Here is a 55,764-nt window from a genome sequence, read left to right on the forward strand (position 1 = left end):
TGAGGCAGGAAGACCGGGAGGACCACCCGCTCCCGGACCGGGTGGTGGAGACGGTCATGGATCTGGGGGGCGGACGCCGGCAGTGGGGAACGGGCTACCTGATCGCTGACCGGGCTGTCCTGACCGCGCGCCATCTGGTTGTCGACGCCAACGGCCACCCCGGCCGCGTCGTCGTGCACGGTATGTTCTCGTCCGAACCGCTGCCGGCCACGGTGGTGTGGACTCCTGCCAGTACGACGGTCGATGTCGCGCTCCTCGAGCTTGCAGCGCCCTCGGCGCGGTTGAAGAACGTGCGCTGGGGACGCATCGACGGTGGCCGTCCCCGCGAGGTGTCGGGAGTGGGTTTCCCCAGCCGTCAGGGACGTAACCCGGACGGGGTACGGCATTCCGATCATCTGTGGGGATGGGTGACCCTCCAGCCGCGGCGGAATGTTCTCAGCGTCGATGTCGGCGGGGCCACCCGGCGGCCCCTTGACATGCGTGACGGCCAGGAGCAGGTCAAGCGGTGGCAGACCTCGCAGTGGAGCGGGGCCTCGGGAACCGCTCTGTTTTGCGGTCCCCATCTGGTGGGTGTGCTCTCCCGTGATGCCGACCCCGATACATACGACGGCACACGGCTCCATGCCGTGCCGGTCTCGGCTTGGTGGGACGACCCCGAGTTCGTCCGACAGCGCCGTCGGCTGGGACTTGACGCGCACTGTTATCCCGTGTCGGACCCGGCCGCCGACACGAGCGCTGCAGCATCGCCGCTCACCCGCACGTCGGCGGAGGAAGACCTGCGCCTCGCCATTGCGCAGCAGATCGGCGCGTTCACGTCGGGGTGGCACGGAGTGAGCGAGGAGGCGGACCAGGCCCTCGATGTGCACTGCAGCGCCGTGGACGGCGAGGAGTACGCACGCAACGCTCAGGCCATTCCCATAACCCACGACTCCATCGACGCGTACTATCTGGCGCTCTCCCCCCGTCGGCTGGTCATCACCGGCCCGAGCGGATCGGGCAAGACGATTCTGGCCTTGCGGCTGATGCGACGGCTACTCGACGTTCCCGGCCAGCCGGTGCCTGTCTATTTCAACCTTGCCGCCTGGCGAGTGCCCTCTGCTGACATCCGGCGCATGACGCCCGACGCCCGCCCGAGGGCGCTGGCGAAATGCTTCGAGGGCTGGCTCGTTGACCAACTCCTCGAGAACGATCTCGTCGTGACGCGACGTGATGCCCAAAGACTGGTCGAGGGTCGGAGGATCCTGCCTGTCCTGGACGGCATGGACCAGATCCTCCCCGACAGGGCCTCGGCCGAGCCCGCCTCCCGCAGCCAGAACTTTGTCCTCGATGACCTGGTCTGCGCCCTGAACAGTTACCGTGATATCCACGGCGGGTCACGCGGTGCTCTTGTCCTGGCCACCCGGGCCCGCAAGGATTTTGAGTCGGAGACCTGTGACATCCCTCTACCGGAGGGTTCCGTCGTGCAAGTGGAACGCCTGACATGGCGGCAGATCCAAGAGCACTTGGAGTCGGGTCGAGGACCACGCGATCAGAAGACCAACTCGCCGGTCGACTGGGGGCCGGTGCTCGGGGACATCGCCGCACACGGAGACCAGTCGGTCGCCGCCCGGCGTCTGGACACCCCGTGGAAACTGACACTGGCTGAATGGGCGGCAGCGTCCCACCATGTCACGCCGGCCTACCTGATTACGCCTGACACGTCCGACGCGGACGTCGAAGAGGAACTGCTGGCGTCATTCGTCCCCTCGGTGCACGGATATCACAGTGTCCACACCAGCGGGACCAGCGGAAAGAGCCCCCAGCAGGCCATGAACTGGCTCACCGTGCTCGCACAGCATCTGGAGCAGAGCCGAGGCACGGTCCACGGTGTCTCGCTGTCCGGTCGTGAGGTCGTCCTGGCCCGGATATGGCCCGTCGCGGGGACATGGCGGGTGCGGTTTGCGCACCTCGCCGTCCACACCGTGCCTCTCATGTTTTTCGGTCTGGCCTGCGTCATCGCCGCGGTCAGCGGCCCCGGTCACGCCGGTGACTTCTTCACCGGCCACTGGCCGGCCTTCACCAGCGCCACCGGTACGCGCCTGACGTGGGCCTTGTGCCTATCAGGCGGCCTGCTTGTGGCGGGCGCCTACTTCGCGCTGCGCTACTGGCCGTGGATGCCTCCGACTCATTGGCCTCTGCTCGCCTTCGCCCAGCGCCGCACCCAGGGGCTTCGTATCCGCCGTGGCCCGCGCCGGATCGTGTCCGGCGTCGAAATCGGAAGCGCCATCGGCCTGGGGGTCGGTATGGCCGTCATGCTCGCGTTCGGCTGGGTGCTCGGCATAGCTGTAGGAGCCGTCGTGGCCGCCCTGTTCGGCTGGTTCATGGAGGCCAAAGTCGGACTCGACCGCACCTTGAGCGGGAACTTCGCCCCGGAGTTCTTCTGGGCCCTGGACATGCTCGGGGCCGTGGCGTTCGCCGGCCTGGGAGCCCTCGTGTTCCCATGGTTGGACTACTCGTGGACCACCGGGCTGGCCTTTGGCGGGTGCTTCGGCTTCGTCCTCGGCTTCGGCTTCTTCCTTGTGCCCTGGCTGCGCTACATCACAGCGATGACGCTGGCCCGCAAAGAACTACCCTGGCGGCTCGCCGCCTTCCTGGATTGGGCGAGGAAGGCCGGTCTGATGACCATCAGCGGTGTCGGATTTCAGTTCCGCCACCAAGAACTCCAGGAATGGATCGTACGAAAGCGCCCTCCCTCCCCCTCCGCCTGATGCGAGGGCCGGCGGTCCGGACCCAGACCAACCTGCTGAGCTTCGACCTGGACGAACGGCGTCCAAGACGGTTGGGAGAAGGCGTCCAGACCAAGACTCGGGGTCAGCGGCCACAGCGCCAGCCCAGCCAGCACAGTATGCGCATGCACAGTGCGAACAGCGAAGGGGTACAGCCACCTACCCCGGCGTCTAAAGTCACCCCACTCACCGCCAAGCGGCTGTAGTGGAGCGGGCACGCGCTCTATAGGAAGTGTCATGGGGCTGTCTTGACATATGCCGGGCAATGCCAGCAGACGTCTGTCATCAGATGGCATCGGCGCCATCCTTATGTCAGCAGGCCAAGGCACCCACAAGCATGACCTGACACTGGCTCAGCGATGACACCTTCGAAGTGACACAGCAGCGGCACTTCACACTGCCCCTGGCCACTGGACTGGCAGCGGCACTACCGCGCCCTCGCCGACCTCGCCGCCGACGAACCCGGCGGGGTACTGCCCGACATCGCACCCGGCGTAGTCATGGACGGCGACGACATCGGACGATGGCTGCAACGACAGAAACAGCCGGGCAACTGGGCGCAGTTGTCAAGCGAGGAGCAGGAGCGGCTGTCCCGGCTGGGCGCAGAGCCCATCCAGCGGCCCGTCCCGACCCCGGCGGCCACGCCTGCTTCGAAGAGTCCGAGCAAGGCGCAGCAGGCCTTCCGGCGTGGCCTTGCTGCCCTCGCACAATGGGTTGAGCGGGAAGGCGTGGAGCGGCCGGTGCCGCGCAGCCACAGCGAGCAGATCGCGGTCGAGGGCAAGGGGGAACCCGTGGCCGTCCGGCTCGGTGTGTGGGTCTCCAACACCAAATCGAGGCGGGACAAACTCACTCCTGAGCAGTTGGATGCACTGCGCAAACTGGGTGTGAAGTGGGTGTACGGCCTCGGGGAACATCGGTACAGCGGTTGGCGCTGAGAAGGATCACGGTCAGGGTGTGGGCGTGCTGACCCGGTGCCCGGGCTGTTTCTCGAAGCTGCCACGAAGTGACAAGTAGCGCTCTGTGATCAGAGTGACGCTCGGTCAGAGGGTGCGGGGCGGGGCCGGGGGACGTCGTCGGCCCGGTGGGCGTCGACGTCGGTGTGGGCCTGGGCTACGGCTTCGGGGTACGCCTCGTGCTTGGCGTGTTCGGCCAGCGCCCGGTAGACACTGGCGACGGAGGGGTTGTGGCCTTTGCGTTTGCCGGTGGGGATGATCAGGTCGGGCTGGATCTGCTCGACGGACTCGCCGCCCGCGCGGCGCCGCAGGACGGTGTGGAGCATGTCGTCGGTGATGACGGGGGGCCGGCCGCCGTGCTTGCCCTTGCGGGCGGCGGTGTCGAGCCCTTCGAGGGTGGACTCGCGGATGTTCTCCCGCTCGGTCTCCGCCATCGCGGCGAAGAACGCGAACAGCAGCTTTCCCGGCCCGGTGGGGTCGTAGAGGCCGGGCCGGGGCCTGGCGAGCATCTCCAGGATGAGGCCGTGCGCGGTGAGGTGGTCGGCGAGCGCGGTGAGTTCGGCGGCGTCGCGGCCGAGCCGCTTCATCTCGTGGACGGTGAAGATGACCCGGCAGTGCGGGGCGTGGCCCTTGACCTCCCGCGCGGTGCGCAGCGCCTCCTCGAAACGGGGCCAGACCCGTACGCGGGTGCTGATCTTCTCGGCGAAGATCTTGTCCCGGGGGATGCCGTGTCCGGCGAGCGCGTCGAGCTGGGAGTCGAGTTCCTGGCCGAGGGTGGAGCAGCGGGCGTAGCCGATGCGGATGTCCGCTCCGGGGAGGTCCGGGTCGACGGGGGCCGGGGGCGGGGTTCCCGGCCGCCACGGCCGGCCCGGGCCCGCGGTCGGCGGGGGTCCGGCTGCCTGTTTCCGATCTCGCTCGGGCAAAGGACCGTTTGTGAGAATGGCCGTGCGCGACGGCCGCCGCGCGGAGCTACACGTGCCGGGCCGACGTCACTCCATTCCCGGGTCGAGTGTAGGGTGAGCCGCTCCGTTAGCAGTGAGTCCTGCTGGAACTCCGGATTCCATGTTGCGTTAGCAGTGGGTCGGTCGGCTGATCTTTAGCAATCACGTGGCCCGCCGGGACGGGCCGTTGGACTGAGGCCCGCGTGCGTGCGGATCAAGCCGGTCTTCTCGAGCGTCTCGCGCCAGCGGTCGATCGGGATGCGCCGTCCCGGCCACCAGCCGACGGCGCGCAGGGTTTCCTCGATCACGCCGGTTTCCCGTAGTGACCGTCGACGCCGGATCGACCCATGCCTGGTCCACCAGCACGTTCTCAGGCCATCCTGGCCGCCAGCATCCGGGGGGCTGACCGGGCCCGTGGCAACGCATGCGCCGGGCCGCGGGGCCTTCTTCGACCGGGAGTGCCACCTGTCAATGCAGTTGATTGAATGCCTGGTCGGCATCGGCTGTGGCCTCGGGGTGGACGTCGTGGGCGGCTCGACCATCGGCGATCTTCTGCCAGTTGGTCCGGGCGAGCACCCGTTGGACCGCGAGTACCTGGGCGGCCCGCAGGCGTGCCTGGATGCCTTCGCCGAGGGCGTCCGCCAGTGCTTCCTCGTCCTCGAGCTGGTACTGCGTGAGCCGTCCTGCCAGGCTCGGTGTGGTGAACACCAGCCGGTGGAACGCCACCACCTCGGGATGATCGTTGAGGCCGGTGACGGGGTCGTACCGATCGAGGCCGGCCCGGAAGTGCCGGTGCAGCGCCGTCACCGGCTTGATGTCGGACCTGCGGTCACGTACGACGCGTGCCGCCTCGCCCTGGTGGTCCGCAAACCGGTGCAGCACCAGGTCTTCCTTGGTGGGGAAGTACCGGAAGAGGGTTGGCTTGGAGATCTCGGCCGCCGCGGCGATGTCGTTGACCGAGACGCGGTCGAAGCCGCGCTCCAGGAACAGCGAGACGGCTGCGTCGCCGATGGCGTCGCGCGTCCGCTCCTTCTTGCGGGCCCGCAGTCCCGTCGGCTCGCTCATCTGACCACCGTAACATTCATGACCGAGTTGTGTTTTTAACCGAGTAACGTTTTCATGAGCGGCATGAATCAGACAGACATTCCTTCCGTGCTCGTAACCGGGGCGACGGGCCGGATCGGCCGCGTCGTCATCGACCAACTCCTCGACGCGGGTGTGCCGGTCCGCGCACTCACCCATCGCTCCGAGATGGCGGCGACGCTGCCGGCGAAGGTCGAGGTCTTCACCGGTGACCTCACCGTGCCCGAGACGCTCGACCCGGCATTGAATGGCGCCGGTGCGGTCTTCCTTGTCTGGACCGCCCCGCCTCAGACCGCCGCGGCAGTTGTCGAGCGGCTGGCAGCCCACGTGCGGCGGGTCGTGTTCCTCTCCTCCCCGCACCAGACGCCGCATCCCTTCTTCCAACAGCCGAATCCCATGGCGGTGCTGCACGCCGACATTGAGAGGCTCATCGCGGCCACCGGACTCGAGACGACGATCATCCGGCCGGGGATGCTCGCGTCGAACTCGCTGGCCTGGTGGGCGCCCGCGATCCGGGCCGGCGAGGTCGTCCGGTGGCCTCACGGCGCTGCCGAGACGGCACCGGTCGACGACCGCGACATCGCAGCCGTCGCGGCGCGGACGCTCTATCAGGACGGATACGTCGGAGGCGACTATGTCCTTACGGGCCCCGAATCGCTGACCCAAGCCGCGCAGGTGGACGTCATCGGTGACGCCCTGGGGCACCGGATCGCATTCGAGGAGATGACGCCGGACGAGTTCCGAAGGCTGTCGGAGGGCACGGCGCCCGGCTTGGTCGTCGACATGCTGCTCGCCGCGTGGAGCGCGGCGGTCGGACAGCCCGCGTACGTCACCACTGCGGTGGCCGACATCCTTGGGACGGCGCCGCGAACGTTTCGCCAGTGGGCCGCCGACCACGCCACCGCGTTCACGGAGGGTTCGTAGCCGGGTTCGGCGTCGAGGCGGACCGCGTCGTGATGCTGGTCGAGCCATCGGTCAGGTAACGGAGGATTGCACTGCGTCCAAGAGGCCGAGCAGGTGCTCTGCTTCGCGGATGAGAGCGGCGCCCGCGGGAGTGGCTGCGAGGGGGCGGACCCGTTCGATCAGCTGAACGCCTGCGGCCCTTTCCAGGGCCCACATCGCCGCGACCTGCGGATACGCCTCGGCCAGCGACACACCAAGCGAACGCGCCACAGCGCCCCTCCTCGATTCCCCGGCCGGGCCCTCCCCGAGCCCGGCACCCCACCCTGACAACGATCCGGGCCCCGCCCGGGGGACTCCAAGAGCGCGTCTACTCCTCGTCGTCCTCGTCCAGCCCGAGCCCGGCCGCGTCCGGGTCGCGCAGCGGGCGCAGGGCGCCGGCGGCCGGGACGCTGGCGGTGAAGCTGTAGCGGCCGAGCAGGTTCAGGTTGCGGTGCTTGAGCGGGGGGAGTCGGGCGATGTCCTCGCCCCGCAGTTCGTGGCCCTCGGCGCGGCGCTGAGCGACATCAGCCCCTCGGCGGCCTCGCCGCCTGCGGCGACGGTGGCGCCCTCGGCCCTGGCCTGCTCGATGGCGGCGGTGACCTTGGCGAGGTGCTGCGCGCTGACCACAAGCCCCATCGAGGTGCCGTCGGCCAGGCCGTCGCCCGGGCGGTGGCGGGCCGCTTCCTTGGCCAGGGCGGCGACGAAGTCGTCGTGCACGCCCGGGGTGCAGATCACCCGGGAGGAGGCGGTGCAGGCCTGCCTGGCCGGTGAGGCCGAAGCCGCCCGCCGCGGCGATCCGGGCGGCCCGTTCCACGTCGGCGTCGTCCAGCACGACCAGGGCGTTCTTGCCGCCCATCTCGACCTGCACCCGGCCGCGGCGCTCCTGCACCGCGCGTTCGATGCGCATGCCGACCGCCGTGGAGCCGGTGAAGGAGACGCCGCCACTCGGAGGTCACGGACCAGGGCCTGGCCGGCCACCGCGCCCGTGCCGTGCCGTGCCGTGCCGTGCACCACGTTGAGCACGCCGGCGGGCAGCCCGGCGCGGACCAGGGCCTCGGTGAGGTGGCGGGTGGAGAGCGGGGTGAGTTCTGCGGGCTTCAGCACCACTGTGTCGCCGCTGATCAGCGCCCGCGCCAGCTTCCAGACGGGGAAGACGATCGGGAAGTTCCATGGGGTGATCAGCCCCACGACGCCGACCGGCTCCCGGCGAGTGCGGACCATGGTGTCCGGGAGTGAGCTGGGCAGCACCTGCCCACCGAGCCGCCAACCTTCGGACCCGAAGAAGCGCAGCACGTCGATGGCCCGCCGGACCTCTCCGCGTGCCTCGGGCAGCGTCTTACCCTCCTCCCGGACCAGGTCGCGGGCGGCCTGCTCGTGGCGGCCGCGCAGGATTTCGGCCGCGTCCAGCAGGATCGCGCCGCGCTCCGGGGCGGGCATCGCTGCCCATCCCGGCTGGGCCGCGGCGGCGGCCGCCACGGCGGCGTCGACGGTCTCGGCGCTGGAGGCGGGGGTCACGGCGACCAGTTCGGCCGGGTCGGCGGGGTTGTGGCGTTCGAGGCCGTCGCCGAAGGTCTCCTCGCCGCCGATGAGGTTGGGGATGCGGCCTGTGCTCATGAGTGTGGTTCCTTGGGAAGTCGGGGGTTCACAGGCTGCGGACCAGGCCGACGTCGCAGCACAGCGTGGTCCCGGTGACGTACCAGGCGGGGGCGCTGCACAGGAAGGCGGCGGCGGCGAACTCGGCGGGGCTGCCGTACCGTCCGGCGGGGATCGCGGCGTGCGAGGCCGCCTCGACGTCGGCGATCGGGCGCTGCTCGCGTTCGGCCCGCGCGGCGTCCAGTGCCGCCACCCGGTCGGTGGCGATCCGGCCGGGCAGCAGCAGGTTGACGGTGACTGCGTCGGCGGCCACCTCGGCGGCGAGGGTCTTCACGTAGGCGGCGAGGGCGGCCCGTCCGGCATTGGAGAGGACCAGGTTGGGCAGTGGTTCGGTGATCCCGCTGGAGCCGATGGCCAGGATGCGGCCCCAGCCGCGCCGGCGCATCGCCGGCAGGGTCAGCGCCACCAGCCGCTGTGGGGCCGGCAGCAGTGTGTCCATGGCTGCGGCGAGGTCGCCGGTGTCCAGGTCGGCGGCGGAGCCGGGTCACGGTCCGGGCCCGTTGAGGACCAGGATGTCAGGGGCGCCGTAGGCCTTGCGGGCTGCCTGGAACAGGGCCTGCTGGCCGTCCGGGGCGGTGAGGTCGCTCTGGACGCCGACCGCGTCCGGCAGGCCGGCGGCGATCTGCCGGGCGAGGTCGCCGCGCCGCACGGCCACCACGACCAGGGCGCCCTCGGCGGCCAGCGCCGGGGCAACCGCCCGGCCCAGGCCGCCGGGCTTCAGGGATGTCGCGCCGGCCGGCGACGCTACCGCGGATGCCGAGGTCCATCAGCGCACCTCCTCGGGCAGCGCGGCGAGGTGCCGCTCCAGCTGCGGGACCAGGGCCTGGGGCAGCTGCGTGGCCGGCGGCCGGACGCCCGAGTCCGTGATCAGGCCGCGTTGCCGGATGGCCTCTTTGCGCAGTGCGAGCGCGATCCCGGCCTGCGCTTCGAAGTTGACCAGTGGCAGGTAGGGCAGGTAGGCCTGCCGGGCCGCGTCGTGTCCGCCGCTGTGCCAGGTGCGGACGCAGGCGATCAGGCCTTCGGGGCAGGAGAAGCCGGTCATGGTCCCGGCGGCGCCGGCCGCCAGCTCGTCGAGCAGGCCCAGGCCGCCGAAGACGGGGACGTCCAGTTCGGCGGTGAGTCGGGCGACGGCCGCCGCGGTGGGCGGCGCCTCGGCCTTGACCGCGACCGTGGAGGGGACGGCGCGGACGGCGTGAACGAGGTCGGCGGTGCGGATGGCTACCCGGCTGGTGGCCGGGTAGTCCTGGACGACGATCCCGGCGCCGGTGGCGTCGTGGACGGTGTCGAGGTGGGCCACGACCACCTGCGGATCGGGCGAGTTGACGTGCACCATCAGCCCGGCGAGGCGGTCCCCGACGACGTCGCGGACCAGACGGGCCTCCTCCAGTACGGGCGCGGTGGCCAGTGCGGTGACCCCGACGACGAGCGGCAGGTCGACGGCGTCGACGACCGCCTGGAGTACCGTGCGGCGCTCTTCGGCGGAGAGCCGGACGGCTTCGCCGAACACTCCGAGCACGGTCAGTCCTGTGGTGCCGATCCGCTCGTAGTGCTCGACCAGCCGGGCGAGGCTGGACTCGTCCACCTCGAGAGGGCGGAGCCGTGGAAAGGGGTGACGAGGACGCCCCATACTCCGGGGGCAAGGTGTTCGGGCATCGGTGGGCTCCCCTTTCATCGTCCGGGCCGCAGCGGCGGCCGCTTGTGCTGGAAGGCGAGCAGGCCCTCCTTGGCGTCCTCGCTGTCCAGCGCCGCCATCAGCGCCGGGGTGCGCAGCTTGCGGGCGTCCTGCGGGGACAACGGGGCCCCACGGTGGACCATCTGCTTGATGGCGCGCAGTGAGGTGGGGCGCAGGCGAGGATGTCGGCGACCCAGCCGTCGACGGCCTCGTCCAGGTGCTGGGCCGGGACCACCTCGTTGACCAGGCCCATCCGGTGCAGTTCGGCGGCGGAGGTGCGGCGGCCGGTGAGCAGCAACCCCACGGCCTGGGTGTGCGGGAGCCGGCGGACCAGCTGGAAGACCCCGCCGTCCAGCGGGATTCGGCCGACCCGGGGCTCGGTGAGGCCGAACTGGGTGTGGTCGGCGGCAACGACGATGTCGCAGCCGAGGACCAACTCCATGCCGCCGCCGAGAGTGTAGCCGCCCACTGGGGCGATCACTGGGACGTCGAGGGTGGTGCGAAGGCTCAGTCCGCCGAAGCCGTTGGGGTCGAGGCCGGCCCAGTATTCCAGGCCGGTCTTGTCCACCGCGTCGGCGGACATGTCGGCGCCCACGCAGAACGATCGCTCTCCGGCGCCGGTGACGACGACCACCCGCACCTCGGGGTCGGCCTCGATCTCGGTCCAGATCTCGTTGAGCCGGGTGTGGGTCTTGACGTCGACCGCGTTGAGCACGGCGGGGCGGTCGATGGTGACCCGGGCGATGTGCCCGTCTTGTGTGTAGCGGACCTCGTCGGTCATCGCAGCACCCCCTTCTCGCGGAGCAGTGCGATCTGCTCGGTGGTGTAGCCGAGTTCGTCGAGGACCTCGGTGCCGTGTTCGCCGAGCTGCGGTGGGACCCGGCGGACCTCGGCGAGGGCGGCGGAGAGGTGAAGCGGCGCGTTGAGGGCGCGTATCCCGCCGGCGACCGGGTGGTCCATCTCGGTGATCATGTTGTTGATCGCGGTCTGCTCGTCGTCGAGGGTCTGCTCCAGGCTGCGCACCGGGGCGCAGAGGATGTCCTCGTCCTCGAGTCGCTTGACCCAGTGGTCGGTGGTGTTGCGGCTACCGCCTTCGCGAAGATTCGCTGCAGCTCGGGCCGATGTGCGAACTGCAGGTCGAGGGTGGAACTCGGGGCGTTCGCCCAGGTCCTCGTCGAGTTCAGGGCACGGCTGATGTGGTGCAGCGGGTCGGTCTTGAAGCCGCCGGCCGCCGCGGCGGTGCGAACCGCCGGACCCGCCGCGGCGGACCACGGTGGGCGGCGGTTCGCGGACCGCGGATCACACCACGCCGCTCTCCCACCACCACGAGCCAGAGCCGTAGGAGGGGTACTGGACGCGGCTGTCGGTGTGCTGCCACGAGTGCGTGTACGCCTCCAGTCCGGAGAAGCCGCAGGTCTCGGCGATCCGGTAGGTCTGCAGGGTGGTGTGACCGGAGACCACGATGTCGGCGGCGACACCGTACACGTGCATGCTGTTGGATGCTCCGCCCACAGCCGCGTTGTGGGAGACGCTGCGGAAGCCGGAGTTGACGGTGATGGCGCTGTTGCCCGCCTTCTTGCGCACGGCTTCCAGCTTGTACATCAGCCTGCGCACGTTCTCCTTGACCTCGGTGGACCCGACTTTGCCGCCGCTGAAGCCCGAGCCGTCGGCGGAGTAGAACTCGCTCCAGTCGAAGTGCGCGGTCGAACCGTCGCTGCTCTCCAGGCTGTTGAGCACGCTCTGGGTCTGCGGGCCGACGACGCCGTCCGCGGTCAGGCCGTAGTCCGACTGGAAGCGCTGCACAGCGGCGGTCGTAGCCGAACCGAAGGCGCCGTCCCAGGCCACATACGTCTGCTGGGCGGTGGAGGCGGCCCAGCCGCCCACACGGATCTGGAGCTCCACCACGTCGGAGCCGGAAGCCCCCTGCTGGAGGGTACGGTTCCAACCGTAGGCCGAGGCCGGTCCGGCCGAGCCGAGGTCGGCCGCGGCCGCGAGACCGAGCGCGGCCGCCACGCCCGCGGCGCCCCGGAACAGCGTGCGGCGGCCGACGGGGCGGCCCGGGTGTCCTGCTGGATTCATGAGTTCTCCTTGTATCGACGTCCGGTCCGCTCGACGTCCTGTCCCGCCTGCTCCTCCGGGCCGTCCGGGGCGGTCCGCGTCAGGCGACCAGTGCCTGCCAGGTGTTGGAGCCGACGATGCCGTCGACGGTGAGGGAGTGCGCGGACTGGAAGGAGCGCACCGCGCTGTCGGTGGCCGCCCCGAAGGAGCCGTCGACGGTCAGCGATGCGCCGTGCGCGACGAGTTGACTCTGCACGGCCCTGACCGCCGGCCCGGACGAACCCTGCTGCACGGTGACGATGAGCGCCTGCCAGGTGGCGGGACCTACGATGCCGTCGACGGTGAGGGAGTGCGCGGACTGGAAGGAGCGCACCGCGCTGTCGGTGGCCGGCCCGAAGGAGCCGTCGACGGTCAGCGACGCGCCGTGCGCGACGAGCAGGTATTGCACCGTCTTGACGCGCTCACCGGTGTCACCCTGCTGCACGGTGGGCCAACTCGCCGTCGGCGGCGGGTTGTAGGTGCTGCCCTTGGCGAAGGTCTGGAGATCCGACAGCGTGCCGTTGAAGGTGTCCTGGTCGCCGGGGAAGGTACCGGAGTCGGCGTACTGCCACAGCGTCTGGGCCGACCAGCCTGCGGGGAGGGAGCCCGGGCCACTGGCGTAACGGGCGATCCACAGCGGGTTGGTGGCGCCGAAACCGCCGTAGTTGCCGGTGCACGTGGTCCACCAGTCGGTGGTGGTGTAGATCGTTGGGTAGCGGCCGGTGCGGGTGCGCACCTCGTTGCTGAAGTCCTGGATCCAGGAGACCATCGTGCTCTGGCTCAGCCCGTAGCAGGTGGCTCCGTAAGGGTTGTACTCGATGTCAAGCGCGGGCGGCAGCGTCTTGCCGTCGGCGCTCCAGCCGCCGCCGTGGCCGACGAACCAGTCGGCCTGCGCGGTCCCGCTGGAGTTGCCGGGCAGCGCGAAGTGGTAGGCGCCCCGGATCAGGCCGGCGTTCGCCGCGCCGTTGTACTGCTGGGAGAACGAGGGGCTGGTGTAGGTGGTGCCCTCGGTCGCCTTGACGTAGGCGAAGGCGGCGCCGGCGTTGCTGGCGGCGGCCCAGTCGACGGCGCCCTGATAGGAGCTGACGTCCAGACCGGCCGGTCCGGTGCTCGCGGCGGCCGCGAGTGTGACGGAGCGGGAGCCGGCGCCGAGGCGCTGGAGTCCGGATCCTGCGTGGTCGTCCTGCGGGTGCGTCATGCGAACGGGTGCCGCTCCGTCACCGGCGGGCGCCGCCGAGGCGGTGGCGGGCAGGACGGGTGCGACGGCCAGGGCCACGGCCGTCAGTACGGCCGCGAGGGCGGGCAGTGGGAACCGGCGTCTGTCGGCCGTCTCGGATTCGAACCGCGACAGGACTGCTGCGAGCATGCTTCTCCCCCGAGTTCAGATGGCGTCCGCAGGAGGTACGGCTGCGGCGGACGGATTCGAGTGCGGCACGCAGACCGACGCACGGCATGACGGCGCGTGAGACGCCCAGTCGTCGTGTCGGTGCGGCGTGCGGTGGTGTGAGAGATGGCGTACATGCATTTGAGGTGTCTCTGACAAGAAACTACGCGCGTGGAACCCGTGATGGAAGATGGCTGCCGGGGTCGGCACGATCCCCGGAGCTCGGCAGTCCGGGCCCCGTTCGGCCCGGCCGGTGACCCTCTGCGCCGGATTCGCGTGCCGGCGACGAGCAGTTGGTCGACGCCGCGCGGCAGCAGGGCGCGGTAGGGGGTGTAGTAGTCGCGGCCGCGGGCGACGCTGTCTGTGAAGTGGCGGCCGGAGGTGACGTCGTCCTTGGTGACCACGTACTCGCCCTGCAGCAGTCGGGTCTGGCGGACGCCCATCTGCTCGGCGACGTCGAGCAGGTAGGCGTCCTGGAAGCCGGGCAGGTCGGACTTGATGTGGTCGAGGACGGCGCCGATGCGGGCCCGGGCCTCGAACTCGGCCTCGGTGAGCGAGACCGGGTCGGTGCCGTCGAAGCCGGCCATGTGGGGGCAGTTGCACCAGACCACGCCGGGAACGGGCGTCTTGAGCCACCACAGCTCCCAGGCGCCGCCCAGCATCCGCTTGATCTTGCGGTTGATGGCCCGGGCCTCTCGCGGGTTGGCCTGCTCGAAGCGCTCGGCGGCCGTGGTGTCCACCCCGCCGAGCCGGAAGACCAGGGTGACCAGGTAGTTGTCCTGGGCGTAGGGGGCGCCGGCCCTGGAGGCCACGTCGATGTCGCCGGTCGTGTCGATCACCACGTCGCCCATCACCGCCTGCGGACCGGACTTGGTCTCGCAGACCCCGCCCCTGACCGCGCCGTCCTGGACCACCGGCCGGGAGAACCAGTTGTGCAGCCGCAGGTTGACGCCGCTCTCGCGGACCAGGTCGTTGGAGACGCGCTTCCAGCCGTCGGGGTCGAAGGCGACGGCATAGCAGACCGGTTTGGGTTGGGTGTGGGAATGGAAGTCGAAGGCGCCCAGCGGGCCCACGTGGCTACCGGTACCGGCCTGACTCCAGGACAGGTATCGGCGGCCGCGCTGCGGTGTCGGCGCTTGGGCCCGGCGCCGTAGTGCTGGCGGGTGGCAGCGTAGTTCATCGCCCACTGGTCGAAGTGAGTGCCCTGGCCGGGGGAGACCGAAAATGGGCTGCCCCCCGCCAGGACCCAACCTCTAGGCTTCCTAGCCGTTCGACCACGAACAACCACATTTCCGGCTTGTCAGCCATGCGCCTGGGGGAACTGTGTCCATCCGTACCCGCCTGCGTCGCGCCGTCGCGGGCCTTGGTGTCGCCACGGCGACGGCCGCCCTCGTCGCCATCCCGACTGGTGCCGCCCATGCCGCGGACTGCGGCACCTACCGCATACAGCTGGGCAACTCCGTACCCGTGCAGTACCACTTCTACGGCAACACCACGGACTGGTGGACGCAGTTCAAAGTGGGCGACCTGTACGTCGGCTACTACCCGAACTGCCGTATGACATACGCGGAGATCCACTGGACGACCCCGAACACGTACTTCTCCGGCACGGTCTACCTGAACGACGAGCGTAACAATTCTGTCGGGCGCGTCTCCTTCGGCGCCAACAACCAGAGCTTCTCGTCGTCCTCGCTGGTCTCGATCGACGTGCCGCCCTACAACCAGGGATCCCAGTACGCGTACCCGAAGAGCTTCATGGCCTCCGCCATCATCAACGGTCACATCCCGAACAGCCCCATCAACGACTGCTCGACCACTGTTACCGGGAACACCCACAGCTTCTCCAACGGCAACAACACCAACGCCTTCAACAATGCCTCCTGCGGCTTCTACGTCCCCTTCTCCTGACTCAGAATCGGGTCTGTACCCAGTACCCCCGGCTCGCTGACGTCGTCCAGCTGCCACAGCCGGGGTGTGGCCATCATGTACAGCCGCCGCAGAGGGGGATGCGGATGTTGTCGTGGACGACCGCTCAGGGCTTGCCGATCCGCCCCGACGTGCGGTGCGCCTCGTCCACGACGACGAGGTCCCAGCCGGAAAGACCGGCGGCGTGCGCGCATTCCAGGGTGCCGAGGCCGAGCGAGGCGTAGGTGGCGCTCACCTTGTCGAACGGCAGCACCCAGACGCCCAGTTCGTCCGCGCCCGCGATGTTCGGGAAGAAAGCCTCCTCCCGGCGCAGCAAGGACACCCCGATCATCGGGGCCGTACGGCCGCCTGCGCGCCACTCGGCCTCGGTCTGCGTGAGCAGATCGAGGAAGGGCCCCAGGACCAGCACCCGGCCGGCCTTCAGCTCCTCCGCGCTGCGTACGGCTACGAGGGTCTTACCGGAGCCGATTATGAGCGTGAGCAGTCCTATCTCAACCGATCTTGGGACGCGCACATCGAACGGAGTCCCTGTTCGGGTGATCTTCCGACCGTGCGCGCATGATGGCAGGACTTCCTGGCAGCTCGACCGGACAGCCCGTGTCCCGGACGGTCGCCGGCGGCAGAGCCCCGATCGAGGGCGCGATGCCTGCCTGGGCCAGGCGCTCGGTGAACGCGATGGACGTGTATTGACTGTCGGCGTCCGAGTGATGAATCAGCCAGTTGACCTGCTGCTTCTTGCGGTAGCCGCGCTGCCACAGGGCTTGTTCGACCACGTCGAGGACCAGCGCGGTGTGCATGTTCCGGACGGCCTTCCAGCCCAGGATCCGCCGGGAGAAGGCGTCCACGCAGAACGCGACGTAGACGGTGCCGGACCAGCAGGGCACATAGGTGAAGTCCGCGCCCCGCAAGCGGTCCGGCCCGACGGCCGCGAAGTCGCGATTGACCAGGTCACCGGCCCGACAGCCGTCCTTGCCGGGAACGGTGGTGCGAACCCTTCGACCACGGACCGCGCCGACCAGACCCGCCTGACGCATGCATGAGGCGTTCGACGGTGCACCGAGCTACTTCGATCCCCTCACGCCGCAGCTCGTGCCAGACCTTGCGGGCCCCGTAGACGCCGTAGTCGTCCGCATGAACGGAGTGCATCCGTGCGGTCGGTTCCCCATCCCGCAGGGAGCGGGGCGAGGGCGGTCGGCGTCTGGCCGCATAGGAGGTCGAGACCGCGATCGGGGTGCCGGCCCAGGCCGGCGTGCGGCAGATCGGTCCGACACCGAACCGGTCGCGGCAGGCGTCGATGAAGCGGATCAGCGCGGCGGTCGGGGCCCGAGTTCCGCTGCGAACAAAGCGGCTGCGGCCTTGAGGATGTCGTTGGCCCGTCGCAGCTCGGCGTTCTCCTTCTCCAACTGCCGGATCCGATCGGACTCCCGGGCGTCGGCAATGCCTGCGCCCTTCGACCTCGACGGGCAGATCGAGCAGCTGTGGCTGCTGCCCGAAGAGGACAACACATACGCAGTGAACTTCAGTGAAGATCCGACTGGACCTCGGTCAGTCGATGCCTTCAACGATGCGGAAGTCGCGCTCGACGCCGTCGGAGAGGGCGACCAGCGCCTCCTGGTAGGCCGCACTCTCGTGCGCCGCGACGGCCTGCTCGAAGCTGTCGAACTCGATCAGGACGGTGCGCTCGGCGACTCCGGCGTGATGCGCCACGACCCGACTGCCACGGGCGAGGATCCGACCGCCCCCGGCCTCGACGGCCGGACCGGCCAGCTTGTTGTAAGCAGCCAGCTTCTCGGCGTCCGAAATGGTGCGGTAGGCGCTGACCCAGTAGCCCTTGGGCATGGAACCTCCAGTGTGGGGATGAGTGCATCTGACTTACGGGTTGGTCTCGGACGAGCATCGGCGGGCGAGAGCGAGGCTTGTCAGCGTCGTGATCGCCATGGCGCCGATGCCGACCAGCGCCGCGGTGGTGTAGGCGCTGTCGTCGGGGAAGAGGTGGCCGGGGCCGCTGCCCGCGGCGAGGATCAGGCCGCCGATGGCGCTGCCCAGGGAATACCCGACGCTGCGGACGACGTAGTTGAAGCTCATGGCACTCGACGTCTCGCTCTTCGGGGTGACGGCCAGGATGACGCCGGGCATCGCGGCCGAGAAGCCGCCGACGCCGAAGCCGAGCACGCCCATCGCCGCGAACAGTTCGGCCAGGTCCGACCGAGCCGCCGCGAACAGGGCGAACCCGCCGCCGACCACGACGGCGCTGCCGGCCAGGAGCAGAGGGTCGGCGATCCGCGTCCGGACCCGCGGCGTCAGCTTGCCGGCGACGAACCCCAGCACCGAGAACGGGATGAGGACCAACCCGGCGACGAAGGTCGTCAGCCCGAAGCCGTAGCCGGCGCCGTGCGGCGTCTGCACGTACCGTGTGATGAGCGTGAGCAGGAGGTACATGCCGATCCCGCCGACGAACATGGCGAGGTTCGCCCCGGCGACCGCCGGGTGCCGCACCGCCCGCACATCGACCAGGGGCATCGTGCTGCGCAGCTCGATGACGACCCAGACACAGAGCAGCACCACCGCGACGACGGCGAGGCCCGCCGCCACGGCGAGGTACCGGCTCCACAGATTCCGTTCACCGGCGAGGAACAGCACCAGGAGCAGCGCAGCAGCCAGGACGACCGCGCCTGCCACGTCCACGTGGGCGGAGCGGCCTTCGGGGGCTTCCGGCATGGAGCGCCACGCGGTCAGGAGGGCGGCGGCAGTGACGACCAGGCCGAGGCCGTAGGCGGCCCGTACCCCGCCGAGCTCGGCGAGCAGTGCGGCCAGCGGGTAGCCGACGCCGGCCCCGATGATCGAGACCACCGAGATCAGGGCGACCACGGCCCCGCTGCGCTCCTCGGGGAGGTGGTCCCGGGCCACGCCCATCATCAGCGCCGTCAGCCCGAGCCCGACGCCCTGGGCCACCCTGCCGACCAGCAGCCACACGAACGACAGCGGCAGCACGGTGAGCGCACTGCCGGCGACGACGACCGCCAGCGTGGCGAGGATCGCCGCCCGCCGGTGCGAGCCGGCTCCGAGCCGGCCCAGGACCGGCGTGGCGACGGCGCCGCTGAGCAGCGCGACGGTCAGCGTCCACTGCGCGCTGCCGAGCGAGACGTGGAACGAGGTCGCCACGCTGGTGATGAGCGGCGTCCCGAGGCTGGCGACCGCCGCCACGACCAGAGCGATGAACATCAGGGCGGGGACCAGCAGCCGCGCCTCGGAACGCGCCACCGGGAACGCCGTCACCGCGACCCCGCCGACCGGCTGCCCGGTCACTGCTTCGGCCCTTCGCGGTCCTGGCTTTCGAGCTCTGCCAGATGCTTCAACGCCGGAAGGGCCCCCACCAGCGCCTCGACCTCGTCGCCGGTGAGCTCGCCGATCAACCGCTCGAACGCGTGGACACCCGCCTGGCGCCGCCTCCGGACATAGGAAGCACCGGCCTCGGTCAGGCACACCAGCGTGACCCGCTTGTCGGACGCGTCGCCCCGCCGCTCGACCAGGCCGGACTCCTCCATCACCCGGACCAGGGCGGTCATCGCGGGCTGGGTGACGCCCTCGACCGCGGCCAGATCGGTGATGCGCCGCGGGCCGGTCCGGTCCAGGGTGGCCAGGGTGGCGGCGGACGTCAGGCTCATGTCCCGGGGCAGGCGTCTCGCGGCCCTGGTGGCCAGGCCGTAGAGGGCTGCCCCGATAGCGGCGGACGCGCCAGGAGCGGTGTCTTGACGACTCATACCGGAAGCATAGCATTTTTATATTCAGAGCTTATGGAAATGGCCGACCCGCGCGGGCGGCCTCGACCGCCGGGAGCCGGTGACGTCCTCGGCGAGCCGGTCGCGGAAGTCGGACAGGCCGACCAGCAGGATCCGGACCGGCGCCGGCTCTACGGGCTGCACTCGGGGGCCAAGGACAGCATCGAGGAGTTCACGGACGGCCACCGCGGACGCGGGCGCCACTACCGCAGCCTCGCGAAGACACACGTCCAGCACGCCCTGACCGCACTCGCGACCAACATCGAGCGGCTGAGCCTTCAAGAACCCGCCGACGGCCCCTACCGGCCGCGCCCGCCCACGGCGTTCCAGCAGTACCTCGACACACGAGGACTACGGCCCCTGTGGTGGAGGCAGGGCAAATGACCCCGAACCTCAAGATTCCCGACACATTCCTTCAGCGGCCCGCATCCCCTTCATGGCCTACGGCCCCACTCTCGGAGACCGGGTCCGCCTGTCACCGGCAGCACGCGTGGTCGACATTGCCCAGACGAGCGGACACCGCGTCCTGCGCACACTGCTCAGGCCGAGCACGGACGCCGAACGACTTGGCCACAACATCAGCCTCATCAAAAACTCGATCAAGGAATCCGGACTGCTCAGCGAATGACACGGGAAACACCTCGCCACCATCGACGCCCCTCCCCGGGCCGACCTGAGCCTGTTGTTCGCCCTGCTGCAACGGGAAGTCGACGAGGCCGGCGCCTCCTGAAATGGGCCGACACCATGCCGTTCTCAGCCACCCGGAGCTGACCGCGCCGCAACTGGTCCCAGCACAAGCCAATCCCCGAGGCCACTTCAGGACGTCGGGCGACTACAGAACCTTCACCAACTGGGGCGGATCGAAGTCAACGTGCCGGGGCCGCTGAACGACGTCACAGCCAATGTGGTCATGCAACAGGCTGCCTGTCCGATTTATTAACTCCGTTAACTGCGAGGAGCGGCAGTAATTCTGACTGTCCGCTTGAGAAAGGTTCAGCGTGCACATGGTCAAGAACTGGCCAGCATCCTTCCGGAGTGGTCCACACCACACCTAGGCTGCCGCCGTTCTAATCGAACAGGGGAGGGACGGGCTCATGAGCCTGTGGGGGAGTGCGCGCAACGGCCGACTATCGGCCGCACGGCGAGGGAGGGGCTCACCAGGCATCAGGCCCGCTGTGGTCCTGGCCCTGCTCAGTACCGCACGCCCCTTCCCGTGCAGGCGCAGGCTCCACGCACGTCACCCAGCTGTACGGGACCAACACCTGGGGCACCATGCAGCAGATGGTCGCCGGGGACTTCAACGGCGACTTGACCGACCTGGTGACCATCTGGGGCGACGGCACTCTCCACCACAACGGCCACGGCGATCTCAATTCCTCCACCCAGCTCACCTCGGCTAGCTGGGGAAACATGAAGATCCTGGCCGCCGGCGACTACACCGGCGACGGCATCGCCGACATCCTCGCCGAGTGGGGGGATGGAACCTCCACCTCTACAACGGAACAGGAAGCTTCGACTCCAGCACCCAGATGATCGACGGGAACACCTGGTCCACCGTCACCCACCTAGTCCCCGGGGACTTCAGCGGCGAAGGCAAGACCGACCTGGCCGCCGTCTGGGGCGACGGCACCATCCACCTCTACCTCGGCGACGGCAAGGGCAACCTCACAAACGGGCCCGCCATGTGGCCCGACAACAGCTGGGAAACCATGAAACTCGTCAGCTGACGTACCGGCTGTGCGCACGGCTAGATCAGAGGCGAGAGGCTGGACCCCCAGCAAGGTACCCGGCCTCGGGAAACCGCGAACCCTGCCCGGCCTTGTCGCGAACACAGCCCCTTTCCGCAGCCCCGGTCGTCCATCTACACCGGCAGGACCCCACTTGCCGTCCTTCGCTGCCGGTTCTCCGAGCTCCGGCAAGCATCCCCAGCGAAGCACCTTCGAGAGGAACCACCCGTGCGTATACCACGCCGTCACCGCACCGCACTCGCCGTCGCCGCCCTCGGGGCCAGTGTCGGCCTCACCCCGCTGCAGAGCGCAAACGCGGACCCCGCCACCCCAGGCATCGCCGTCAGCATGAACGACGGAATCGACATGTGGGGCCCGTCCGGGGACATGGACGTCACCGTCACCGCGCCGCCGACCACCGACGCCTACATCCAACTTCAGGTTGAGGGCAGCCGCTCGGACCACCTGCACTTCACCGACGATGCCGGGAACACCCTCCCCTTCGTGCAGGACGAGCGGGACGAGTACGTCCTCGTCGGCGCCGACGACAGCGACCACAACGGCGTCAAGGGCGCCCCGCTGACCGCCGGGGTCATCCACCTCCACGTCAACGCCGGCTACCCCGCCTCCTCCAACATCCCGGTCCGGGCCTACCTGATCGACGGCGCCACCGACACCGCGATCGCCCACTCCGACCTCGGCACCTCGGCACCCATCGTCGTCGGCCAGCCCTACCTCACCACCACCTGGCAAGCCCCCAACGGCCCGACCGAACAAACCTCCTCGGTCGACGTCGCCACCGGCGACACCCGCCCCGTCGACGAAGACCTGAACATCGGAATGCCGATGAAGACGCCACCCGAATCCACCCGCACCCACCTCGTGTTCACCGCGCAGCAGCTCGCCGCCGCCGGCTACACCCCCTCGCAGCTCGCCGCCGCCGTCACCGTCGGCTACTCCGCCGACAACCAGCACTTCACCCCCCTCGCTTGGACCCTCGGCGCCGACGGCTCGGCCGCCCTGGAGCTGCCCACCCTCGGGGGCTGGACGACCGGCGGGACGCAGGACCAGTACCTCCACTTCACCGCCGCCTGGGGACTGCCCGCCGCAACACTCACCGGATCCCTCGAAGTGCACGACACCCAGGGCACGCAGTACGCAGGCAGACGGGAAGACCTCAAGTTCACCTCTGACGTGGTACCCGCCTTCGCCCGCGCCGCGTTCTACGGCCGCGACAGCGCCGGGGTGCTGTGGCAGTACCAGGCCTCCCCCACCCCTCAGTACACCCACTACACCGCCCGCGCCAAGGTCGGCGGCGGCTGGCAGGCCTACAACACCCTCACCAAACTGTCCGCCCTCAAGGCCGACGGCACCGGCGACCTCGTCGCCCGCGACGCCTCCGGCGTCCTGTGGTACTACCACGGCAGCGGCCAGATCACCGCTCCCTTTACCCCGCGCACCCGCGTCGGCGCAGGCTGGCAGACGTACGACACACTGGTCGGCGCCGGCGACCTGACCGGCGACGGCCGCCCCGACCTCCTGGCCCGCGACCACAACGGCGTGCTGTGGCTGTACAAGGGCACCGGCGAGCCCACCACCCCCTTCGCCACCCGCACCAAAATCGGCACGGGCTGGGGCATCTACAACGCCATCGTCAGCGGAACGGACCTGACAGGCGACGGCCGCCCCGATCTCCTGGCCCGCGACCACGACGGCGTGCTGTGGCTGTACAAGGGCACCGGCAACCCCACCACCCCCTTCGCCACCCGCACCAAGATCGGCAGCGGCTGGAACACCTACACATCCCTCGTCAGCACCTACGACATGAACGGTGACGGCAAGTCCGACCTGCTCGCCGTCGACCACGACGGCGTGCTGTGGCTCTACAACGGCACCGGCAACCCCACCGCGCCCTTCACCACCCGCACCAAGATCGGCACAGGCTGGGGCATCTACAACACTCTGATCTGAGCCATAGCGCACAATCGCACAGAACCACGCGTCCTCCAACGACGCGCTCGAATGCCCGGAAGCACCACAGCCCGGTAGCAACCCGACTCAGCGGACGCTACCGGGCTCCCTCAGAGGTCGTCCTTGGCTATACCTGGCTCAGGGCCTGGACGGCTTCGAGGGTTCGCTCGCCATTCCCAGTGAGGGGCCCTCAACGTCTTCATTTGTGATCGCGCAGGAAGGTAGGGATCTCGTCGCGGGTCGGGTAGTTCGGCAGGGGTGCTGGCTTGTCCTGAAGGAACGCGGTGATGACGGCGGCGGCTCGCTCGTTGTTGTCGTCCAGGCCGTTCCACATGTGGTGTCCGACTCCGGGCATGTTCTGCGTGCGCTGGATGGCGGGGTCATTGGCAAGGACGGTGGTCTCCCATTGACGGATCTGGGAGGAGCACTCGGCGATCATCAGCATCGCGGGGGTCCGAGGCTGCCTCAGTTGTGAGGCGATGGAGGGTGAGTCCTTGACCGTCTGCTGGATGCGGAGGCTGGCGGCGGGGCTGAAGGAGAAGTTCTGTGCGGTGTCCTCGGCGGGGATGCGGTGCGCGTCGCGCGCGCAGTATGCGGATGCGGTGTCGCTACCGAGGTCTGCGGCGGTGAAGGCGTTGTCGCCTTCGGCCTGTCCGATCAGTCCAGTGTCGGGACTGAGGAGTCCGAGTCGCATGAGGCCGAATGCCACGGCGTGCCGGGGGACGTATGTCGATCGCGGTACGGTCGGGGCCGGCGCGAGGCCGCGTGCGGATTGTCGGCCCTTGTGCCCGGCGATGTGTGCGGTGGGGCCGTCCATGGGGCCGGGCTCGGCGATGATCGCCCGGTGCAGGCGTGCGGCGACGCTTGGGTCGGTCAGGGCTCGGGTGAGCACGGCCCCGCCTGAGGAGAAGCCGAGGATGTCGACCTTGCCCTTATTCAGGCGGTCGACGAAGGCGGCAAGGTCGCTGACCGACCTGGAGATCGTGTACTGGCCCATGGGGAGCAGGTCGCTGCGTCCGCCGCCGGGCTGTTCGTAGGCGTAGACGTCGTAGCCCTGGCGGGCCAGGAGTTGCAGGAACCGGTGGTCGAGTACCGAGATGCCACGGACCGGTCCGCCGTTGAGGTACACGAGCGGGGTGGGATGCCGGGGGCTGGGGTGCGCGGGCGGGTAGTGGTACACCGCGACCCGGCTGCCCGTGGTCAGGCTCCAGTGCTGCGTGGTCACGAAGGGTAGCGCGGGCGGGTACCGCCGGGTCGTCGGCGCGGTCGGGATGCAGACCGATGCCGTCAGCGCCGCCGCGACAGCCACCGGCAGGAACGGCACGAGCCGCGCAGGCCAAGTGCAGCGCTGGCTCCGCCACGTGGCGAGGACAGCCCCGACTCCAAGGGTCGGCAACCATGCGGCGAGCCCCGAGCCTGCCCCGTCTGTGAGGGCGATCAGCGCGAGAAAGACGACGACCAGCATTACGACGGCGGCCAGGGCCAGCAGTAGGGTCTGATGCAGGTTTGGGTGACAGGTCAACCTGTCACCCAAACCTGCATCAGACCCGTGATCTCAAATCCTGCGTTCGAGCTGATCACTTCCCACCCTCATGCAGGTGACACTCGTGCTGGACGTCGCCTCTCCGGCGCAGACACCAACTCCGGGCGCGAAGTGGGCCAACTCGACCGAGTTCGCGCGGCCGCCGGTGGCCATGCTGACGACGGCCCCAAGGACCTCGCCTGCCGCAGGCGGACCGTGCTCACGGCCTACTTCCCAGGCCGGTGACTCCGGCGGCGATCGCGGCGATGGTCACCGCGGGCCACCCGACTTTTGCCCGCCGTGCCGTGGCGGTGGCTTCGACGTCGGTGATAAGCGTCTCTGCACTCGCCACGCACGGAGGATGAAAGTCGTGGCTCGTGGCGCAGCATTCGCACGACACAGCAAGATCTCATACCAAGCGCCACTCACGTCCGCCGCCTGCTCAGATTAGAGGGACCTGCATCAGCGCCCTCCCGCTCACTATCGCATGGAACGCCGGCTGAAAGACTGTCCACCTCCCGGGCCAGGCCATGCGGTGGATCGGCCAGCTTTCATCCGGACGAGGCGAAGACTGATGCCGAGGACGCCGCGGTCATCTCCAACGCTGCCCGGACGATGCCACACGCCCTGCGCTCACTGGAACCCACGAAGAGATTCCGGCCGTGCTGGCCAGCTTCGACCAGGGCCTCGCGACCGAGGCCACGCACCTCCAATCGGATACGCGGCCTGCCCGCCCAGCTCCACCCCTCGCTGGGACGTGTCCTGGGCCCCCGCCTAGACCACGCCGCCGTCACGTGGCTGCTGGACTGCTACGAATCCCCCGTCGCGCTCCAAGCGGCCGGCCACCGCAGACTCATCGAAGCGCTCCGGCCCAGACCCCGCGCATGGCCGCCCGGGCGGACCGAGGTGAGCAATGCGGGTGGGGCGGCCGGTTTCCCCTTTCCGCCGGTGGACGCCGCCGAGGTCACCGCTGTCCTTGACCGCATCATCGAGAAGCTTGCCCCAACGACCAGCCGCATCGCCCTGGCCCATGGCACCGTCGCGGCCTGGGCTGAACATCCGCTGCGATCCCACCCGAAAGACTTCAACCAGCTCACCGCCCTGACCACCGGCGGCACCACCCACCACTACACCTACGCCGGCACCGACTCCTCCGACCGCCTCGCCGCCGACACCACCACCACCGACGAAGGACCGCTCGGTAACTCCACCACCACCAGCGGCGGCGCGCAGACCGGATTCATCCGCGATACCGCGAGCACCCTCATCGGCATGACAAGCGGCGGGAAGGTCTACGACTACCTGACCGACACCCAGGGCGCCCCCAGCCCTCGTCGACAACGCCGGCACCAAGGCGACTCCTGGACCTACGGCCCCGCCGCAACGCCCGCGGCGCCACCGTCCCCCAGCCCTTCGGCTACACCGTCGCCTACCTCGACGACACACACCGGCCTGTACAAGATGGGCGCCCGCTACTACGACCCGCAGACGGCAAGACCGGCGACACCCACGGCCCGAACTGCATTGCGCAACAACGATCCCCCTTCGATGCAGGACGGTTGAGCCGGGAGGCCACCTCGATCCCCCTCCACGAAGAGGGCAAAGACGCGCATCAGGTTGCGAAAGACCGTCGTTCGGCCTGTCCGTCCCGGCCGCCTGTCACCGGGCCACCCTCGGCCCCTGCGGCGCGGCCGGTGGTGTCGATGGCGTGGTGGGGTGCGCTGTGGTGCTCGCTGTCCGCGGCTGCCCATCTGTTCTGGGCACTGGGCGGGCGCACCGGCTTCGTGGCGGCGACATGGTCAAGCCCCATAGACCTCGGTCCTGAGCAGGCCGCTGCGTTGCGCCGTCCCCGGGCGACGCCCAGCTGGGATCCTCCGAAAGCCGTGTCACTTGGGCCCACTGCCGTGGCATCGGGGCGTCGCCCGAGTGGCCCAGCGGCTCACTCGGACGCCTCCTCGAGCACGGGCTTGTGGGAACCGGCGTCGTCCCCGGCATTGAAGCGTCTGGTGCAAAGACGCTGCCCTGGTGCTTGCGGGACCAACCCCACGTGCGCGGGGAGCACGCGTTCGGCTGCACGCCGTTGACGTCGATGGAGGGACCATCCCCGCGGGCGCGGGGAGCGGGTGACGGGCGGTCTGGCCGTGAGGTCGGCGGCCTACACCTGGGCGGGGGTCCTGCCGCCTACCGCGCGTTGAATGGATCGACTGCGAGTGATTCCTGGACGCTCAGCAGTCGGCATTCACCGGTCACACTGTGTACCGCAATCTGACAGGGCCCGTAAAGGAAGTACTTATCGTCATCGGTGGCAATATATTTCGCCGACTGGAAGGCAAAGTAGAAGAAGTCACCTTTCTTCGCCCTGCACTCATCATCTCCGAACAGGGCAACTTCATTGTCCCAATCGGCAGAGATCTGCCGGAGATAATCCGCCGCAATGCGCTCTGCTTGTTCAATCGTGTACATCAGTTTGTCCTCAACAGCTTGAATATCTTGAAATAGGCAGGGTCGACGAAGCCTGTCTGCATGTCAATGAAGACCACTCTGCCCTGTTGATTTATTACATTGAAAACATGACCTGGCATACCCTTGCCGGGCCGCGCCGCCACGATACCGCGAGCGCCGTCTCCGGCATCGTGGATATGCTCGACCATTTTGGCGAAATTGGTTCTCTCGAAGCTCGATCCGTACGCATTCTCCAGACGGTCCAGGGACTGCAGTCCTCCCATATCTCCCGATACGGGGTGAATCCCCTCTCCGCGCATGTAGCGTTCGAATGCGTCGGCAACGAAGGTGCAGTTCGTGTTCCCGCCCTCGGGGTTGAACAACTTCGCCTGATCGGGAAAGTTGGGAGTGTCGTACGGGTTGGCCGGGAGGGGTGACTTCTGAGGTGCGAGCCCGAGGGGGTCACAAGAAACAGCAGGCCGGTCCACATACCCGACAGGATTGGCCGCCGGAGCGAGCCCCAGGGGGTCCAGACTGATGTATCTGCCCACTTCGGGGTCGTAATACCTAAGGTAATTATAATTCAGGCCGGACTCGGAGTCGAAATACTGTCCCGGGAAACGAAGTGGCGTGTACGCACGACTCTCCACCGACCAGGACAGTTTTCCCCAGTTCGTGGACCGGGCGTGCCAGGCTATTTCTCCGGATTCGTCGACCAGTTCACAGGGAGACCCGGAGAGATCGGATACGATGGCGAAGAACCGGGCGTCTATCTCCTCCTGTGAAGCTCCGGCCACGGTCTTTCGCTCGCTCTGGGCGATCGCCTCGACACCATTGAGGTGCCATGTCAGCGTCACCGAGTCGCCCGAGTTCCCCCAGCTGGTCGTCTGCTCACAGAGGGAGACACTGTCCCAGCTGAACTCCACCTGTTCCAGCACGTCGGTACCGTTCGCGGAGATGTGCTGCTTGCTGACGCGCCGGCCCAAGGCGTCGTACTGGTATCGCCAAACGGTGCCGTCCGGGGTGCTGACCTGGGTGAGCCGGTCCTCCGCGTCCCAGCTGTATCGCCACGTGTCCGGCTTGCGGGAAAGCCGCGTCCTCTGGCGGAGTACTACGCGTCCGGCGGCGTCGTGCTCGTAGCGGATCCGGCCGGCGCGCACGACGTCGGTGCCCCGGTGGGCGCGGTCGCCGCACCCCTCGTCGCCGAACTGCCGCGCGGGCCAGGCGGCCGCCACCTGGTTGCCGAGCCTGTCATACGCGTAGGACTCCGCCCACCCGTCCCCAGTGACCCGAGTCGTCCTGCCCGCCGGATCGAGTTCATAGTGCCGAACGCCGTCCAGCTGGTCGGCGACCTCGGTCAGGCTGCCGTCCGGACGGTACTCGTAGGTCCTCGACTGGACACGTCCACGCGCATGGTCCACCGTCTGCGAGATCAGCCGGTTCATCGCGTCGAACGATCGAGAGATACTCAAGGACTGGTCGAACCGGCGACTGATTTCGCGGCCGACCTGGTCATATTCCAACGCGATGCCACGGCCGTCGACCGTCAGCCGACATGGGTTCCCCGCCGAATCGTATTCCCAAACACTTTGGGCACCCGAGGGCGTTGTGCGCCGGCTCAGTTTCCCGAACTCATCATACTGATACGCCACTTCGCGGCCGTTGATCCGCTCGGACAGCAGGAGTCCGTTCCGGTCGCGCAGCAGGGTCAGTTTCGTGCGAGAATTTTCCGCCTGGGCGATCTGGTCGGTGAAGTCGTAAGTGTATTTCATCACCTCCCCGTCTACGTTCTTGCGTACGACCTGCCCCATCTCGTTGTGTTCGAAGGTGACGGCCTGGCCGAGTGCATTCGTGCGGGAGACCAGTTCGCCGGCCGCATTGTAGGTATATCGATTGACTCGCCCACCGAAGTCGGATTCAGTGGCCAGGCGTCCGACCACATCATATTCATACGTCCAGATCTGCCCATGGGGGTTGGTCACACGGGTGAGACGGAGTTCTTTGTCGTACTCGAACTCGTAACGAGAGCCGTCAGGATCGACGCGCGCGGCCAGCAGGTCGAACTGTGCATACTCGAAATAGGTGACTCCGCCGATCGTGTCGGTGTGCGTAAGGCAGTTGCCTTCGCCGTCATAGGTCCACGTTTCCTCGGACCCGTCCGGATTCAATCGGCGAGTAATTTTACCCTCTACGGACCATTCCATTTTCCCGGTCGCGCCCAAGGGGTCCGTAATAGACACGACGCGGCCGAGCGCATCCCGCTCGTATCGCATGACCCTGCCCATATGGTCATGCACCTCGGCGGGCAGGCCGGCGGCATCACACCGTATCCGGGTCACGCGTCCATACTGGTCACGCAGCGCGGACAGACGCCCGCACTCATCGTAGGTGAAAGTGGTTACGCCGCCGTTTGAATCGGCTACCGATGTCCGGTTCCCGCGGTCGTCGAACTCCTGACGGACCGTGCTCCCGTCAGGGCGCACCACACGGGTGAGCAGTCCGCGGGCGTCGTAGAAAAATGTCGTTCGCCTACCATCTGGGCGGATGATCTCCGTCAGGTTCCCCAGGTCGTCGTACCGGTAGGACGTCGTGCGGCCGACGGCGTCGGTCTCGGAGAGCAGACGGTTGCACCGGTCGCGGGCGAAGCGCCTGGTGCTTCCGGCCGGGTCCACGATGGCGACAACCTGGTACCGGTCGTTGACGAAGTACTGACGTACCGCGCCCTCGCCGTTGACGGCCTTCGTGGTCCGCAGCCCGGTTTCCGGGCATCTGTCGCTGTAGGACAGCTGGAGCCCCATGTGCCCTTCGGTGCTGCCCTGCGCGATGCAGCGGTCCCTGTCGTCGTACGCGTACTCATAGGCGTGCCCGTTGGTGTCTGTCCACGACGTGACGCGGCGCGCCTCGTCGTAACCAAACTTGAGAGGCAGCCCCGACGAATTCGTGACCTCGGTGAGGTTCCCCTGCGCATACTGGTACCGGATCAGCTGAAGATCGGTTCCGTCCGCTGCCCCACCGATCAGGTACACGCCGGTGACCAGCCCGTCCGCACTGTCGATCCGCAGACGGTACCCACCACTGTGGACGATGGCTGACGGAACTCCCGCCTCGTCGTACTCGAAGGTGACCCAGTTGCCGTTGCTGTCGTCGATCTGCACCAGCGCGGCCAGGTTCTCGTCCTGCTCGGCGAAGTGCCATAGCCGCCCCGTCTGTGGGTCGATGACGGTGTAGCCGTCCGCCTCGCGGCTCAGGGGCCAACGCGGGCCGTGCGCCGGCATGACGGGCAGGCCGGGTGCCGGGTGTGGATAGAAGAGCCGCATCCCGTCTTCGTGCAGGAAGATGATGCCCGCAGAGGTGATGTCCAGTCGCTGGTCAACGGTGCTGGCCCATGAAGGGCCGAGCCAACGCCCGTACGTGAAGCCCGACTCCACCCGGCGTTTGAACGCGAACCGCATGGGACCGGGCAGCGACACATCGGTCTGGTCCAGGAACATCTTGCCGGTGGCGAGGTTGATCGGATCCGTGCCCCCAAACTCCACATCACCCGGAGCGTGACTCTCGGCGGCCCCGGGTTCGACCTCAGCCTCTCCGGCAGCTGCCTCCGCGCCGTCGGCGGCGAGCACTCCATCGTCCGCGACCGCTCCGGCTCCGTCTGTCGCCACGGCCAGCACGGCTTGGGGGGCCAGCTCCCCGAAGAAGTTGGCCGGGTCCGACGAGAACGACTTCCAGGCCGATTGGAGGGCGCGGTCGGGATGCGTGGCCATACTGACCACTCCTCCGAGCAACTGCACCTTGTTCTGCAGGAAGGCGGCCGGATGCGTCAGGTTGTAGGGGTCCATGGGGTCGAGGCTGCGGAAGAAGTTCACGATGCCCGCCGTCCCTTTGACGGCACCACCGAGGAAATGTGCCGCATCGATGGAGTCGGACGCCAGGAGATCCATCCCGTCCAGCTTCAACTGCTGGACGACCGAAGGCTCCGTCGGCGCATGCTGCAGCGCAGCCCTCAGCTTGGTCTCCGTCTCCCCGGCGACCTCGTTCCGCTGCCGCCGGGCCGCGTCCAGGACCTCCTGCGCCTCCTTCATCGCGTGCTCGCCGGGATCCTTCCCCGAAGGACGTGGCCCGGGGTCGTCGCTGCCCTGTTCCACTTTGTGGTCGTACGAGTCGACCTGCTTGCGGTACTCGTCGGAGGCGGACTTGCCCTGCTTGTAAAGGCGGATCGCTTCCCGCGCCTGCCCTTGGGCCCATTCGACAGTGTCGGCCAGAGCGTTCAGTGCCGTGGCCCCCTGCTGGAAGGCTGCCGCGGCCTGCAGCCACTTGGTGGGATGCAGAGCGAACTTCTCGCGGAAGGTATCCGCGGCCTTGCCGTTCCAACCGTCCGAGTCGACAGCCTTCATGCCCACGCCGACCTCCTCGAAGGCCACGGCGAACACCATCAGGTGCTTGGCCTTCTCACGGATTGTCGTCGGCTTGCCGTGGATCAGATCCGCCGGTTCGACATCGGGCCCCAACTGCCGTTCGGCCACGTGCGCACCGAGATAGGAGGCGACCCGGTCGCCACCGTGGCGCACCTTCTGTGCCGCGCCGTGCGCGCCGACCTCGTCGAGCACGTCGCCCGTGAGGTCGGCTCCCTCGTCAACCACCTCTCCCGTCGCCCGCTTGGCGTGGTCGAAGAGGCTCTTGCCCCCGCTCAAAAGTTCGCCGCCGTACTTGCCCCAGCTTGACATCAGCCCTGCCCCTCCTGCTGCGGGCCGAACGTTGCATCCAGCGCGGCGTTGTACTGGTCCTCGTCCATCCCGGCAAGAGTCGGCGCGACTTCCACGCCCGGCACCGCCTCCGCTGTCGCCAGGTCACGTCCCATTCCCTTAAGGGACTGCTCAGAGGCTGTGAGACCGTTTCGGAACGACTTCTCGCTGTAGTCCGGATGCAGCCAGCCGGGCGTGGCCAGCTGCCCCCAGCCCTCCTGGTCGATCTGCTGCTCGGAGGCGTACGGATTCCCCTCCAGGGAGTTCAGGCCAACCTTAAACGAGTTCTCCACGGTCTGGTCCGTCTGATACATCGTCCCCGCCGCGAGGCCGACGCCCGCCGCGAATGCGTTTCCCTCGTCGATCAGGGCTCTCACCCCCCATTGCCAGCGCTCGCAGAACGAGTGAAAAGCGGCGCCGACGGTCTCGTCGCCGACGGTCATACCGTCCATCTCCAGGTCGTCGAAACCGCGCCCCGTGCCTGACCGGCCCGCGTCGTCAATGAGCCCCAGCTTCCCCAACTCGCTGAGAGCCCTGTCGATCCCGTCGGCGATCAGCGCCAACCCGATGGCCCGCAGATCGGGAGTCCCACCCGCACTCGCCCCGTCGGCACTGATCGTCCTCTCCACTACCGCCCTGCCTCCCCGTCCTCACGATGGTCCGGCCCGTTCACCGCGACCCCCTCGAGCACTACTTGGGCCACTGGCGGCAGCACCAGTGCGTGTGCACCGTCGGCCGCGTCTACCAGCACGCCGCACGGCACACCCGACTCGGCCACCGCCGGTACGGCCGCGTCGAGCAGAGCGGCACCCCACACGCCCCTGTACTGCCATGGCCCTCCATCAGCCCCTCGGGCCACCGCATACCGTGCCAGCGCCCTCTCACTGGTGAATGCCAGGATCCAGCGCACTGCGCCCATGTCCACCGTCAAGGGGACCTCCTCGGCGTCCGGCCCAGGCAACGTGCCCACCGGCACCAGCACTCTTGACCGCCGGAACTCGCCCAGCTTCACACGGAATCGATGCTGACCCGCCCGCACCTGCGCGGCCTCCCCCTCAGAGACCGCCTCGACGCGAGCCGGGACGGTCCCCCGGTCGGCAGGTGCGTCGACGTCCGCCGACGCGGTGGCACCCGAGGGGGCGGCGCCCCCACCGCCCTTCGACTCCTCGGCACTGCTACGAATCACCGTTTGATCGGCGATGTCCGTCAAGCGCGACCGTGGCGGCCTCGGCGCAACGCCCCTTGTGGTCACCTCGCTGGGATCTTCATGCCGCTCGGCCCGCCTCACGGCCTCAGGGTCCCGGCGGTCCCCCAACATCTCTCCTGGCTCGTCCACGATCGAGTCCCCGTCGCGGGCCACCTGTCAACCCCGTTCCATGATCAAACTTCAGTATGTTCGCAAGATCTGATAACCCACTGCAACCATCCGCCTGCCAAGGATGACCAAAGGGATCCTCAAGCGGGACTGAAGATCGTTCAGTGTAACTCTCGATCATGGAAGATCCATCGATGACCAGTGAGAATGTATCGACTCCGAGGCCGTCGAGCCTACGAAGGCTTCGAAGGCGAAGGCCGTGGACGACCAGTTGATCGACGAGCTGCGGGCCGCACCAAGGCCGAGGGCCTCCGGGACTCACACAACGGCACGCGCTCCAAGGCGGCGCTGACCAACATTAGGTCCAGTGGAGATAACTGAACCGTTCCGGGTTCGGTATAGAGCTGCGATGTCACGCGCGGACGGTTTCGTCAGCGCGGGTGTGGTGGCGATGGTAGGCGGTTTCGTACTCGGTCGGTGAGGTGTGGGCGAGGGCGCCGTGGAGCCGGCGGTGGTTGTACAAGTCGGTCCACTCAGCGGTGGCGAACTCCACGTCGGTGAAGATCTTCCACGGTCCTCGGCGGTTGATCAGCTCGGTCTTGAACAGGCCGATGGTGGACTCGGCGAGGGCATCGTCGTATGCGTCGGCGACGGTTCCGATCGAGGGCGCGATGCCTGCCTGGGCCAGGCGCTCGGTGAACACGAGGACGTGTACTGACTGCCGGCATCCGAGTGATGAATCAGCCCCCCGTTGACCTGCTGCTTCTTGCGGCAGCCGCGCTGCCACAGGGCTTGTTCGACCACGTCGAGGACCAGCGCGGTGTGCTTGTTCCGGGCGGCCTTCCAGCCCAGGATCCGCCGGGAGAAGGCGTCCACGCAGTACGTGGCGGTGTTCGCGGTGCAGTGCCTGGGCGAGGAAGTCCTCGCCCAGGCACGCCGCGATGGACATGCGCGTCATCGCGTCGGGCTCCCGCTCGTCAGTCGTTGCCGTCGGGGGTCAGTTTCCCCAACACTGACAGATCCGGCATGTCCATCGGCGGTTCAGCCGTATGGCTCCGCCGGTACCCGACGGGGAATAGAACTTCACCGAACTCCAGGGACGTTGACAACTGCTCTCGCGATCATGGACATCTCGTAGTCCGTGGCATGTCCGGCCGCGCGCGTGCATGCGCGAGCTGATGAGCCATGCCTGGCCGGCACCAACGTCACTCAGTGCGCGTCCGACCGTTCTTGAGCACCCCGTAATAGTCGCTGTAGGGGAGTTCCAGCTTGAACACCAGGCCGTACCGTTTCCGGATGGCAGCGACCGTGGCGGCCTTCGGGTCACGGACCACGCGGGACACCGGCGGATCGTCGACGAGACCGGCGTAGGGCTCCTCGACCAGCCGGCGCAGGCCGCCGCCGCGTGTCGTGTCCCAGGTCAGCGTCTGTCCGGAGACGGCCAGCCTGGTCGATTCCGTGGCCGGCGAACCCTGGCGGTTCGGGCCGTGCCCCCGGTAGTAGGCGACGAACCGCCTTCCGTCGTCATCGTGCGTGAACGGGATGGGATCTCCGAACCCGGCCGGCCCGGAACGGGCATGGTCACCCGCAGTCAGGATCCCGTCGAGAGTGTCGCCCATATGCCTGGAGTCGGCACCGTAGTAGGCGGTGATGTTCATCGAGCAGATGACCTTGTAAGCGTCGGTCTTCTGCTGGAAGAACCACCCCGGTCCCGACCCCGGCACGCACACGTCGTGCACCACGACCAGGCCGAGCGACAGGGGTGTGCGATCGGCGTATGCCCGTGCCACGCCCCGAAGCCGCTGCTCCGCCCGCTCCCGGGCCCGCACCGCCTGGCCGCTCTCCCCGAACTTGCGCAGCTGCCTGTCGCTGACGGCACGGTCCGGAGTCGAGGAACAGGCCGAGACAGCGAATAGGACGATCACCGCCAACGGCCCCCACACGCTCCTCAGGCCGACGACACGCCGCGCAAAGCCCCTCATAATTGTCCGCCTCTCATCAGCAGCTACCTCTCCATCGCCGTACGCCCGATCCGACCGTCACTGTCCACCAGGACGGCCGGACCGGGCATGAGTACCCGTACTCAGACGGCTAGATGACCAATTCCAAGGGATGCCTGCGGAGGGTGTGGGGTGGGCGGCGGCCGAAGCCACCGCGAGACAGTCAGGCAGCGGGCTGCCGGCCCTGGTTGTCGAGGTGGCAGCAGGCGGTCAGGCGTCAGGGTCGACTTCGGGGTGCGTGAACCGCACGGGCTTGCCCAGCGACCGAGCGTAGGCGATTTCGGCTCGGGTGCTGTCTCCGATGTAGTCGCCGACTATGAGCACCTCATCAGCGAGCCGGATCTTCGCCCGGTGCAGATCGTCGAGTCGAGCCTTCAACGCCTCGGCCTCGACAGGATCGGACCAAAGTTTGTGCGGCGACTTCATGTCACAGGCCGGTTTGACGATAATCTTTCCGGCTTTGGTCTCCCGCAGATCGGCCTCGGTCATCTCGGTCATGAAGCGGGTGGAGCCGCAGATCACGACGATACGCGGGAGGCTCAACAGCTTCTTCGCGTCGGCGAGCTTCTCCTCGGGGGTGAGCAGTTGCGGGTATGACACTGGTTCCTCCTGGTGGTGTGGTCCAAGGGGTGCCCGCGGAGACGAGAACGAGGGTGTCCAAGATCGTTTTGTGACGAACGACGTGGACACCCTCGCGACGGCACTCTATGCGACGACCGACGACATGCTGAAGGAGCATCCCGACCTGGCGCCGTGGCGCCCGTCGGTCGGCAATACGCCCCGCCTGAGCGATGCCGAACTGGTCGCCCTCGCCACGATGCAGGCCATACTCGGCTACACCTCCGAGGCCAAATGGCTCCGCCATACCCGTGCCCACCTGCGCCACCTCTTCCCCTACCTGCCCCAGCAGCCCGGCTACAACAAGCGGCTGCGCAAGGTCGCCAAGGCGAAGGCGACCCGGGAGAAGGACGAAATCGACTTCGAAGCGGTACTGCCGCTGCTCGACGCTCCGACACGCGCATGGCTGGCAGACGCGATCAAGGTGATCGCGCCCCACCACCCCTGGCTTCGCCGGCTCCTTCCGGTCAGCCGAACGTGAGCAGCGGGACGTCGTAGAGGTCGGGGTTCCGGGGCCGGGTCATCGTGGGCGACGTGACCTCCACGATCAGCAGCTCGCTGAGGAACTGGACCTTGGCGCTGAGGAGATGGCTCGTCCTGCCATCGGCCGACTGGGCCTTCAGGCCGGCGGAGACATGGATGTGCGGGAGTATCTGTGGCCGGGTCATGGGCGAGGGTGCCGGCGCCGAACGCATCGAAGCCCAGACCGGTGCGTCCGGGTCCGCGAGCTTCTCGTAGGCATCCACGATCTCGGCCTCCGCGAAGGCTCCGATGAACGAGGGGATGTAGCCCTGCCGTATGCCGTTGTCCCGGCAGAAGGTGGACAACGCCTCGAAGAAGTCCTCCCTGCTGGGTGTTCTGCAGCAACTTGGGCAACACGGCATAGCCGACCGGCTCGACGACTATGCCCAGTCTGCGCAGACCGGGGCCGCAAGGGAGCAGTCCCGGAGGTGACTCGGTGGTAGGGAGTACGTCACAAAGAAGGCGAAAGCGCCGCTGCAGGTCGTAACCACCAGGTCACAGCAGGCAGTGGCGGCACACCCCGAGTAACTCAACTCAAGGATGCGCCGCTACACCGTCAGGGGCCACCGACGGAACCGAGTCCCGCCGGACCGAATGGGATCGGAGCCCTCCGGGCCGCCGCCGGCCTCCACCCCCCTAAGACCGTGTCCTACATGGTCTTAGACCGTGTCCTACATGGTCGGTTGGTCGTTGAGTGCGGTATGGGGAGTGGGCGGTGGGGTTGGATCGTTCCGGATGGTCTGTGGGAGTTGGCGAGGCCGTTGCTGCCGCCTGCGCGGGTGCGACCGCAGGGCGGCGGGGTCGCGAACATCGATGATGAGGCGGTGTTCGCCGCGATCATCGACGTGTTGGTCAGCGGCTGTGCCTGGCGGGCACTGCCGCCCTGCTAACCGGCGCGTCGAAGTCGACCGTCCATCGCCGGTTCCTGATCTGGTCCAGAGCCGGGGTGTGGGGCCGGCTGCACCAGAGGGTTCTCCAGCTCCTGGACGAGAACGGCTTGGTGGACTTGTCCCGCGCGGTCCTCGACTCGGCTCACGTCCGCGCGAAAAAGGGGGCGAACTTGCAGGTCCGAGCCCCGTGGACCGGGGTAAGCCCGGTTCCAAGATGCACGTCCTGTCCGACGCGGACGGACTGCCCCTACGCGTCGGACTCTCCGCCGGCAACACCCACGACAGTCAGGCCCTGAAGCCGATGCTGTCCCATTTCCACATGGGACACGAACCCCATGCCGCCGATTCCAAGCCCGTACGTCTTCATGCCGACAAGGCCTACGACATCCCTCATCTGCGACGATGGCTCTGGGGCAAGCGCATCGGCGTCCGCATCGCCCGCAAGGGCATCGACTCCAGCGAACGACTCGGCCGCCGCCGGTGGGTCATCGAACGCACCATGTCGTGGCTGACCGGCTACCGTCGCCTCAACCACCGCTACGAGCGCGAACCCGGCAACTACCTGGCGTTTCTTGGACTGGCAGCCGCCCTCTGCTGCTACAAACGGCTCCTCAAGCTGACCATGTAGGACACGGTCTTAGTACCGCAATCGCCAGCAATCCGTAGACCATGTTTCCTCCTGAAATGGCGGGATCAAAGTGCGCCAGCCGATCGGCCTGCGGCGACCGGGACGTCAGCTTCCACGGTTCTTCCCAACGCGTTGCCCGGCACTGCGTTCCCGGTGTCTCAGCGCCGATACAGCTTCCCGAGGAGGGGACGGCTCCAGATTCAGCCGAAGTGCCACTTTCCCGCCGATGCCCGTGAGCATGCCGGCCTCCGACGTGTGCTCGTTTTCGATTCTTGCTGGAAGGGCTGGAAGGGCCCACGCGCCGCGAGGAGCGTGGGCCCATGCCGACTGAAGGACACGCCCTCGACGGTCTGTCCCCGCTGGGTTCTGAAGTAGCGGAGCCTGCGGCTCTGCCAGTTCCCAAGTGCACGATGCGCGATGATCGGTTCCACTTCCCCCCGTACCGAGGAGCGCCATGCATCCGGTCGTCCACACCCGATACGGCTCCGTACGCGGCACCCTCGGCCCTTCGGGCATCGCCGCGTTCAAGGGTGTCCCCTACGCCATACCACCACTCGGCGAGCTCCGCTTCCGGCCGCCCCTGCCACCCCGGCCCTGGAACGGTGTGCGCGACGCCGTGGACTACGGCCCGACCGCTCCCAAGTCGCCCTACGCCCCGCCGTTCGACCAGCTGATCCCCGAGGTCGACATCCCGGGCGAGGACTTCCTGAACCTGAACGTGTGGACCCCGGACCCGGCAGGCCGACTCCCGGTCATGGTATGGCTGCACGGCGGCGCTTTCGCCAACGGCTCCGGCTCTGCGCCGTGTTACGACGGCACCGCCTTCGCCCGCGACGGGGTCGTGCTGGTCACGCTCAACTACCGCCTGGGCGTCGAGGGCTTCCTGCACCTAGCGACCGACCACAGCGAGGCGACAGCCAACCTCGGCCTGCTCGACCAGATCGCCGCGCTCGAATGGGTCCGTGACAACATCGGCGGCTTCGGCGGGGATCCCGAGGCCGTCACCGTTTTCGGCGAGTCCGCGGGCGCCATGAGCATCGGCACGCTGCTCGCCATGCCGGCCGCCCGCGGCCTGTTCCACCGTGCCGTCCTGCAGAGCGGCGCCGCACACCACACCCTCTCGCCCACCTCCGCCGCCCTGGTCGGCAACCGGCTGGCCCAGATCCTCGGCGTGCCACCGACCCGTGCCGCCATCGGCGAGGTCCCGCCCAAGCGACTACTGCCCGCGCAACAGCGGCTGCGCGCCGAGATCTCCGCACGCCCCGACCCCCGGCTGTGGGGCGAGGCCGTGCACAACCTGATGCCATTCGAACCGGTCGTCGACGGCCGCACACTGCCGACCCCGCCCGTAGACGCGATCGACGCGGGCGCGGCCGCGGGCATTGACGTACTGGTCGGGACCAACCGCGACGAGTATCGCCTGTTCCTCGTCCCCACCGGCATGTCGGCACTCGTCGGCGAGGAGATGCTGGAACGCGCGGCGACAGGGTACGGACTCAAGCCCGTCGAGGGTGTCGCCGCCTACCGCGCGGCCTTCGAGGAAGCCTCTCCGGGGCTGCTGCTCGCCGAGATCGCCACCGACTGGTTCTACCGCATCCCGGCACTGCGCCTCGCCGACGCGCAGTCCCGGCACGGCGCGCGCGCCTACGTCTACGAGTTCGCCTGGCAACCCCCCACTTTCGACGGACAACTCGGCGCCTGCCACGCGAGCGAGCTCCCGTTCGTCTTCGACGCCCTCGACGACCCCGCCTTCGTGGGGCTGCTCGGTCCGCATCCGCCCCAGCAGGTCGCCGACGCGATGCACGCCGCATGGGTGGCCTTCGCCACCGCGGGCGACCCGGGCTGGCCGCGCTACGACGCCGACCGCCCGGTGATGCGCTTCGGCGGCGCCACAGGCTTTCCTGCTGCCGTGGAGACCGACCCACGCGGAGCGCTCCGAACCTCGTGGGACGGAGTCCGCTGAGCGAAAGGCAGAGGGTTGGTTGGGCAGCACGAGATGGATGTGACCCGCAGACGGCCTCTGACTCTGGTCGGCCGCAAAGTGCTTGCGGGATGGCGTCCGCCGTCGACGGCCGTACAGGCGCGGCGGCGGGGCGGGAGTTCCTCGCGGAACTCCGGCGAATACTTGCTTGGTGGCGCCACTTCGTGGGCTGTTCGGGGCTGCGGCCGCTACAGGTCGAACTCCAGGTGCTCGATGTCCGTGAAACGGACCTCCTCGAGGCTGCCGGCTCGACGGCCGTTGTCCTGGAAGTACATGTCCTTGAGCCCCTCGGCGGCGATCTGCTACAGCTGCTGGTCGCCGGCGCCAGCCTGCTGGGCGTCGAAGAGCCGTGCGGCGTACTGCGGCGGTAGCGCGACGGTGAGGTGCCGGATGCGGGCGTCGTCGGTCGAGCCGATCGGCGCGGTGTAGCCGAGCCTGGCCCGGGTGTCGATGACGATGCCGCCGGTCGTCGCTGGCCTCGACGGCGAAGTTGAAGCCGATCGTGGTCAGCCTGCCGTGCAGGATCCTTTCGTCTTCCGAGGTCGATCGCGGCGATCGTCTCGTTCAGTTGGTCCAGGCTCGCGACGTCAGGGACGGGGACCAGGTGCTGGCGGCGGAACCTGCCCCGCTCCTACTCGACCCCGCCCTTCTCATGGGCCCCGTCGATGCCGGGCATGCAATAGAACGCCTTGAAGCCGTAGTGCGACCGAAACGAGGTCCAGCGTTCGTTCTCCACCCGACTGCGGCCCCAGCAGACCGAGCGGACCGCGTCCTTGAGGTTGTCGTAGCGGATGTGCCGGACCGGCACCCCGCCCAGCGCCCGAAATGCCTCCACGTGGCCTTCCAGGAACGCTTCCTGGGCCTGCGTGGCGAACACCCGATGGACCGCCTTGCCGGAGAACGACAGCCGCAGCGTGAACAGCGCGCACTTCACCGCCTGCCCGCGGACCCGCACCCAGACGTCCGCGAAGTCGACTTCCGCCTCCTCGCCGGGCAGGTGGACCTGCGGCACCATCCCCTCCAGGTGCTTGGCCTTCTCGCGCTCCTCCGCCAGGATCTGCGGACGCCGCTGGCCGACGTAGACCCGCACCGACGAGTACGACGCCTCGGTGAACGCGTGCTCGCTCGTCAGCCGCTCGAAGATCCGCTTGACCGTGTGCCGTTGCTTGCGCGGCGCGGACAGGTCCTCCCGCAGCATCGCGTCGATCCAGTCCTTCGCCGGATTCAGCACCGAGGCCCGCTGCCACCCCGCCTTGCGCTCCGGCGGCACCGCCGAACTCACCGCCCGGCGCACCGTCCGCCAGTGCACCCCGTAACGCTCCGCCACCTGCCGCTGGAACAATTGCGGATCCTCACGCAGGTCCCGGCGGATCGATGCGAACAACTCCGCCCTCGACAACGCCAACACGGCCTCCCTGGCCGCGAAGCGTATGGAGGCCGCCGCGTCGGCGATCGGGAGCGCCATCGCCGACATGCCACGAGGCCTCTGGTGAACCTGGTGTCCGAAGCTCACAGGACCTGACGGAATCAGCCCCATCAACGTCCTTTGCCCGGCAAGATGATCACCGTGCAGACGGGGACGTTGGTGGGGCTGATCAGTGGTCTGGGTGGTGCCGTCATCGGTGCAGGGGTCGAAGGCCTCGACCACCGAGGCCAGAAGCTCTTCCGCCATCTCGCCGTCGCCCAGGCCGAGAAGGCCACCGGGGCGAAGGCCAAGCGCGTACTGGTGACGGCCGCCTGATCTCAGGCCCAGCTACTTCGGCAGGATCTGACCCTGGTCCGTCACGTAGTAGCTGTTCTTGCACTCCATGAGCGCCGACTCCGAGACGTTGTACGGGCCGCCGGCCTGCTGGTTGCAGAACTTGTTGAGTATCTGGAACTTCTGCGCGGCGGACACCCCAGCCGGCTGGTTGTTCCGCGACTGGTCGTCGACTTGCCCCTGCACCCAGGGGGCAGGGGAAGCGGGGTCCGAACTGCTGCCGGAGCCCATGAGGGCACCGCCCAGGAAGAACGAGGCAACGGCAACAGCGACGACGCCGCCCCACAGGGCCGCCGGCCGCTTCCACCAAGGCCGCTCCATCCCCACCAGGATGCGCTGGTACTCCGGGTGGTTCTCGTACTCACCCCGCCAGCCGTTCGGCGAGTCCGTCGAGTCGCCCGCCATGTGCACGGCGGGAGCGCCGGACGGGCGCGGGGGGACGTTCGGGGGAAGTGGCGACGAGTTCTCCACCGTAAGCTCCTCAAAGCCCTGACCGGCAGCCAAATCGCACACAGAGAGTCGGGCCGCACAGGTTAACCACGAGACATGCTTGGAATCTACACACATGACGGAACCGTGATCTTTCGTGACAGCCGTCAGAACACCTCACGGAGACCCGCATAGCGTCCACAGCGTCAACCTCTCTGCCCTGTACGCGGACCTGGCAACGATGACGGATCCCCGCGAGAGCGAGCCCTCCGAGGCTCTTCTGACGATCACCGCCGGAGAGCTGGTGGACTTCGCCGACGCCGTCAGGGCGTACGAGCGCTGCCTGATGCAAGGTGGCGACCACGAGGAGGCCCGGGAGACCGCCCAGGCCCACTACGACGACTCCCGCCTCTTCAGCACCTGACGCTCCGCTGACACAGAGCGTCAGGCCGTTGCTCAGCGATGCCCCCGGTCCTGGCAGTCGCATCCAGCGTTGGTCTGATCGCACTGCTGGTGGTTGCCGTATTTGCACCACGTGCAGGTGCCGTATCCGTTCCCCATGCTTGATCCCCTCCCCTCTTGCGCCTTCGCATCATGACAGCGATCAAGGTCAAGAAGAGATCAAAATTTGTACTGACGGCCGTCGGTGCCTGACAGTCACAACGCGGGGCTCTTCGACTGTTGCTGCGGCAGTTCACCGTTGGCGTCGGGCTCCAGGAGAGGGCTGGCCGGCTTGAGCAGCTCACCCAGCTCCGGGAGCTTCGCAGCGGAGAACTTCAGGATCAACGCGGCTTGCAGATGGGCCTTTGGGCAAAACCCACGGCCTTCGGGAAGAGCAGCACCAGCCCGGTGCACACCCCGACCACCAGCGCCACCAGCTGTACGGCGGCCAGCACCACGCCTACTAACGACAGCAGCGACAGCAGAGCCCCGGCACCCAGCATCCGCAGACGCCTGCCCATCGCTCCCCCGTCGCACACCACCACCGGCGCGTCCTGGCGGCCCAGCAGCAGCCGCGTCCAGCACCCGTGCACACACAGCACCAGCGGCCCGACCGTCAGCCCCGTCACAAGCGACACCAGCCCAGCCCCGCCCACCACCGCTGCACCGGCCCACACCGTCCCCGGCAGGCCGACACCGCCTACCGCCCGGCACAGACCCGCGACCATCGCATACAGACCGCCGGCCACCAACCCCAGCGGCAGCGACGCCACCGGAACCCCGACGAATGGGTCGAACAGCAGGAAGGCCAGGTCCCGTCTCGTCGCCGGATCCCGCCGCAGCTGCCGCACCCGCCTCCGGCGCAACACCGCGCCGTACGAGGCGTACAGATGCCTGCCGTCGCGGTACAGCCCACTGTCACGCGGGCGGGGCTCCGGTGACTCGGGAAGGTAGGGATCACCAACGGGCACCTCCGACCACCGCCCGGCCAACTCGCGCCGCAACCGCGGCAGCCGCCGGCACAGGTCCAGCGCGCCCACCGCGCCCACGCTGGCCGCGACCGCGGCCGGCAGCAGGACCAGCAGCCCCACCAGCCCCAGCGCCGCGAGTACCACGCCGCGCAGTGGCCCCGTCCCGTGGGCCCGCAGGCCTGTCAGCGCGGCGACCACTCCGGTCGGCGCCCCGCGTTGTTTTTTCCGGGTGTTCGGTGCCAGCACCGCGCCAGTCTCCCACTGCCCATTCGAGCCTCGCTCGCCCCAATCTCGTGAGGAGAACGGTCTCCCCCACTGAAGACGGTCATGACAAGCTCCCCATGTTGATCAGAATCTCGTGGGGTCCACGCGTCGAGGTGTGGCGGGCGTGCTGGCCGGCGGAGTATCCGCGCACGATGTGGGGCTGGCGTTGTCGGCGGTGGAAGAATCTGCGGGTTCCGGCGACGAGTTCGGCCTGGGCTCACGCAATCTGCCACGGCGGCCGGGGCCAGATCCGCCAGGCACACCTGGGCGCCGCCGTCGCCCACCTCCACGCCGAGGGCCACGACATCAAGGACGAGGACGTGGCCCGCATCTCCCTGCTCAAGGACAGGCACATCAACTTCCTGGGCCGCTACCTGTTCAACATGCGGACCCGGGTCACGGGCTGCGCCCCTTCCAGGACCTGGATGCCATCGAGGATGACACCGACGACGGAGGCTGAGCGACTGCCCGTACCTGTTTGCAAGCATGGCCAGCGGCTTTCGAGTCCTTGGAGGTGCTGGGCGACCGGGAGCTCCACCGATGTGTCCTTGCGGTACCGGCCGGCTGTCTGCCTCTCTGCCGCCGTCGACGGCGAGTGTCTCTGGGCTGTCCGAAGGTCCCCGAGGTCGGCCAAAGGCGACCGACAGTGACAGGTGAGCCGCAGCCTGCAGCAGCGAAACCCCAGGTCAGATCCCCCTGGCCATACGAGCTTCCATCCAGGGGTGGCCGGTCAGGCAATATAGGGTGTTACTCACCGAGTACAACCGCTCTGCCAGGAACCGTGTCCGCTGCGAGCACCTCCAGTCGTTCGACTACATGGCGGCGCGATGGTTCGCTGCCGCAGCTACGAATGAATCCATTTTGCCGTCCTCGACGCCTCTGACCGTTGCGTCAACTCCGCCTCGTTTACTGCCTCCTCGATGATGATGGAGGCATCGCCGGGGCCCGGAGCGGTGCAGGCTCCTCCTGGCATCGGATGATGCGTACGAGCCGCATGAGGACGCTGGGCACGACCTGGCATCGTTCCTGACGGGCGAGCTGGCCGTGACCGCCGCGAGCTTCGTCCAGACGGCTGTCGCGACCGCGCAGCCCCATGAGCTGGTCCCCGACGGTCCGCCCCAGCGCCGCCGCGAACACCGGCACCGCCACGATCCGCACCGAGCGCCGGCGCTGCGTCTTCATCGCCGACCTCCGCACCTGACGCGCCGCGCGCCAAGGGCCCGCTTTCGACCGGGGACGGGCCTTCACTCATGCCCGGCCTCACTCGTTCCGGTCACAACCCCGTCACGCGGACCACGCGCCCGCCCACAAGCCCCGTACGCTCGCCCCTCACGAAACAACCATGGGGGGATCATGAACCGCAAAACACTCGCCTGCACCGCAGCCATCATCACCCTCGCCCTCGCCACCGCCTGCCAGCCCACCCAGACCACCGGGAACAGCGGCAGCAGCGCCGCCGCCAGCAGCAGCAGCAGCAGCGCAGGTGACAACAGCAACGGCAGCACCGCCAAGAAGACGGTCCCGAACTTCGTCGGCATGGGCCTCCAATCCGCCCAGGACGCCGCCCAGGAAGCCAACTTCTACAACCTCACCTCTCACGACTCCCTCGGGCGCGACCGCATGCAGATCCTCGACCGCGACTGGAAGGTCTGCACCCAGAGTCCGAAGGCCGGCACGTCCGCGAGCACTGACGTCCAGCTCGACTTCGGCGCGGTGAAGCTCGCCGAGTCCTGCCCAGCCCACGATCAGGCCGCGCCGTCCGCCGCGGGGGGCAGCATGCCGGACTTCCACGGCAAGAGCGTGAGGGCCGCCCGCGCTGCCCTAGACTCCGGCACCTCGATCACCGTCAACGACGCGTCCGGCACGGGCCGCCTGGTCCTCATCGAGTCGAACTGGCAGGTGTGCAGCCAGACTCCCTCTGCGGGCACGAAGGTGAACGGGCAGCCGGTAACGCTGAACGCCGTCAAGTACGGCGAGAGCTGCCCGTAGACAGGGAGACGGCCGAGCTCCGCGCCGGCATGACGTGCTCATGCCGCCATAGGGGCCCCAATTCGCAGCCGGATAGGGGCCCCTTCATCCCGTGCGAACACCCGAACACCCCGTCACAATTCCACCACATTACTCACATAGATCCCACCCGGCGTCCAGCATCGCTCGCATGAGACGCACCCTCACCACCGCCGGCACAGCCGTCCTGCTCGCTGGCCTCGCCGCCTGCTCCAGCAGCACACCCAGCAACAACAAGCCGGCATCGCACACCACCGCCAGCAGCCCGACGAAGCCCAGCCAGACCGGAGCCGCGAAGAAGACCAGCGCCACCGGCGCGCCAGCGAAGAAGCTCCCGACCGCGCAGGCTCAGAAGGAGGCCGCCGCGGTCCTGGAGAAGGAAGACCAGGACTTCCGGGACTTCCTCGCCGAGGGCATCAAGGTGACCGGGGCGCTGCAGTACACGGCCTGGTACCAGAAAGCCATCGTCGGCCTGGACATGCAGCAGAACGCCTTCACGAAGGCGGACTCCTCTTTCACGGACGCCAACGAGCCGATGGACCTGCTGGAGCAGTGGCGCACCGACAACAGCGAGGCCGACTCGCGGATTACCCAGTACGCCATGGACGGCACCCACATGGACGCCCCTAATGCGACGACTCGGAAGGACGCGGCCGACTGCCTCGCAGCGCTCGCGAAGGCAGACAAGGACGCCGAGAAGATCGCCAACGGGAGCTGATCATGCGCAACATCTCCACGGCAGCAGTGGGTGCGGCCACCGCGCTCACCGCCCTGCTGCTCGCCGGCTGCTCCAGCAGCAGTCCAACGCCGACGCCTGCGAAGACTCCGGCCCAGCATCTGGCTGACCTCGACAGCAACAAGCGTGCGCCCAGCAACTATTCAGAGCATCCTGGACGAGCTGAAGCCGAAGTGCACGCAGACTGACGAGCAGATGGTCCCCATCGCGACGGCCATGGTGCGGCTGCTCCAGGAACACGGCGTGAACGACGAGTCCGAGTACAGCGCCCTCATCCACCTCAATCAGTCCATCCCGGCCGGGACGCCGAAGATGGACTGCCAGAGCATTGCCGCCGATTACGTGACGCTGCGGGAGGGCGCGAACACGTAGCCGCACGCGCAGCCTGCGCGAACACCGGCGAGTGATCACCGGCGGAGACACTGGGACACTGGGTGCGGTCCTGGCCAAACTCGGCGTCCGCACCCGCCACGAACCCGCCCACAAAATCAATCATCCCCAACACCAGTAGAGGGCGTCGCCGCCGCGGCATGATCGAAGGGGAGTTTGCTGCTATAGGCCGTTTCCGCAAAAGATCACGGTCGACCACCCAGTCGCGAGGCAGGACCTGACAACCGTGAACGTCGCCGCTGCGGCGGGTGATATCGAGGACCACACAGCACGTTGGGTAGCGCGACAGATCGAGGGACATTCGAGGGCACGGGGAAACGACACGTGCTCAAGGCACTCCTGGCAGAGGCGAAGGAAAGGGACCTTGCCTGCAAGCGCGCCCGGAGCGCCACTGCCTGAGGGAGGAACGGGCAGCGCCGGGAACGTGGCTCACGCAGCAGGCACACCAAGAAGGGCGATGCCGGACAGCATCACCCTCAGCGTCTTCCGATCACAGGAAGCAGCAGTGCGGAGTGCTCATGAATGCCACGTCACGAGTCTCGAGATCGACGAAGCCCTCCATACTCCAAAGGAATTGGGAGATACGACCAGAGCGGCCATGATGGCGTGCTTCACGGTTGGACCAGTGCAGGTCTTCCAGCGCGGCCGCCAAGGCGGACTCCTTCGGCATGTACCGGGAACAGCGTTCCGTCGCGGGCCCCCCGGCACGCGCGGAGCCGCTGTACGGGCTCAATAAGTAAGCCTCCATCAACCTGAAGAAGCAGGTCAGAGGTCTGGTGTGACCGGCTCTGGAAGTGCTCACGCTGGCTGTGAGCGGTTGTCTTCGGAGTAGATCGTCTGACAGAGCCGGGCGGTTGGCTGGTTTCTACTCGCCAGGGAACGGCCATTTACGATCCGATGCATGGATCCCGAGCTGCTGGAACGGATCACGCGCGGCGCGCGGATCTGGATGAGCTCGGAGAACAGTGGGCCAAACAGCTGGCGGAGGTGCGGGCCGAGCGGGACGAACTTGCGTTCACCGAACGAGTCCTTGCGCGGGTGAGCGGTGAGCGAGCAGATTGCTGATAATCACTGCTCGGTCTCACCGGTGCCCGCGCAGGTGGGTGGTCGGGCGGTCATGCTGATCCCACACCGCACCTCCGATATGAAGGAACTGCTGCACGACAGCTGTTGCGGGTCAGGACGTTGATGACGTGAGTTGTTGGCAGATCAGCTGGTGAGCAAGTTGTGCCGTCGCGAGCAGGCCCTCGCGAGCTGTGTCGACGTTGGATCGCACTGACAATCCGTGCCAGATGGATTGGATGAGCCCGGTCAGGACCGCTGCGTTGGTGCCCGCGGCTAGTTCCCCGTCCTGGATCGCTCGTTCGATGCGCACGAGGAGGGCCTGCTCGTTCGAGCTGTGCAGTTCAGCGACGTAGGCGCTGGTATCGAGCGTGCTCGTGCTGTCGGTCATCACGGCGCTGCTGATGAGACATCCGGGATGCGTGTCGCTTGGCTGGGTGAACTCGTGGACCGAGTCGGTGAGGATGCGTTCGATGACCGTCTGGATGTCCTTCTCGCCGACAGCCTGCTGGTAGATCTCGCGGTAACGCTCGGCGTAGGTCCGCACCGCTTCCTCGAACAGTCCGGCCTTGCTGCCGAAGGCGGCGTAGAGGCTAGAGGTGGAAAGCCCGAGGGCCGCGGTCAGGGTGCGGGTCGAGGTGCCGGAGTAGCCGCGTCGCCAGAAGAGGCGAGCGGCGTCAAGGACCGCACGGTCGCGGTCGAAGGCTCGTGGTCGTCCACGGTTGCGTTCGGTCACGCTTGCATTGTAGATCGTTCGCTCCATAATAGATTTATGGAGCGAACGATTCAGAAGAAGCTGTCGGTCGGCGGGGACAGCTGGGTCACGGTCGATGTGTACGGCGAGCCGGATGCCCCGAGCGTCGTCGTCGTTCCGGGGGTGATGAGTGATGCGCATACGTGGCGCCGTGTTGCGGGCACCATCGACGCCTGGCCCTCAGTGGTAGTCGTAAACCGTCGGGGACGTGCTTCCTCGGGGCCGTTGACCAACTCGTACTCACTGCAGACAGAGGTTGAGGACCTCGGCGTGGTCCTTGACGAGTTCGACAGCACGAGGGCTCTCTTCGGCTGGAGCTACGGCGGCTTGATCACCTTGCTGGCCGCCAATGATCGCCCGATTCCCCAGGTGATCGCCTACGAGCCGGTGATGCAGCCATTCGGACGCCATGCACTGCCGGACCTGAAGATGGCAGAGGAGACTGCAGACTGGGATCGCTGCGTCGAGATCGTCAATCGGCAGATCTCCGGCTTCTCCGCTGCGCATGTCGAGGATCTTCGGGCCGATCATTACGGTTGGGCGATCTTGCGTCGCTTGAGTGGACCGCTGTACGCCGAACTCGGCGCGCTCAACGCGGCGCCGCCTCCGGATGTGATGGCGCGACAGGCAGATCAAGTCGACCTGATCATCGGCCAGTGCAACCGCGGAACAGCCCCCTACGGAACGTCGTTCGACCACGTGCAGCAGCACGTCGCTCACGCCGGAGTCCACGAACTCCCCGGCCAGGGCCACCTGGCCCACATTCAGGCGCCGGCAGAGCTTGGCCACCTGCTCAACAACCTCGCCGCCATCTGATGGGCACCCACGCCAACGCACCTCTCTCCATTGAGGGCCGCAGGCGACTCGTCGAGCGATGCATGTCACGTCCGATCGCCCACGTTGCTGCGGAGATGGGCATCTCCAGGGCATGCGCGTCCAAGTGGGTCAACCGGTACCGTCGTCATGGCGAGCTCGGCCTGCACGACCGGTCCTCCACACCCCACCGTCAACCCACAGCCACACCGGGCGAGGTAGTGGAGCGGATCGAGCAGATGCGCCGAAACCACAAGTGGTCCGCAGGACGTATCGCCTTCGAACTCAGCCAAACCGGGCACGCCGTGAGCCGTCGCACCGTCACCCGGCACCTCTCCCATCTCGGTCTGAGTAGACGACGATTCATCGACCCCGACGGCCACACCACGCGGAAACCACGCACAATCACCGCTCGCCGGCCGGGACACATGGTGCACATCGACGTGAAGAAGGTCGGACGGATACCTGACGGCGGCGGATGGCGAGCCCACGGCCGAGACAGCGACCACTCCCGGGCAGTCAGCCGGAACAAGAAGAAGACCGGCCGTGGAGGGTACGTGTACCTGCACTCCGCGACCGACGGGCACACCCGCCTCGCCTACACCGAGCCCTTGCCGGATGAGAAAGCCTCGACGGCGATCGCGTTCCTGCACCGAGCCAGGGCGTGGTTTGCCGTACACGGCATCACCCGCATCGAACGGCTCGTCACCGACAATGGTGCCTGCTACCGGGCCGACGCGTTCACCCGCGCCCTACTCGGCTCACGGCACCAACGGATCCGACCGTACACGCCCCGGCACAACGGGAAAGTGGAACGGTACAACCGGATTCTGGCAGAAGAGTTCCTGTACGCGCGCACCTGGACCTCCGAAACACAGCGAGCCCAGGCGCTGGCGGTTTGGAACATCCACTACAACTACCACCGGCCCCACACCGCCCTCGGCGGACAACCACCCGCAGCAACACTCGGGCAGACCGTCACCAATGTCCTGGCCTCATACACCTAGAGGTCTATGGAGCAGTCAGCGGTGTGCCGAGGGCACGCCTCAGCCTCCAACTGCCGAGCCAGAAAGAGGTTTCCGACGCCGTCGACCGATTCGCCGCCGGTGTCCTCATGCTTCCGCGGAGCCAGCGGTGGCGAGAGGCCGTGTCCACCGCCCTGCTCAGCACATGGCTGGAGCCTATGTCGCAGACGGTGGATTCTGCGCTCGGCCAGCTCAAGGCGGAGGCCCGCACCGTCCACCGGCAGCTGGTGCCCGTGTGGCGACGGCGAACCCGGCACGGGCGGGTCCTCTCCCTGGACGCAGACCTCAGCGACGGGCTGTCGCTGCACGACCTGCTCGCCGTCGACGTCGACTATCTGTCCTACACAGTAGGGGGCGTATTCGAGGACGAGCGTCTCAACGGCATCCTGCGTGCCCTGAGCGAGGACGAGCGCCAGGTGGTATTTGCCCTGGCCCTCGGCGAGGGCACCACGTGGGCGGAGGCCGCGGCCACGGTCGGCGCCACCGACGCGAAGGCCCTCGGCGACCGAGTCCGCCGCAAGACCAGGCGACTCGCCGCTGAACAGGCCCGCCGCGTCTCCCTGCGACACGAATCAGCCCGAACAGCAGCACCCCATTAACGCGCGGGACTCGCGCACTACGGAGGGGACTTGTGGGGCTAACCCAGTGCTCCGCCACTCTCCGAACCCCGCCGGGTCACCGCCCTGTCGCCCACGGGGCGGGATCCGTCCATACTTCACGCATGCCAGGCGCGCATGCCGACCCATGGGGCTGCCATGCCTACGCTCGTCCTGCTCGTCATCGTGCTGCTGGTACTGGTCGGCACCACCGTCTCCGGTGCCCTGGCCTACCTGTCGTACCGTCATCCGGCAGCGCGCGATCCCCTGCTCGTCGGCCTGACCTGCATGGCGGTTCTGGCCGCCGTCATCACTCCGATCGTCACCCGATGACCTGTCACCGATAGAGTCTGGGGATTGTCAGCGCCCTGCGCCACGATCCGCTCATGGTCACATCCAGGAACTGCCACCGTACCAACGGGCACAACTCCTCTGGCACCACGGGCACCCGGGGCCCGACTGCGTCAAGAAGCTGGTCCGCGACGCGGCGAACCAGCCCTGCCATCTGCCGCCCGCACCGCCCGGTCCACCGGGCACGACGCTGGCGGTGCCCGGCGACGACACGCCGATCGCCTTGGCCGCGCGCGGTTGACCGCTTCCATGGCGCGTCACCGGCTGTAGGCGTCGCCGAGGGGCTGGTGCATCAGGTACAGGTCGCGGTAGTCCAGGCCCAGCTTGTTCCGGGACGTCTCGAACGCGTGATTGGTGTTGTCCTGGGCGCGTCCTGGACCCCGGCTTGGTGGTGACGAGCCGCTGGACTTGATGGCTCGGCCGACGGCCTCTTCGTTGCTGTAGGCGGCGGTGTCCAGCAGGCGGTAGCCGGCGGCCAGGGCCTCGGAGACGGCGCCGCGTCCTCGGCGGGGATCTGGTGAACGCCGATGATCGGCATTTCGACGCCGTTGTGAGGGTGACGGTACGAAAGGCCTTCCGCTGGCGGGTGGGGGCGGGTGGTCAGGGGCGGATGAGGGCCTTGAGGACTTGACGGTCGGCCATGGCCCGGTAGGCGTCCGGCGTCCGGTCGAGAGGGAAGGTCTGGTCGAAGACGCGGCCGGGAGTGATGGTGCCGTCCAGGACGTCGGGCAGAAGTTCCGGGATGTAGGCGCGGGCTGGACTGGCGCCGCCGGTCAGGGTGATGTTGCGCATGAACTCGGCCGGCCCGATCGGCCCCAGTTCGTACTGGGGGACGCCGAGGCGGCTGATGGTGCCGCCGTCCAGGACCGCACCGAGGGCGGTGTCGAGGGCCTGGCGGGTGCCGACGGCCTCGATGGCCTTGTCCACGCCGCCGGTCAGGTCGCGGATGCGAGTGATGCCCTCCTCGCCGCGCTCGGCAACCACGTCGGTGGCGCCGAACTCGCGGCCCAGACTGGTGCGGGCTTCGTGGCGGCCGGCGAGGACGATCTGCTCGGCGCCGAACCTCTTGGCGGCGATCACCGCGCACAGGCCGACCGCGCCGTCCCCGACGACGAGCACCGCATCGCCGCGGCCCACCCCGGCGGTGACCGCGCCGTGATGGCCGGTGGTCATCACGTCCGACAGCGCAAGCAACGGCGGAAGCAGCGCGGAGTCGGGGGCCACTGGGAGTTTGACCAGGGTGCCGTCGGCGTACGGGACTCGGACCGCTTCGCCCTGTCCGCCATCGACGCCGTCGAAGCCGTACCGGCCGCCGTTGTGACACGAGATGTGCAGGCCCTTGGCGCAGTACTCGCAGGTGTTGTCGCTGTAGGTGAACGGGGCAACGACCAGGTCACCGGCTCTCAGGCCGGTGACGTCGGCGCCGGTCTCCTCGACGACGCCGAGAAACTCGTGGCCCATGGGGCGGCCGGTGGCTGCGGCCGGCATCGACTGGTAGGGCCACAGGTCGCTGCCGCACACGCAGGCGGCGACGACGCGGACCACAGCGTCGGCGGGGTTCACGATCTTCGGGTCGGGCCGGTCCTCGACGCGGACGTCGCCGGCTTCATACATCACTGCTGCACGCATGAAAGGTGTGACTCCAAACGAGGGACGAGGTGGCGCCACGCGTAGCGCGGGAGCCGGGGCGGGATCAGCGTTCGAGCATCTGCGCTTGGGCCGCGGTGTGGGTGTCGCCGGCGGCGGGCGGCAGGCTGCTGAGCTTGTCGAGTTGCTCGGCGGTCAGCGTGACTGTGTCGGCAGAGGTGTTCTCCTCGACTCGGCTGACGCGCTTGGTGCCGGGGATCGGGGCGATGTCGTCGCCCTGGGCGAGCAGCCAGGCGAGTGCGACCTGCGCCGGTGTGGCTCCGACCTCGGTGGCCAGGGCCTTGACCTCGTCGGCGAGCGCGAGGTTGCGCTGGAAGTTCTCGCCGGTGAAGCGCGGGTTGCTGCGGCGGAAGTCGTCTTCGTCGAACTGGGTGGTGGAGCGGATGGCGCCGGTGAGGAAGCCGCGCCCGAGCGGGGAGAACGGGACGAGGCCGATGTTCAGCTCCCGCAGGGCGGGCAGAACGCGCTCCTCGATGCCGCGGGTCCACAGGGAGTATTCGGACTGGACCGCGGTGACGGGCTGAACGGCATCGGCGCGGCGGATGGTGTCGGGGCCGGCCTCGGAGAGGCCGAAGGCGCGGACCTTGCCCTCGGCGATCAGCTCGCCCACGGCGCCGGCGGTCTCCTCGATCGGCGTGTTCGGGTCGACGCGGTGCTGGTAGTACAGGTCGATGCGGTCGGTGCCCAGCCGCTTCAGGGAGCCCTCGACGGCCGTGCGAATGTTGGCCGGGCTGGAGTCCAGGTTCCACGCACCGTCGCCGCCGTGGGAGACCAGGCCGAACTTGGTGGCCAGCACCACCTTGTCCCGGCGGCCCTTCAGCGCCCGTCCGAGCAGGTCCTCGTTGATGTAGGGGCCGTAGATCTCGGCGGTGTCGATGAGCGTGACGCCCAGCTCCAGTGCTCGGTGCACGGTCCTGATCGATTCCGCGTCATCGGTGCCCGAGCCGGTGTAGCCGTGGGACATGCCCATCGCGCCCAGCCCGATCCGGGAAACCTCCAGGTCACGCAGCTTGATGTACCGCATCTCGCCCTCTTCCGATCCATGGTGTGGCCCGGTCCCTCTTTTGCCCGGCCCAGCAGGTCGTGCCGGCTGGAGCCCGGGCGGCGGGACAGACCGGCGTCTTCCTCATTCACCTTCGCCCGGATCGCTCCGGCGTGGCAGGGCGGGCTCTTCGGGGGTAATGACAGGGCCACCCTCCCGGCCGCGGCGCGGGTACCCAGTGGGTGAGACTGGAGTCATGGCATCGACGAGCGCGCACAGCGAGGGCGCCGAGCTGGGCCGCTACCTGCGCGCCCGCCGCACCCAGACCAGCCCCGAGCATGTCGGCCTTACCGTCGGCGCCGGTCTCCGCCGCACCCCCGGTCTGCGCCGCGAGGAGCTGGCCACCCTCGCCGGCATCAGCATTGACTACTACGTGCGCCTGGAGCGCGGCAAGGAGACACGCCCCCGCCCCGCCGTCCTCGACTCGCTCGCCCGCGCCCTGCACATGGACGACCAGGAACACCAGCACCTTCGCGAGCTCGCCGCCCGCGCTGCCCGCTACGTGTCCGAACCACCGCCTGCGCCCAGCCGCACCGTGCGCCCCCACCTGAAGCTGCTGCTGGAATCGCTGCGCCCGAACCCCGCCTACGTGATCAGCCGCAGCATGGACCTACTCGCCTGGAACCCCGGCGGCCTGGCCCTGTACGCGGGACTGGACGACTGGCCGGCCAAGCACCGCAACCTCGCCCGCTACCTCTTCCTCCACCCGGCCGCGCGTGATCTGTTCCCGGACTGGGACCGCCAGGTCACCGGCTGCGTCGCCCGGCTGCGCGCCGTCGCCGGCACTGCCCCCGACGCGCCCGACCTCACCAACCTCGTCGGCGAACTCCTCCTCAAGAGCCCGGACTTCGCGGGCCTGTGGGAGCGCTACGAAGTCACCCGCCGCAAGCCTGCCCAGAAGGTCTTCCAGCACCCGCAGGTCGGAACGCTCACCCTTACCTCGCAATCACTGCACGTCGAAGGAACTCCCGGTCAACGCATCGGCGTCTACACCGCCGAACCCGGCAGCCCCAACCACGACGCCCTGCTCCTGCTCGACATGACCGCGCCCAGGCTCACCGAACGTTCCGCGGCCACCCAGTCCACTGGTGAGGAGTCGTAACCCACTACGGGCGATGCGGCCTGCGTCGGCTGCCCACACGGCCCCACGCGGGAAGATCCACGCTCGAGGACGGCGCGGAAATGCCACGTTCGTGAGAGCGACTGTGCCATCGACGTGAGCCCGCGGAGGAACTGCTTGTGAGCGAGCGGCATGTGGCAGACCGTGATGTCCAATCCCATCTCGGCGGCCAAGGCGGCGAGTTCGGTCTTCCAGGTGCGGGTGCGGTAGCCGTTGGACCCGCCTGCGTCCGCAGTGATCAGCAAACGGGTGGCAACCGGGCAGTCGTGCCGGCCCCGGGCCTGCCACCAGCGGCGGATGGAGGCGACGGCGAACGCGGCGGTGTCGTGATCGGTGCCGACACTGACCCAACCGGTGTTCGCGGCGATGCCATAGATGCCGTAAGGGATCGCTTTGCCCGATCCCTGCCGGTCCAGGAAATCATGCGTCTTGACCATCACCGACTCCTGGCCAGGCCGCCACTGGTGGCCCGCGTTCTTGTAGTCGCCGACGAGTTCCTTCTTCTTCGTGTCCACGCTGATCACCGGCTGGCCGGCGCCCATGTGCTGTCTGGCTCGCTCGTTGATGTAACGGAACTGGGCGTCACGGTCTGGGTGCTGCTTGCCCTCAAGGGTCATTGCGCCGGCCTGCAGGCTGAAGCCCTCCTCACGCAGCAGGTCCCCGACCGTGTCCGCACTCACCGTGTGCCCCTGACGGGTGAGCTCGACTGCGAGGTTCCTGGTCGACTTCACCGTCCAACGCAGCGGCGACATCGGAGCACCCCGCTCGTCAGGTTCCACCAGTGCCAGCAGCACGGGCCGCAAACCC

The 55,764-nt window shown here is 68.1% G+C and carries 57 protein-coding genes and 11 pseudogenes (3 of these 68 cut by a window edge); 26 read left to right on the top strand and 42 right to left on the bottom strand.

Annotation, left to right across the window (positions count from 1 at the left end; genetic code table 11):
- Positions 1–3, top strand: partial view of a trypco2 family protein gene (locus tag P3H78_RS15975; protein ID WP_276109655.1) — the end only. The gene continues 285 nt to the left of window position 1, outside the view; only the last 3 of its 288 coding nucleotides appear in the window; its start codon lies beyond the left edge, outside the window; the stop codon is at positions 1–3.
- Positions 1–2,747, top strand: the 3' portion of a protein-coding gene (locus tag P3H78_RS15980; protein ID WP_276109656.1) for a trypsin-like serine protease. It extends 1 nt beyond the left edge of the window; only the last 2,747 of its 2,748 coding nucleotides appear in the window; the start codon is cut by the window's left edge — 2 of its three bases fall inside, at positions 1–2; the stop codon is at positions 2,745–2,747. The genes P3H78_RS15975 and P3H78_RS15980 overlap by 4 nt, the downstream gene beginning before the upstream one ends.
- Before the next feature lie 413 nt (positions 2,748–3,160).
- A pseudogene (locus P3H78_RS15985) lies at positions 3,161–3,700 on the top strand (helicase associated domain-containing protein); the annotation flags it as partial.
- Between the two features lie 89 nt (positions 3,701–3,789).
- On the opposite strand, the gene P3H78_RS15990 reads toward P3H78_RS15985, so the two are convergent.
- The 3 genes from P3H78_RS15990 to P3H78_RS16000 form a co-directional block, all read right to left on the bottom strand.
- Positions 3,790–4,641 (bottom strand): recombinase family protein, encoded by an 852-nt coding sequence (locus P3H78_RS15990; RefSeq protein WP_276109657.1) that lies wholly within the window; start codon positions 4,639–4,641, stop codon positions 3,790–3,792.
- 173 nt (positions 4,642–4,814) lie between these two features.
- Positions 4,815–4,967, bottom strand: a complete 153-nt coding sequence (locus P3H78_RS15995) for a hypothetical protein (protein WP_276109658.1) — start codon at positions 4,965–4,967, stop codon at positions 4,815–4,817.
- A gap of 160 nt (positions 4,968–5,127) precedes the next feature.
- Positions 5,128–5,724, bottom strand: coding sequence for a TetR/AcrR family transcriptional regulator (locus P3H78_RS16000; protein ID WP_276109659.1), 597 nt, complete (start codon positions 5,722–5,724; stop codon positions 5,128–5,130).
- A gap of 63 nt (positions 5,725–5,787) precedes the next feature.
- Here P3H78_RS16000 and P3H78_RS16005 point away from each other — a divergent pair, with 63 nt between their 5' ends.
- Positions 5,788–6,666, top strand: coding sequence for an NAD(P)H-binding protein (locus P3H78_RS16005; protein WP_276109660.1), 879 nt, complete (start codon positions 5,788–5,790; stop codon positions 6,664–6,666).
- A 51-nt stretch (positions 6,667–6,717) separates the two neighbouring features.
- Here P3H78_RS16005 and P3H78_RS16010 read toward each other — a convergent pair whose 3' ends face one another.
- The 12 genes and pseudogenes from P3H78_RS16010 to P3H78_RS16060 form a co-directional block, all read right to left on the bottom strand.
- Positions 6,718–6,915, bottom strand: coding sequence for a hypothetical protein (locus tag P3H78_RS16010; RefSeq protein ID WP_276109661.1), 198 nt, complete (start codon positions 6,913–6,915; stop codon positions 6,718–6,720).
- Between the two features lie 97 nt (positions 6,916–7,012).
- Positions 7,013–7,213: pseudogene (locus P3H78_RS33395) on the bottom strand (hypothetical protein); the annotation flags it as partial.
- Positions 7,126–7,425 (bottom strand): annotated as a pseudogene (locus tag P3H78_RS33400) (aldehyde dehydrogenase family protein); the annotation flags it as partial. The pseudogenes P3H78_RS33400 and P3H78_RS33395, both read right to left, overlap by 88 nt.
- A 76-nt stretch (positions 7,426–7,501) precedes the next feature.
- Positions 7,502–8,298, bottom strand: a pseudogene (locus P3H78_RS16015) (aldehyde dehydrogenase family protein); the annotation flags it as partial.
- Positions 8,299–8,326: 28 nt separating this feature from the next.
- Positions 8,327–8,995, bottom strand: a pseudogene (locus tag P3H78_RS16020) (SDR family oxidoreductase).
- Positions 8,996–9,103: 108 nt separating this feature from the next.
- Complete coding sequence (locus P3H78_RS16025) at positions 9,104–9,919, bottom strand: dihydrodipicolinate synthase family protein (protein WP_276109663.1); 816 nt, start codon at positions 9,917–9,919, stop codon at positions 9,104–9,106.
- A gap of 86 nt (positions 9,920–10,005) precedes the next feature.
- The gene (locus P3H78_RS16030; RefSeq protein WP_276109664.1) at positions 10,006–10,131 is read right to left on the bottom strand and encodes a hypothetical protein; all 126 of its coding nucleotides are present in this window, start codon (positions 10,129–10,131) and stop codon (positions 10,006–10,008) included.
- Positions 10,089–10,790, bottom strand: coding sequence for an enoyl-CoA hydratase-related protein (locus P3H78_RS16035; protein WP_276109665.1), 702 nt, complete (start codon positions 10,788–10,790; stop codon positions 10,089–10,091). Before P3H78_RS16035 ends, P3H78_RS16030 begins: the two co-directional genes overlap by 43 nt.
- Positions 10,787–11,281, bottom strand: coding sequence for a CoA transferase (locus tag P3H78_RS16040; protein WP_276109666.1), 495 nt, complete (start codon positions 11,279–11,281; stop codon positions 10,787–10,789). The genes P3H78_RS16035 and P3H78_RS16040 overlap by 4 nt, the downstream gene beginning before the upstream one ends.
- Before the next feature lie 27 nt (positions 11,282–11,308).
- Positions 11,309–12,088, bottom strand: coding sequence for a D-Ala-D-Ala carboxypeptidase family metallohydrolase (locus P3H78_RS16045; protein WP_276109667.1), 780 nt, complete (start codon positions 12,086–12,088; stop codon positions 11,309–11,311).
- 79 nt (positions 12,089–12,167) lie between these two features.
- A complete protein-coding gene (locus P3H78_RS16055) occupies positions 12,168–13,472 on the bottom strand; it encodes a GH25 family lysozyme (RefSeq protein WP_313884409.1) in 1,305 nt (434 codons plus the stop codon).
- Complete coding sequence (locus P3H78_RS16060; RefSeq protein WP_276109668.1) at positions 13,388–14,563, bottom strand: FAD-dependent oxidoreductase; 1,176 nt, start codon at positions 14,561–14,563, stop codon at positions 13,388–13,390. Before P3H78_RS16060 ends, P3H78_RS16055 begins: the two co-directional genes overlap by 85 nt.
- Before the next feature lie 250 nt (positions 14,564–14,813).
- Here P3H78_RS16060 and P3H78_RS16065 point away from each other — a divergent pair, with 250 nt between their 5' ends.
- Complete coding sequence (locus tag P3H78_RS16065) at positions 14,814–15,398, top strand: hypothetical protein (RefSeq protein WP_276109669.1); 585 nt, start codon at positions 14,814–14,816, stop codon at positions 15,396–15,398.
- A 124-nt stretch (positions 15,399–15,522) separates the two neighbouring features.
- Here P3H78_RS16065 and P3H78_RS16070 read toward each other — a convergent pair whose 3' ends face one another.
- From P3H78_RS16070 to P3H78_RS16090, 6 genes are all read right to left on the bottom strand, one after another.
- On the bottom strand, positions 15,523–15,930 hold the full coding sequence (locus P3H78_RS16070) for a DEAD/DEAH box helicase family protein (protein WP_438827976.1): 408 nt from the start codon (positions 15,928–15,930) through the stop codon (positions 15,523–15,525).
- Positions 15,908–16,450 carry a DDE-type integrase/transposase/recombinase gene (locus P3H78_RS16075; protein WP_276109670.1) on the bottom strand — a complete coding sequence of 181 codons (543 nt, stop codon included), beginning with the start codon at positions 16,448–16,450 and terminating at the stop codon, positions 15,908–15,910. Before P3H78_RS16075 ends, P3H78_RS16070 begins: the two co-directional genes overlap by 23 nt.
- Positions 16,365–16,562 carry an IS3 family transposase gene (locus tag P3H78_RS33405; RefSeq protein WP_369015720.1) on the bottom strand — a complete coding sequence of 66 codons (198 nt, stop codon included), beginning with the start codon at positions 16,560–16,562 and terminating at the stop codon, positions 16,365–16,367. Before P3H78_RS33405 ends, P3H78_RS16075 begins: the two co-directional genes overlap by 86 nt.
- A gap of 399 nt (positions 16,563–16,961) precedes the next feature.
- Entirely contained in the window at positions 16,962–17,255 is a 294-nt protein-coding gene (locus tag P3H78_RS16080; protein ID WP_276109671.1) for a DUF1330 domain-containing protein, read from the bottom strand.
- A gap of 33 nt (positions 17,256–17,288) precedes the next feature.
- On the bottom strand, positions 17,289–18,722 hold the full coding sequence (locus tag P3H78_RS16085) for an MFS transporter (protein WP_276109672.1): 1,434 nt from the start codon (positions 18,720–18,722) through the stop codon (positions 17,289–17,291).
- Entirely contained in the window at positions 18,719–19,081 is a 363-nt protein-coding gene (locus P3H78_RS16090; RefSeq protein ID WP_313884411.1) for a MarR family winged helix-turn-helix transcriptional regulator, read from the bottom strand. Before P3H78_RS16090 ends, P3H78_RS16085 begins: the two co-directional genes overlap by 4 nt.
- Positions 19,082–19,210: 129 nt before the next feature.
- On the opposite strand from P3H78_RS16090, the gene P3H78_RS16095 reads away from it, so the two are divergent.
- The 5 genes from P3H78_RS16095 to P3H78_RS16115 all read left to right on the top strand — a co-directional run bounded on the left by P3H78_RS16095 (position 19,211) and on the right by P3H78_RS16115 (position 22,893).
- Positions 19,211–19,579: a hypothetical protein gene (locus P3H78_RS16095; protein ID WP_276109674.1), complete on the top strand. Its 369-nt coding sequence runs from the start codon at positions 19,211–19,213 to the stop codon at positions 19,577–19,579.
- A 52-nt stretch (positions 19,580–19,631) separates the two neighbouring features.
- Entirely contained in the window at positions 19,632–19,823 is a 192-nt protein-coding gene (locus P3H78_RS16100) for a hypothetical protein (RefSeq protein WP_276109675.1), read from the top strand.
- Positions 19,824–20,467: 644 nt separating this feature from the next.
- Positions 20,468–20,728, top strand: a complete 261-nt coding sequence (locus tag P3H78_RS16105) for an FG-GAP repeat domain-containing protein (protein ID WP_276109676.1) — start codon at positions 20,468–20,470, stop codon at positions 20,726–20,728.
- Positions 20,725–20,922 (top strand): hypothetical protein, encoded by a 198-nt coding sequence (locus P3H78_RS16110; RefSeq protein ID WP_276109677.1) that lies wholly within the window; start codon positions 20,725–20,727, stop codon positions 20,920–20,922. The genes P3H78_RS16105 and P3H78_RS16110 overlap by 4 nt, the downstream gene beginning before the upstream one ends.
- Positions 20,923–21,150: 228 nt before the next feature.
- Positions 21,151–22,893: an FG-GAP repeat domain-containing protein gene (locus P3H78_RS16115; protein WP_276109678.1), complete on the top strand. Its 1,743-nt coding sequence runs from the start codon at positions 21,151–21,153 to the stop codon at positions 22,891–22,893.
- Between the two features lie 199 nt (positions 22,894–23,092).
- Here P3H78_RS16115 and P3H78_RS16120 read toward each other — a convergent pair whose 3' ends face one another.
- Both P3H78_RS16120 and P3H78_RS16125 read right to left on the bottom strand, forming a co-directional pair.
- Entirely contained in the window at positions 23,093–24,358 is a 1,266-nt protein-coding gene (locus tag P3H78_RS16120; protein ID WP_276109854.1) for an alpha/beta fold hydrolase, read from the bottom strand.
- Positions 24,359–24,635: 277 nt separating this feature from the next.
- Positions 24,636–24,767 carry a hypothetical protein gene (locus tag P3H78_RS16125; protein WP_276109679.1) on the bottom strand — a complete coding sequence of 44 codons (132 nt, stop codon included), beginning with the start codon at positions 24,765–24,767 and terminating at the stop codon, positions 24,636–24,638.
- Between the two features lie 109 nt (positions 24,768–24,876).
- On the opposite strand from P3H78_RS16125, the pseudogene P3H78_RS16130 reads away from it, so the two are divergent.
- Positions 24,877–25,311 (top strand): annotated as a pseudogene (locus tag P3H78_RS16130) (IS110 family transposase); the annotation flags it as partial.
- 52 nt (positions 25,312–25,363) lie between these two features.
- Entirely contained in the window at positions 25,364–25,978 is a 615-nt protein-coding gene (locus P3H78_RS16135; protein ID WP_276109858.1) for an RHS repeat-associated core domain-containing protein, read from the top strand.
- 618 nt (positions 25,979–26,596) lie between these two features.
- Here the strand turns inward: P3H78_RS16135 and P3H78_RS16140 are convergent.
- From P3H78_RS16140 to P3H78_RS16170, 8 genes are all read right to left on the bottom strand, one after another.
- Positions 26,597–26,878, bottom strand: coding sequence for a hypothetical protein (locus tag P3H78_RS16140; protein WP_276109680.1), 282 nt, complete (start codon positions 26,876–26,878; stop codon positions 26,597–26,599).
- Positions 26,878–31,578 carry a putative T7SS-secreted protein gene (locus P3H78_RS16145; protein ID WP_276109681.1) on the bottom strand — a complete coding sequence of 1,567 codons (4,701 nt, stop codon included), beginning with the start codon at positions 31,576–31,578 and terminating at the stop codon, positions 26,878–26,880. Before P3H78_RS16145 ends, P3H78_RS16140 begins: the two co-directional genes overlap by 1 nt.
- Positions 31,578–32,225 (bottom strand): hypothetical protein, encoded by a 648-nt coding sequence (locus P3H78_RS16150; protein WP_276109682.1) that lies wholly within the window; start codon positions 32,223–32,225, stop codon positions 31,578–31,580. The genes P3H78_RS16145 and P3H78_RS16150 overlap by 1 nt, the downstream gene beginning before the upstream one ends.
- Positions 32,225–32,806 carry a hypothetical protein gene (locus P3H78_RS16155; RefSeq protein ID WP_276109683.1) on the bottom strand — a complete coding sequence of 194 codons (582 nt, stop codon included), beginning with the start codon at positions 32,804–32,806 and terminating at the stop codon, positions 32,225–32,227. The genes P3H78_RS16150 and P3H78_RS16155 overlap by 1 nt, the downstream gene beginning before the upstream one ends.
- Positions 32,807–33,323: 517 nt before the next feature.
- A complete protein-coding gene (locus P3H78_RS16160; protein ID WP_276109684.1) occupies positions 33,324–33,614 on the bottom strand; it encodes an integrase core domain-containing protein in 291 nt (96 codons plus the stop codon).
- On the bottom strand, positions 33,500–33,787 hold the full coding sequence (locus tag P3H78_RS33410) for a DDE-type integrase/transposase/recombinase (RefSeq protein ID WP_369015721.1): 288 nt from the start codon (positions 33,785–33,787) through the stop codon (positions 33,500–33,502). The genes P3H78_RS16160 and P3H78_RS33410 overlap by 115 nt, the downstream gene beginning before the upstream one ends.
- Positions 33,788–34,116: 329 nt before the next feature.
- Positions 34,117–34,842, bottom strand: a complete 726-nt coding sequence (locus tag P3H78_RS16165) for a hypothetical protein (protein ID WP_276109685.1) — start codon at positions 34,840–34,842, stop codon at positions 34,117–34,119.
- A 279-nt stretch (positions 34,843–35,121) separates the two neighbouring features.
- A complete protein-coding gene (locus tag P3H78_RS16170) occupies positions 35,122–35,511 on the bottom strand; it encodes a hypothetical protein (RefSeq protein WP_276109686.1) in 390 nt (129 codons plus the stop codon).
- A gap of 70 nt (positions 35,512–35,581) precedes the next feature.
- On the opposite strand from P3H78_RS16170, the pseudogene P3H78_RS16175 reads away from it, so the two are divergent.
- A pseudogene (locus tag P3H78_RS16175) lies at positions 35,582–35,854 on the top strand (IS982 family transposase); the annotation flags it as partial.
- A 142-nt stretch (positions 35,855–35,996) separates the two neighbouring features.
- Here the strand turns inward: P3H78_RS16175 and P3H78_RS16180 are convergent.
- Positions 35,997–36,356, bottom strand: coding sequence for a PPC domain-containing DNA-binding protein (locus P3H78_RS16180; RefSeq protein ID WP_438827977.1), 360 nt, complete (start codon positions 36,354–36,356; stop codon positions 35,997–35,999).
- A 396-nt stretch (positions 36,357–36,752) separates the two neighbouring features.
- Here P3H78_RS16180 and P3H78_RS16185 point away from each other — a divergent pair.
- Both P3H78_RS16185 and P3H78_RS16190 read left to right on the top strand, forming a co-directional pair.
- Positions 36,753–37,569 (top strand): annotated as a pseudogene (locus P3H78_RS16185) (IS5 family transposase).
- Positions 37,570–38,023: 454 nt separating this feature from the next.
- On the top strand, positions 38,024–39,532 hold the full coding sequence (locus tag P3H78_RS16190; protein ID WP_276109688.1) for a carboxylesterase/lipase family protein: 1,509 nt from the start codon (positions 38,024–38,026) through the stop codon (positions 39,530–39,532).
- A gap of 206 nt (positions 39,533–39,738) precedes the next feature.
- Here P3H78_RS16190 and tpg read toward each other — a convergent pair.
- A pseudogene (gene tpg / locus P3H78_RS16195) lies at positions 39,739–40,026 on the bottom strand (telomere-protecting terminal protein Tpg); the annotation flags it as partial.
- 155 nt (positions 40,027–40,181) lie between these two features.
- Positions 40,182–41,015, bottom strand: coding sequence for an IS21 family transposase (gene istA / locus P3H78_RS16200; RefSeq protein ID WP_276109689.1), 834 nt, complete (start codon positions 41,013–41,015; stop codon positions 40,182–40,184).
- 81 nt (positions 41,016–41,096) lie between these two features.
- Between istA and P3H78_RS16205 the strand changes: the two genes are divergently transcribed.
- Positions 41,097–41,291, top strand: coding sequence for a hypothetical protein (locus P3H78_RS16205; RefSeq protein WP_276109690.1), 195 nt, complete (start codon positions 41,097–41,099; stop codon positions 41,289–41,291).
- 12 nt (positions 41,292–41,303) lie between these two features.
- Here P3H78_RS16205 and P3H78_RS16210 read toward each other — a convergent pair whose 3' ends face one another.
- Positions 41,304–41,780: a hypothetical protein gene (locus P3H78_RS16210; RefSeq protein WP_276109691.1), complete on the bottom strand. Its 477-nt coding sequence runs from the start codon at positions 41,778–41,780 to the stop codon at positions 41,304–41,306.
- 199 nt (positions 41,781–41,979) lie between these two features.
- Between P3H78_RS16210 and P3H78_RS16215 the strand changes: the two genes are divergently transcribed.
- A complete protein-coding gene (locus tag P3H78_RS16215; RefSeq protein WP_276109692.1) occupies positions 41,980–42,162 on the top strand; it encodes a hypothetical protein in 183 nt (60 codons plus the stop codon).
- Positions 42,163–42,520: 358 nt separating this feature from the next.
- Here the strand turns inward: P3H78_RS16215 and P3H78_RS16220 are convergent, their stop codons facing one another.
- Positions 42,521–43,396, bottom strand: a complete 876-nt coding sequence (locus P3H78_RS16220) for a sensor domain-containing protein (protein ID WP_276109693.1) — start codon at positions 43,394–43,396, stop codon at positions 42,521–42,523.
- Positions 43,397–43,566: 170 nt separating this feature from the next.
- Between P3H78_RS16220 and P3H78_RS33415 the strand changes: the two genes are divergently transcribed.
- From P3H78_RS33415 to P3H78_RS16235, 4 genes are all read left to right on the top strand, one after another.
- Entirely contained in the window at positions 43,567–44,064 is a 498-nt protein-coding gene (locus P3H78_RS33415; protein WP_369015722.1) for a Tn3 family transposase, read from the top strand.
- 703 nt (positions 44,065–44,767) lie between these two features.
- Positions 44,768–45,403 (top strand): PASTA domain-containing protein, encoded by a 636-nt coding sequence (locus P3H78_RS16225; protein WP_276109694.1) that lies wholly within the window; start codon positions 44,768–44,770, stop codon positions 45,401–45,403.
- 169 nt (positions 45,404–45,572) lie between these two features.
- On the top strand, positions 45,573–46,139 hold the full coding sequence (locus P3H78_RS16230; protein WP_276109695.1) for a hypothetical protein: 567 nt from the start codon (positions 45,573–45,575) through the stop codon (positions 46,137–46,139).
- Positions 46,140–46,283: 144 nt separating this feature from the next.
- On the top strand, positions 46,284–46,529 hold the full coding sequence (locus P3H78_RS16235) for a hypothetical protein (protein ID WP_276109696.1): 246 nt from the start codon (positions 46,284–46,286) through the stop codon (positions 46,527–46,529).
- A 508-nt stretch (positions 46,530–47,037) separates the two neighbouring features.
- Here P3H78_RS16235 and P3H78_RS16240 read toward each other — a convergent pair.
- The gene (locus tag P3H78_RS16240; RefSeq protein ID WP_276109697.1) at positions 47,038–47,199 is read right to left on the bottom strand and encodes a hypothetical protein; all 162 of its coding nucleotides are present in this window, start codon (positions 47,197–47,199) and stop codon (positions 47,038–47,040) included.
- 525 nt (positions 47,200–47,724) lie between these two features.
- The gene (locus P3H78_RS16245) at positions 47,725–48,345 is read right to left on the bottom strand and encodes a TetR/AcrR family transcriptional regulator (RefSeq protein WP_276109698.1); all 621 of its coding nucleotides are present in this window, start codon (positions 48,343–48,345) and stop codon (positions 47,725–47,727) included.
- Positions 48,346–48,381: 36 nt separating this feature from the next.
- Here P3H78_RS16245 and P3H78_RS16250 point away from each other — a divergent pair, with 36 nt between their 5' ends.
- The 4 genes from P3H78_RS16250 to P3H78_RS16265 all read left to right on the top strand — a co-directional run bounded on the left by P3H78_RS16250 (position 48,382) and on the right by P3H78_RS16265 (position 51,130).
- On the top strand, positions 48,382–49,179 hold the full coding sequence (locus P3H78_RS16250; protein WP_276109699.1) for an alpha/beta fold hydrolase: 798 nt from the start codon (positions 48,382–48,384) through the stop codon (positions 49,177–49,179).
- Positions 49,179–50,183 (top strand): IS481 family transposase, encoded by a 1,005-nt coding sequence (locus P3H78_RS16255; protein WP_276109700.1) that lies wholly within the window; start codon positions 49,179–49,181, stop codon positions 50,181–50,183. Before P3H78_RS16250 ends, P3H78_RS16255 begins: the two co-directional genes overlap by 1 nt.
- Positions 50,184–50,371: 188 nt before the next feature.
- Positions 50,372–50,800, top strand: a complete 429-nt coding sequence (locus P3H78_RS16260; protein WP_276109701.1) for a hypothetical protein — start codon at positions 50,372–50,374, stop codon at positions 50,798–50,800.
- Positions 50,801–50,956: 156 nt separating this feature from the next.
- Positions 50,957–51,130 carry a hypothetical protein gene (locus P3H78_RS16265; protein ID WP_276109702.1) on the top strand — a complete coding sequence of 58 codons (174 nt, stop codon included), beginning with the start codon at positions 50,957–50,959 and terminating at the stop codon, positions 51,128–51,130.
- Between the two features lie 278 nt (positions 51,131–51,408).
- On the opposite strand, the pseudogene P3H78_RS16270 reads toward P3H78_RS16265, so the two are convergent.
- The 3 genes and pseudogenes from P3H78_RS16270 to P3H78_RS16280 form a co-directional block, all read right to left on the bottom strand.
- Positions 51,409–51,686 (bottom strand): annotated as a pseudogene (locus P3H78_RS16270) (aldo/keto reductase); the annotation flags it as partial.
- Positions 51,687–51,748: 62 nt separating this feature from the next.
- The gene (locus tag P3H78_RS16275) at positions 51,749–52,777 is read right to left on the bottom strand and encodes a zinc-binding dehydrogenase (RefSeq protein WP_276109703.1); all 1,029 of its coding nucleotides are present in this window, start codon (positions 52,775–52,777) and stop codon (positions 51,749–51,751) included.
- Between the two features lie 64 nt (positions 52,778–52,841).
- Positions 52,842–53,819: an aldo/keto reductase gene (locus tag P3H78_RS16280; RefSeq protein ID WP_276109704.1), complete on the bottom strand. Its 978-nt coding sequence runs from the start codon at positions 53,817–53,819 to the stop codon at positions 52,842–52,844.
- A 214-nt stretch (positions 53,820–54,033) separates the two neighbouring features.
- Between P3H78_RS16280 and P3H78_RS16285 the strand changes: the two genes are divergently transcribed.
- Positions 54,034–54,939 (top strand): helix-turn-helix transcriptional regulator, encoded by a 906-nt coding sequence (locus P3H78_RS16285; protein ID WP_276109705.1) that lies wholly within the window; start codon positions 54,034–54,036, stop codon positions 54,937–54,939.
- A 145-nt stretch (positions 54,940–55,084) separates the two neighbouring features.
- Here P3H78_RS16285 and P3H78_RS16290 read toward each other — a convergent pair.
- Positions 55,085–55,764 (bottom strand): annotated as a pseudogene (locus tag P3H78_RS16290) (ISAzo13 family transposase) (its annotated part continues 266 nt past the right edge of the window); the annotation flags it as partial.

It is taken from the genome of Streptomyces tropicalis, from assembly GCF_029269835.1.
Classification (GTDB): Bacteria; Actinomycetota; Actinomycetes; order Streptomycetales; family Streptomycetaceae; genus Streptomyces; species Streptomyces tropicalis.

Excerpts from the sequence above, each read along its gene's own strand:
- P3H78_RS16225 (WP_276109694.1), top strand. The coding sequence starts at position 44,768 with ATGAACCGCAAAACACTCGCCTGCACCGCAGCCATCATCACCCTCGCC.
- P3H78_RS16255 (WP_276109700.1), top strand. The coding sequence starts at position 49,179 with ATGGGCACCCACGCCAACGCACCTCTCTCCATTGAGGGCCGCAGGCGA.
- P3H78_RS16285 (WP_276109705.1), top strand. The coding sequence starts at position 54,034 with ATGGCATCGACGAGCGCGCACAGCGAGGGCGCCGAGCTGGGCCGCTAC.
- P3H78_RS16105 (WP_276109676.1), top strand. The coding sequence starts at position 20,468 with ATGCAGCAGATGGTCGCCGGGGACTTCAACGGCGACTTGACCGACCTG.
- istA (WP_276109689.1), bottom strand. The coding sequence starts at position 41,015 with ATGGCGCTCCCGATCGCCGACGCGGCGGCCTCCATACGCTTCGCGGCC.
- P3H78_RS16080 (WP_276109671.1), bottom strand. The coding sequence starts at position 17,255 with ATGCCCAAGGGCTACTGGGTCAGCGCCTACCGCACCATTTCGGACGCC.
- P3H78_RS16005 (WP_276109660.1), top strand. The coding sequence starts at position 5,788 with ATGAATCAGACAGACATTCCTTCCGTGCTCGTAACCGGGGCGACGGGC.
- P3H78_RS16045 (WP_276109667.1), bottom strand. The coding sequence starts at position 12,088 with ATGAATCCAGCAGGACACCCGGGCCGCCCCGTCGGCCGCCGCACGCTG.
- P3H78_RS16140 (WP_276109680.1), bottom strand. The coding sequence starts at position 26,878 with ATGTACACGATTGAACAAGCAGAGCGCATTGCGGCGGATTATCTCCGG.
- P3H78_RS16190 (WP_276109688.1), top strand. The coding sequence starts at position 38,024 with ATGCATCCGGTCGTCCACACCCGATACGGCTCCGTACGCGGCACCCTC.
- P3H78_RS16090 (WP_313884411.1), bottom strand. The coding sequence starts at position 19,081 with ATGAGCCTGACGTCCGCCGCCACCCTGGCCACCCTGGACCGGACCGGC.
- P3H78_RS16120 (WP_276109854.1), bottom strand. The coding sequence starts at position 24,358 with ATGCTGGTCGTCGTCTTTCTCGCGCTGATCGCCCTCACAGACGGGGCA.
- P3H78_RS16095 (WP_276109674.1), top strand. The coding sequence starts at position 19,211 with ATGGAAATGGCCGACCCGCGCGGGCGGCCTCGACCGCCGGGAGCCGGT.
- P3H78_RS16000 (WP_276109659.1), bottom strand. The coding sequence starts at position 5,724 with ATGAGCGAGCCGACGGGACTGCGGGCCCGCAAGAAGGAGCGGACGCGC.
- P3H78_RS16100 (WP_276109675.1), top strand. The coding sequence starts at position 19,632 with ATGGCCTACGGCCCCACTCTCGGAGACCGGGTCCGCCTGTCACCGGCA.
- P3H78_RS16265 (WP_276109702.1), top strand. The coding sequence starts at position 50,957 with ATGCCTACGCTCGTCCTGCTCGTCATCGTGCTGCTGGTACTGGTCGGC.
- P3H78_RS16110 (WP_276109677.1), top strand. The coding sequence starts at position 20,725 with ATGATCGACGGGAACACCTGGTCCACCGTCACCCACCTAGTCCCCGGG.
- P3H78_RS16215 (WP_276109692.1), top strand. The coding sequence starts at position 41,980 with ATGACGGATCCCCGCGAGAGCGAGCCCTCCGAGGCTCTTCTGACGATC.
- P3H78_RS16280 (WP_276109704.1), bottom strand. The coding sequence starts at position 53,819 with ATGCGGTACATCAAGCTGCGTGACCTGGAGGTTTCCCGGATCGGGCTG.
- P3H78_RS16145 (WP_276109681.1), bottom strand. The coding sequence starts at position 31,578 with ATGTCAAGCTGGGGCAAGTACGGCGGCGAACTTTTGAGCGGGGGCAAG.
- P3H78_RS33415 (WP_369015722.1), top strand. The coding sequence starts at position 43,567 with ATGTGGGGCTGGCGTTGTCGGCGGTGGAAGAATCTGCGGGTTCCGGCG.
- P3H78_RS33405 (WP_369015720.1), bottom strand. The coding sequence starts at position 16,562 with ATGCACTCCGTTCATGCGGACGACTACGGCGTCTACGGGGCCCGCAAG.
- P3H78_RS16230 (WP_276109695.1), top strand. The coding sequence starts at position 45,573 with ATGAGACGCACCCTCACCACCGCCGGCACAGCCGTCCTGCTCGCTGGC.
- P3H78_RS16035 (WP_276109665.1), bottom strand. The coding sequence starts at position 10,790 with ATGACCGACGAGGTCCGCTACACACAAGACGGGCACATCGCCCGGGTC.
- P3H78_RS16250 (WP_276109699.1), top strand. The coding sequence starts at position 48,382 with ATGGAGCGAACGATTCAGAAGAAGCTGTCGGTCGGCGGGGACAGCTGG.
- P3H78_RS16055 (WP_313884409.1), bottom strand. The coding sequence starts at position 13,472 with ATGCTCGCAGCAGTCCTGTCGCGGTTCGAATCCGAGACGGCCGACAGA.
- P3H78_RS16275 (WP_276109703.1), bottom strand. The coding sequence starts at position 52,777 with ATGCGTGCAGCAGTGATGTATGAAGCCGGCGACGTCCGCGTCGAGGAC.
- P3H78_RS16075 (WP_276109670.1), bottom strand. The coding sequence starts at position 16,450 with ATGCGTCAGGCGGGTCTGGTCGGCGCGGTCCGTGGTCGAAGGGTTCGC.